Here is a 57,671-nt window from a genome sequence, read left to right as displayed (position 1 = left end):
TGAATAAGCATAAAAGAAAGAGCCATGGACTTGAAATTATTAATACTGGTAATATCCAATCATTAAAGCAAGGTGGTATAATTCCTGTTAATGGTGACATTACAATAGGAAGAAAAGAAGATAATCAGTTAATATTGCAAGATCAACATGTTTCTGGTCATCATGCTATATTATCAGTAATAAATGATGTTTTATATATTGAAGACTTAAATAGTACTAATGGAACTTTAGTTAATAACAAAAAAATAAGAGGTAAAGTTAAATTATTTTCTAGAGATGAAGTTTCCATAGGGGCTGTAAAATTTAAAGTTTTAGGATAATGAAAATATTATAATATTAATATCTTAAACTGAGGTGATAAAGTGAGTTCTCGTAAAGATGAAATAAAATTGCTTATACTGACATATGTATTATGTGCAGCACTATTTGGAAATTTAGCAATTCTTTCAGATCCCATAGATAAAAAAGCTGTATATATGGGTGTAATAATTTGTATAGTTGTTTTAATATCACATTTTGTTATAAGAAAATTTTACCCTAAGGGAGATAAATTTTTGCTTATATTTTCTAGTATATTATCAATTATTGGAATTGCTATAATATACAGATTAAAACCAGATGAAGGAACTAAACAAATTATTTGGTTTATAGCAGGAATAATAATATATAGTGTTTTTGTTATAGTGGTTCCTAATATTAACGGACTTGTAAAATATAAATATATATTTTTAGCTGGGGTTATTGTACTTATGCCACTTGCAGCCTTGTTTGGTAAAGAATCTTATGGAGCAAAAAACTGGGTTTATATAGGGCCTATAGGTTTTCAACCTTCAGAGTTTGGTAAAATATTACTTGTATTTTATTTGGCTGCTGAATTGATTAATTACAAATTAGAGGATAGTGGTAAGGAACATATAAAAAAACTTGTAATTCCAGCAGCTGTAGCTATGTATGCAATTGGATTTCTTGTAATTCAAAGAGATTTAGGTTCTGCACTTATATTCTTTGGAGTAATAGTAGCAATGCTTTATGTTGGAACAACAAAGAAAAAATATGTTTTTATAAGTCTTGGACTTTTTTCAGTTGGAGCAGTAATTTCGTATAAATTGTTTTCACATGTTCAACAAAGAGTTGCTATATGGCTTGATCCTTGGGCAGATGCGGCAGATAAAGGATATCAAATAGTTCAAGGTTTATATGCTATTTCTTCAGGAGGAATGTTTGGTACTGGCCTTGGAAGAGGGTATACTGATGATTTTGTACCAGTTTGCACATCTGACTATGTATATGCTGCTATATGTGAAGAATTTGGAATGATATTTGGAATAGGAGTAATGCTTTTATTCTTCCTATTATTTTATAGAGGAATAAGAGGAGCATTTATAACTAAAAATAGATTTTCTCAACTTGTAGCAGTTGGACTTAGTTGTATGATAGCATTTCAAACCTTAGTAATTATAGGTGGAATATTTGCTGTTATTCCTCTTACTGGTATAACATTGCCTTTTGTAAGTTATGGAGGTAGTTCTATGCTAACAATATTTTTTGCACTTGGAGTATTACAAAAGGTTTCAGAGGAGGCATAGAAGTTATGGATTTTAGAAACAGTGTTAAAAGAGTAATGGTAATTATATTAATGCTATTTGTTGGACTTATTTCCTATATTGCATATTTCCAAGTATTTAAAGCACCTTCTATAGCAGAAGACCAGGGAAACAAGAGGTTATGGGCTAAAAGAAATGAGGTTCTTAGAGGCACAATTTATGATAGAAATGGTACTGCATTAACTGCAGGTGAAAAAACAGGAGTTCTTACACAAACAAGAACATATACAAAGGGAGATTTATATTGTCATGCTCTAGGTTATGTTAATCCTAAATATGGGTTAACAGGTCTTGAAGATTCTTTTGATACTGAATTATCTACATATAGTAGCGTGGGAAGTGGCTATAGAGATTTTATTAAAAATTTTAATGTTGATTCATTAAAGGAAATATTCAATGACAGAAATAATGAAGAAAATAAAATAGGAAATGGAATTGTAACTACATTAGATCCGAGTATTCAACAAGCTGCATATAATGGACTAAAAAATTTAGGTGGATATAAGGGCGCTGCAGTAGCTATAAATCCTAAAACAGGTGAAATATTGGCACTTGTTTCTATGCCTACATATGATCCTAATAATCTTGATAGTGCTATGGAAGCTGCTAATTCAGGTAAGGATTCTAGCAATGCTCTTATAAATAGAACACTTAATGGTAAATATCCTCCAGGATCTACTTTTAAAACAGTAACAACAACAAGTGCATTGCAAAATATTTCAGGAATACAATCTAGAATATTTGAAGATAATGGAGTATTAGATCTTGGTGGTGGATTTACACTTCCAAATGTAAAGAAAGTTGCTAATGGTAGTATAGATTTAAAAACTGCATTTATGAGGTCAAGTAATGTGGTTTTTGGAAGTCTTGCACTAGAACTTGGAAATGACAAATTAAAAGAAACAGCAGAAAAATTTGGATTTAATAAAGATATACCAGCTACCGGACTTTCAATATCACAAAGTGTGTTCCCTACTTTTAAATCATATGAAAAGGGACTAATTGCACAAAGTGGTATAGGTCAAAGTGAAATTCTTGCTACACCAATACAAATGGCATTAGTAGCAAGTACTATAGCAAACGATGGAACAATGATGCAACCAAAACTTGTAAATAAGGTTGTTGATTTAAATGGAAATACAGTAAAAGAAATAGAAACAAAAAAATATCAGACAGTAATGACTAAGAGTGAGGCTGACACTATTCAAGACTACATGGAAGGGCTTGCAGATAATCTTGGATTGTTTGATGGCATGAATGCTGCTGGTAAGACAGGAACAGCTGAAAACTCAACTGGAAAAGATCATTCATGGTTTATTGGGTTTGCACCAGCAGATAATCCTCAAATTGCAGTAGCAGTTATAGTTGAAAGTAGTGGATTTGGTGCAGAATATGCTGGACCAATAGCTGCACAAATAATGCAGGCAGGAATTAAATAATTTAGCTTGTACTTTTAAAGGAGTTGGTTTTTATATTTGATTTTGAATATCAATTAAAAATATTACCTGAAAAGCCTGGAGTTTATTTAATGAAAAATAATCTTGGGGAAGTAATTTATGTAGGTAAAGCTAAGATACTCAAAAACAGGGTAAGACAATATTTTCAAAATTCTAAAAATCATACAGAAAAAGTTAAGGCGATGGTTAAAAATATAGCTGAATTTGAATATATTGTTACCGACTCTGAAATGGAAGCATTAATATTAGAATGTAATCTTATAAAAAAATATAGTCCTAAATATAATATTTTGTTAAAGGATGATAAATCTTATCCTTTTATAAAAATAACAACAAATGAAACTTTTCCAAGAGTATTTGTAACAAGAAGGTTTTCAAGGGATGGTAATAAATACTTTGGACCATATGCTAATGGAACAGCAGTTTATGAAACAATGGATTTGATAAAAAGGATATTTCCACTAAGAACTTGCAAAAAGAATATTACTGAAACAACTGAATATACAAGACCATGCTTGAATTATCACATAAAAAAGTGCAAGGCACCTTGCGAAGGTCATATATCTAAAGAGGAATATTCAAAAATTATAAATCAAATTATTGACATATTAAGTGGAGCAGATACTACTATTGTTCAAACATTAAAAGAAGAAATGGAGCAGGCTTCTGAAAATCTTGAATTTGAAAAAGCTGCTGCTGTTAGAGATAAAATACTAGCAATAAAAAATCTTGCTGAAAAGCAAAGAGTTTTTAAAACAAATGATGAAGATGAAGATTTTATAAATTTATATAAAGACGAAAAAGATGTATGTATACAAGTGTTTTTCTTTAGAAGTGGTAAAATTACAGGAAGAGAACACTTTATGCTTACAAATTTAGCAGATGAAGATAATGATAAGATAATATCTGATTTTTTACTTAGATTTTATGGTGGAACAGCTAAAGTATCTAAAAATATTTTTGTGCCATATGTTCAGGACAAAGAACTTATTGAAAAATTTTTGGAAATAAAGAGAGATACAAAAGTATTTATAAAAGTCCCTCAAAAGGGAGATAAACTAAAAATGCTTAATATGGTGTTTGATAATGCAAAAATAACATTAGAACAGTTTAAAGAAAAGATGTTGAAAGATAAGGAAATTAATAAAATTGCGTTAAAGGAACTTCAAGAGGTTTTAGGTACTGAAATATATCCATTTAGAATAGAAGCTTATGATATATCTAATATTCAAGGGTTTGACTCAGTAGGAAGCATGATTGTTTTTGAAGAAGGTAGAGCAAAAAATAGTGATTATAGAAGATTTAAAATTAAGACTGTAAAAGGTGCAGATGATTATAGTAGCATGCGAGAAATTCTTCAAAGGCGATTTAGAAGAGGTCTTGAAGAAATTAAAGAAATACAGCAAAATGGACTTCATATGAAATCAAATGGAAAATTTTCTTTTTTTCCAGATATTATAATGATGGATGGAGGAAAAGGTCAAGTAAATGTAGCAAAGGAAGTTCTTAATGAATTAAATATAGATATATTAGTTTGCGGACTTGTAAAAGATGATAAGCACCAAACTAGAGGTATAATATATGAAAATAATGAAATAATCATAAAAAGAAATTCCAATCTTATGCAGCTTATAAGAAGAGTTCAAGATGAAGTACATAGGTTTGCTATTACATATCATAGAACATTAAGGGACAAAAAAACTTTACATTCAGTACTTGATGATATTCCTAGTGTAGGACAAAAAAGGAAAATTGAATTGCTTACTAAATTTGGAAGCGTTACTAATATAAAAAATGCTACAATTGAAGAATTATTAGAAGTTCCATCAATTAATAAGCAAGCTGCTGAAAGTATTTATAATTATTTTAATGTACATAAAACTGAAACACATAATTAGTATAAACTTACATTTGAAAGTTAAGAAAAAATTTACAAATACTATAAGTTAAGGAAATTGAGTGACAAGGCATTATGCATAGTGGAAAGTAGATGAAAAAGGTAAATAATCACCTTGTTTAATTTCATAAATTACTTTATACTAAGTAAATGAAAAAAACTATTAATGTAGAGGAGTAGGAAATGAATCCATATTTAAAATATAAAGAGTTGTTTGATAAAGTATATACAAGTAATGAGATTATTATAGATGCAGACATGAAAGAACATACTTATTTTAAAGTTGGGGGGAGTGCAGACATCTTACTTCAACCGTCAAAAATTAATCAAATTGCTGATGCTTTAAAGATTTGTAAAGAAAATGAAATACCATATTATATAATTGGAAATGGTTCAAATGTTCTTGTTAAGGATGGAGGAATACGAGGAGTAGTAATAAAACTTAGTTCCATAAATAGTATATTAGTATGTGGTAATGAAATTGAAGCTGGATGTGGTTCTTTATTAAAAGATGTTTCTAATGAAGCTCTTAAAAATTCATTAACAGGATTTGAATTTGCATGTGGTATACCTGGTTCTGTAGGTGGAGCTGTATTTATGAATGCAGGAGCATATAATGGTGAAATTAAAGGTGTAATAAAAGAAGCACAAGTTATGGATAATGACGGAAATATATATACTATATCTAAGGAAGATTTAGAATTAGGATATAGAACATCTAAGGTAATGAAAGAAGGACTTATAGTTATTGGAGCAATTTTTACATTAGAAAAGGGAGATTCAATAAAAATAAAAGATAGAATTGATGAATTAACTAAAAAGAGAGAGGAAAAGCAACCACTTGAGTATCCTTCAGCAGGAAGTACATTTAAAAGACCAGAAGGGTATTTTGCTGGAAAGCTTATTCAAGATTCAGGATTAAAGGGATTTTCAATAGGTGGAGCAGCAGTATCTAAAAAACATTCTGGTTTCGTTATAAATAAGGGAAATGCTACAGCGAAGGATGTACTAGATGTAATTAAGCATGTCCAAAAAGAAGTAAATAGACAATTTGGTGTAGAATTAAAACCAGAAGTAAGAATTATCGGTGAAGATTAGAATTTTTTGTTCAATGTTTTAAATTTTATTATATTTAGCCTCTATAAAAGTAATATATTTTTATAGAGGCTTTTTGTATTAAAAAGCTACACTATTAATTTCCTAGGAAATATAATATAATAAATAATGATTGATAGAATAAAAATAGTGACTATTTATCATATTATAAAATATACTAATAACATAGGAGGTAAAGGTAATGAGATTTGTTATAGTAACAGGATTGTCTGGGGCTGGTAAGACAGAAGCAACAAGAACATTAGAAGATATGGATTATTTTTGCGTAGATAATTTGCCACCTAAGTTAATACCTAAATTTGCTGAAGCATGTAATAATGGAAATATCGAAAAAGTAGCTATTGTTATAGATATAAGAGGTGGAATATTCTTTGATGATTTATTTGAATCATTAATTTATTTGAAAAATAATAATTTAGAATATGAAATATTATTCCTTGATGCAACTGATGAAGTATTAGTAAAGAGATTTAAGGAAGCAAGAAGAAGTCATCCTCTTGCCCATGAGGGAAGAATTATTACAGGTATTAATAAAGAAAGAAAAAGACTTAGAGAAGTAAGAGATAGAGCTGATATAATAATAGATACATCAAAGTATAAAATAAGAGATTTAAGAGAAAAGCTTATGGAACATTATGGTAATAGTAAATCTGTAGAAAAGCAATTATCAGTTACTGTATTAAGTTTTGGATTTAAATATGGTATACCTGTTGATTCTGATTTAGTTTTTGATGTAAGATTTATTCCTAATCCATTTTACATACCTGAATTAAAACAATATTCAGGAGCAGATGAACCTGTAAAGGAATATGTTTTAGCACAGAATGAAACAGTAGAATTTATTGATAAGGTACAAAATATGCTTCAATTTTTAATACCTAATTATATAAAAGAAGGAAAGAGACAGCTTATAGTATCTATAGGTTGTACTGGTGGAAGACATAGATCTGTTGCTATTGCTAATGAAGTATATGAAAGATTAGCTAAAGCTAATTTTAATGCTAGAATTGAGCATAGAGATATAATGGAGGATTGTCATAAGGGAGCAAGAAAACTATGAGAATAATTGACTGGCTCAAACCAGGAATTAAGGTTAAACGATGGATAATATTTGGAATATTAGGTGTGCTTTTAATTGCTTTTGGTTTTACAGAGCTTGTAAATAGAAGACTTTATGATTTATATTATAAAGTTTTTTATACTTTTCTTAATTTGTCGGGAATATTTGTAATATATATTTCTGTTACGGAAGTTATGAAATCAATAATTGTATTAATTAATACTGGATATGTGAAAATGTCATTAGACAGTAAGAAAATAGAAAGTCTTATTTATGAAAAGAGATTATTAGTTAAAGGACCTAAAATAGTAGTAATAGGTGGAGGTACTGGTCTTTCTACAATGCTAAGGGGCCTTAAGTATTATACTAGTAATATAACTGCAATTGTAACCGTTGGGGATAATGGTGGAGGATCTGGAGCACTACGTGAAGACTTAGGAATGTTGCCACCTGGAGATATTAGAAACTGTCTTCTAGCATTAGCTGATACAGAACCAATAATGGAAGATTTGCTTCAATATAGATTTAAGGACGGAAGACTTAAAAATCAAAGTTTTGGTAACTTGTTTTTGGCTGCTATGGCTGGAATATCTGAAAATTTTGAGGAAGCTGTTCAAAAGATGAGTTCAGTTCTTGCTGTAACAGGTAAAGTTATTCCAGTAACACTTGATGATATGCAGCTTATGGCTGAACTTGAAAATGGGAATAAGGTTTATGGTGAATCAGAGATACCAGAAGAAGCTGTTAAGCAAAAATCAAAAATAAAAAAATTATTTATAATACCAGAAGATGCAGAACCATTAGATGAAGCAGTAGAGGCTATTAGAGAAGCTGATGCAATAGTAATGGGTCCAGGTAGTCTTTACACAAGTGTAATATCTAATTTATTGGTAAAGAAAATTAGAAGTGCTGTTAGAAAAAGTAAGGCTTATAAGATTTATATTTCCAATATAATGACTCAACCAGGTGAAACAGGTGGTTTTACTGTATCTGATCATTTAAGGGAAATTAAAAAATATGGTGGTAAAGAAATAGTAGACTGTGTAATTGCAAATAAAGAAGAGATATCTGAAGATTTAAAAGAAAAATATATAAAAGAAAATTCTATACAGGTTAAAGCTGACAAGAAAAAAATTCATGATATGAATGTAGAACTTGTTTTGGGAGATTTAGTAAGAGTTGATAATGGTTTTGTAAAGCATGATACAGATAAACTTGCAGGATTAATTATTAATACAATAATGGAAAAGAAATTACTTTACGAAAGAAAGAAGATAATAGAATATATGTATTTATCACAAAGAATTAAAGATCGTGAAAATGCAGAAAGAAAATTAGAAAAAGAAAACTTTAAGAATAAAGAATAGAAGGAGAAAATAATATGTCATTTTCATCCAAGGTTAAAGGTGAAATAGCAAGATATAGTGATATATCTAAGTCAGAAGCACTTGCAGAAATTTCTGCCATAATGAAAGTTAGTGGTACTATTGCTTTTAGTGGTAAAGGATTATCTTTTAGAATAGCAACAGAAAATCCTTCAAGTGCAAGAGTTATATTTACCTTGCTTAAGGAATTTTTTAATATACATTCAAAGTTAATGATGAAGAAGAGCAACTCGTTAAAAAAGAATAACATATATATGGTAATTATTGATGAAGATATGGGTGTTAGAAAGATATTAAGAGATACAGGTATATTTAAAGAAATAGATGGAGTAATGAGTATTGATTATAGAATTGAAAAAAGCATGATAAAAAGTGATGCTGATAAAAAAGCATATATAAGAGGTGCTTTTTTAGGTGGTGGAAGTATAAGTAATCCAGAAAAAACATATCATCTTGAATTTGTAACACATAGTGAAGAATATGCTTTGGATTTAAGAGATCTAATTAATAGCTTTAATTTAAGATCAAAAGTAATTCAAAGAAAAAATTCTTTTATAATTTATATTAAAGAATCAGAACAGATATCTGATCTTCTTAGTATAATGGGAGCTCATTCAGCATTGTTTGAACTTGAGAATATAAGGATAATGAAGGAAATGAGAAATAATGTAAATAGACTTGTAAATTGTGAAACTGCTAATTTATCAAAAACAGTTAATGCTGCAGTAAGACAAGTTGAAAGCATTAAATTTATACAATCTGAAATAGGATTAAAAAGATTGCCTAAAAATTTGAGAGAAATAGCAGAACTTAGACTTAATTATCCAGATGAATCATTAAAAGAACTAGGAGAGATGCTTGATCCACCAGTTGGGAAATCAGGAGTAAACCATAGGCTTAGAAAAATTGAAAAGATAGCAGGAGAGCTTAGAAATGAGCACTTCTAAAGGAAGAAGAGATAACAATGAGTGAAAATAAATTTTGTCATTTACATCTTCATACAGAATATAGTCTTCTTGATGGTTCTGGTAAAATACCTAAAATTATTGAGAGGGCTAAAGAGCTTGGAATGGATTCAATCGCCATTACAGATCATGGAGTTATGTATGGATGTGTTGAATTTTATAAACAGGCAAAGGCAGCTGGAATTAAACCTATACTTGGATGTGAAGTATATGTAGCTGCAAAATCAATGAAAATTAAACAACCAGATAAGGAAAACTCTACTCATCATTTAGTTCTTCTTGTAAAGAATGAAAAGGGCTATGAAAATTTAATGAAAATTGTTTCTAAGGCTTCAATTGAGGGTTTTTATTATAAGCCAAGAATCGATCACGAATATTTAAAAAGCCATAGTGAAGGTTTAATTGCCCTTAGTGCATGCCTTGCAGGAGAAGTTCAGCAAAATATATTAAAAAATAAAATAGATAAAGCTAAGGATGTTGCCCTTCTTTATAAAGATATATTTAAAGAAGGGTTTTATCTTGAAATACAAAATCATGGAATGGAAGAACAAAAAAAGGTTAATGAAGTAAATATTAAGCTTTCAAAGGAGCTTAATATACCATTAGTTGCTACTAATGATGTTCATTACATAAATAAAAAAGATTCTAAATCTCATGATATTTTAATGTGTATTCAAACAGGAAAAACAGTTGAAGATAAAAATAGAAGAAGATATCCTTCTGATCAATTCTATTTGAAATCAGCTGATGAAATGTATAATATGTTTTCATATGTGCCAGAAGCACTAGAAAATACAGTGAAAATAGCAAAAGAGTGCAATTATGATTATAAATTTCATGAGTCAAAACTTCCTAGCTTTCCGTTGCCAGACGGAAGAGAACCTTATGAATATTTAAAAGAACATTGTTATTTAGGACTTATAGAACGATATGAAGAATTTAAGAACCTTAGAGGTAGCAAATATGATGAAGACAAGATAAAAGAAGTTTCATCTAATAGCGAAAAGGCAAAAGAGTATGTAGACAGACTTGAATATGAACTTGGCATAATTAAACAAATGGGCTATGTTGACTATTTTTTGATAGTATGGGACTTTATAAGATTTGCTAGAGAAAAAGGTATACCTACAGGACCTGGAAGAGGTTCTGCAGCTGGTTCAATAGTTGCATATACTTTAGGTATTACAAAAATTGATCCTATAAAATATAGTTTGATATTTGAAAGATTTTTAAATCCAGAAAGAGTTAGTATGCCAGATATTGATAGTGATTTTTGCTATGAAAGAAGACAGGAAGTTATAGATTATGTTGTGGAGAAATATGGCAAAGATAATGTTTCTCAAATTATAACTTTTGGAACAATGGCTCCAAGAGCATGCATAAAAGATGTTGGAAGAGCTATGAGCTATAGCTATGCTGAAGTAGATAGAATTACAAAAATGATTCCAACAATGATTGGTATAACTATAGATAAGGCTCTTGAAATGAATCCAGAGCTTAAGAAAATTTATGATTCAGAAGATAGGGTTAAAAATCTTATAGATATAAGTAAAGACCTAGAGGGGCTTCCAAGACATTCATCAACCCATGCAGCCGGAGTTGTAATAGCTTCAAGACCATTAGTTGATTATGTGCCACTTCAAAAAAATGATGAAATGATAGTAACTCAATTTGGCATGACAACATTAGAGGAACTTGGATTGTTAAAAATGGACTTCTTAGGTCTTAGAACATTAACTGTTATGAATGATGCTATAAATATGATAAAGAAAAATAGAGGCATAGAGATTGATTTAGACAAAATTGATGTGGCAGATAAAGAAGTATATAAGATGATCGGTGAAGGGAAAACTACAGGGGTATTTCAACTTGAATCACCTGGAATGACATCATTTATGAAAGAACTTAAGCCTGATTCATTAGAAGATATTATAGCTGGAATATCACTTTACAGGCCAGGACCAATGGCAGAAATACCTAAATACATAGATGGAAAAAGAGATTTTCATAATGTTAAATATTTAGATGAAAAACTAGAAAGCATACTTGATGTAACATATGGAGTCATGGTATACCAAGAGCAGGTTATGGAAATTGTAAGAAAGCTTGCAGGTTATTCTATGGGCAGAAGTGACATGGTTAGAAGAGCTATGTCTAAAAAGAAACATAAGGTTATGGAAGAAGAGAGATATAACTTTATTAATGGTATTGTAAAAGAAGATGGAACTATCGAAGTGCCAGGATGTGTTCGTAATGGTGTTAGTGCTGAAGTTGGAAATAAGATATTTGATTCAATGATGGACTTTGCATCATATGCATTTAATAAATCACATGCAGCAGCATATGCAGTAGTTGGATATGAAACTGCATATTTAATGAGATATTACCCTGTAGAAATGATTGCGGCTATGCTTAATTCAGTAATGGGGGTAAGTGAAAAGGTAGCATATTATATTAAATTTGCAGAAAAATGTGGTATACAAGTTTTGCCTCCTGATATTAATGAAAGTTACTCTAAATTTACAGTAAAAGGTGATACCATAAGGTTTGGACTTGCAGCAATAAAGAATGTAGGGGTAAATGTAGTACTTAGTATAGTGGAATCTAGAAAAAAGAAAGGTAAATTTAAATCACTTGTTGATTTTGTAGATAAGATTGATTTATCATCAGTAAATAAAAGAGCTGTCGAGAGTTTAATAAAAGCAGGTGCATTAGATTCATTTAATATATTTAGATCTAAACTTTTAGCTGTTTATGAAAAGCTTATGGATGGTGTTTATAGTAATCAGAAAAGAAATATAGATGGTCAAATAAGCCTATTTGCATTGGATGATTCTAATATTAATTTGCCTGAAATTCAATACCCCAATATAAAAGAATTTAATAAAAGAAGTTTGCTTTTTATGGAAAAAGAAATGACAGGATTATATATTTCAGGACATCCATTAGATGACTATAAAGAAAGTCTTAAAGTTCAAACTACAACTACAATAGAAAATATAAATAAATCCTATGAGCTTTTTATTGAGAATTTAAATAATTCTATTGAAGATCAAGAGATGCCTATAAAAGATAATGATAATGTTATTTTAGGCGGAATACTAACTGAGGTTAAACAAAAGGTTACTAGAAATAATACAATAATGGCTTTTGTTCAATTAGAGGATTTGTCAGGAACAATAGAGGTTATAGTATTTCCAAAGGTTTTAGATAGATACAGAGATGTAATAGAAGAGGATGCTTTAGTTAGAATTAAGGGAAGAATAAGCATAAAAGAAGATGAAATGCCAAAGCTTTTGTGTGAAAGTATAGAAGGGTTAGAAAAGGTAAGTTCAAATAGAATATATATTAGAATTACTGATAAATCATACATAAGAGAGTGTAATAATATTATAAAGAATGCTGTCAAAAATTATAAAGGAAATACACCTATTTATTTATTTGATAGTCGAGAAAGGCAAAATTATAGACTTTCTAGAGATGCATGGTGTAATGAAGATGAGGAATTTATCCATATATTAAAAGAGAAATTTGGTGAAAATAACATAAGAATTATGAATTAAATATATAAAAAATAAAAATTACCCTATAAATTATTAATTTATGGGGTATAATATACTTGTGTAAGAAATAAAATTATTTTTTTTATAAGTTATTTATAAAAATTAGCATTTTATCATTGATAAATTGTCAAATATTATGTACAATTATTATCAGTAACTAGTAAGTGGATTAATTTAATATATATGGGACTTAATAAGTCCCGGTGGTTGTGTAAGGAGGAACAAAAATGAAAAAGATAGCTATTTTAACAAGTGGTGGAGATGCTCCAGGAATGAATGCTGCCATTAGAGCTGTTGTAAGAAGTGCACTTCAAAATGGATTAGAAGTAATGGGTGTACGTAGAGGATATAGTGGCTTAATTAATGGTGAATTATTTAACATGGACAGATCATCTGTATCTGATATAATCCAAAGAGGTGGAACAATACTTAGAACTGCAAGATGCCAAGAATTTAAGCAAGAAGAAGTAAGAAAAAGAGCTGCTAAAATTTTAAAAGCTTATGGCGTTGATGCATTAGTAGTAATCGGAGGAGATGGATCTTTTACGGGAGCCAAGCTTTTATCAAAACTAGGAGTTAAAACAGTTGGATTACCAGGAACAATTGATAATGATTTAGCTTACACAGATTTCACATTAGGATTTGACACAGCTTTAAATACAGTAAATGATGCAATAAACAAAATAAGAGATACATCAACTTCTCATGAAAGAGTTTCAATAGTAGAAGTTATGGGAAGAAATTGTGGTGATATAGCTGTATATGCAGGAATAGCTGGTGGTGCCGAAGCAGTAATAGTTCCAGAAGAAAAATTTGACAAAGAAGCATTAATAAGAACTATTCTTGAAGGAAAAGCAAATGGCAAGATGCACAACTTAATAATATTAGCTGAAGGTGTTGGAGGAGCTTACGAACTTGCTAAAGAAGTAGAAGAAGTTACAGGAATTGAAACAAGAGCTACTATTCTAGGACATATTCAAAGAGGTGGTAGCCCAAGTGCAACAGATAGAGTTTTAGCATCAAGAATGGGTGCTAAGGCAGTAGAAGTTTTATTACAAGGAAAAACTTCAAGAGTTATAGGAATCAGAGATAACAAAATAATAGATGAAGATATAGATGAAGCATTAGCAATGCCAAGAAAGATAGATGAAGATTTATATAAATTAGCTACAGTTTTATCTTAGTTAATAGCTACAATACATTAATTTATTAATATATTGTAAGTAATTTTGCTAAAACTAATTAACATAGAGAAAAATTATTTTTTGAAAGAGGGAGTGTATTTTTAAATGAAAAAAACAAAAATGATTTGTACAGTAGGTCCAGCAAGTGAAACTGAGGAGATAATAACTAAGTTTATTGAAGCTGGTATGAATGCTTCAAGACATAATTTCTCACATGGTGATCATGAAGAACATCGTGGAAGAATGGAACTTGTTAAGAAAGTTGCAAAAAAATTAAACAAGGAAATAGCTCTTGTATTAGATACTAAGGGACCAGAAATAAGAACAGGTAAATTTGAACCTAAGAAAGTTGAATTACAAAAGGGAGATGAATTTACAGTATATGCTGGTGGAGATGTAGTAGGTGACACAACTAAGTGTTCTGTTACATATGAAGGTCTTGCTAAAGATGTTAAACCAGGAAACACTATTCTTATAGATGATGGTTTAGTAGGATTAACTGTTAAATCAATTGAAGGAAATGCAATAAAGTGTGAAGTTGCAAACACTGGATTTGTTGGAACTCACAAAGGTGTTAATGTACCAAACGTTTCAATCAAATTACCTGCATTAACTGAAAAAGATGCTTCTGATTTAAAATTCGGATGTGAAATGGGAGTTACTGCTGTAGCTGCATCATTCATAAGAAAGGCTGAAGACGTACTTGCAATAAGAAAATTATTAAATGAAAATGGTGGAGAAAACATCTTAATCATTTCTAAGATAGAAAACCAAGAAGGTGTTGATAACATAGATTCAATACTTGAAGCTTCTGATGGTATTATGGTAGCTAGAGGAGATCTTGGTGTTGAAATTCCAATAGAAAATGTACCAGGTGTACAAAAAATGATCATTGAAAAATGTAACAATGCTGGTAAGATAGTTGTTACTGCAACTCAAATGCTTGATTCAATGATGAGAAACCCAAGACCAACAAGAGCTGAAGTATCAGACGTAGCTAATGCTATATTTGATGGAACTGATGCTATAATGTTATCAGGAGAAAGTGCTAATGGTGATTATCCAGTTGAAGCTGTTCAAACAATGGCTAAGATTGCTGAAAAGACTGAAGCACAATTAAAATATCAAGTAGCTGTTTCAAATGCTAAGCATCACATTCCAGCAATTGCAGGTGTTATTTCAAGAGCAACTTGTAATGCTGCTGCAGAATTAGAAGCAACTGCTATAATATCTTCAACTCAAAGTGGAGCAACTGCAAAGAGATTATCTAAGTGCAGACCAGAATGCCCAATAGTAGCTGTAACTCCTTGTGATAAGGTTGCTAGATCACTTGCATTCTCATGGGGTGTATATCCACTAGTTGCAAACAAGATGGAATCTACAGATGAAATGATGGAAAAATCAGTTCAAATAGCAGAAAAAGAAGGATTTGTTAAGAAAGGTGATACTGTTGTAATCGCTGCTGGTGTTCCAGTTGATAAGATTGGTGCTACTAACTTAATGAAAGTTTCTGTAGTAGAATAATTTTAAATTTAAATAATAAAAAGGTGCTACTATATAGTGCCTTTTTTATTTACAAAAAATTAATATTTATATAAATATAATTTAGTATATAATGTATATTAGCTTAAAAATAAGCAATAATTTAAATAGGAATAGGTGGCAACCATTCTTCGAGAGACAATGCAAATATGAAAATATTTGCATTGTCTTATTTTCTTTGTAAAAATTATACATATTGCGTTTTAAATAATCATATATTTAAAATGTAGATGGAAATAATGATTAGAAAGTGATTTAGGAGGTAGTAAAATGAGATTTTTCCAAAAAGCAATGATAAATAGTTACTACTGGAATGATGAAAAGATAAAGGATCTACATGAAGATGTTATAAAAAGAAGTATAGGAACTTATAGAGGATTTTTCTCAGAATATGGACAAGCTGTAAGAATAAACAAATTAGATTTAATAAAAGAGAAAGAAATAATTAATGATATAAATAATGAAGATAAACTTAAAAGGCATAGATATATAATGGATTTTATTAAGGATGATTCAAGTAAAGTTGTGAAGTTCACAGTTTATTTTAGTTATTTAGAAAGAACACTAATAAATTTATATAATTTTAGGTTACTGGATTGTGCCTCTATTAGAGCGGGTTAAGTTAATATACTTTAAATTTTATAAAGCAAATAAAAAAAGTTAGATATTTAAATAACCATTTATATTATACTTATTAATTGATATAATAAATATCATAAATAAAGATAATAGGAATGGTGAAGTATGAATAAAGACTCACAGTTTGTAAAAAAAAATGAAGAATATATTATGGATATAATTTCGGAAGGTTATGAAGGTGAAGGAGTAGCTAAAATAGAAAATTATCCTATATTCATAAAGGGGGCTATAATAGGAGAAAAGGTTAAAGTAAAAATTATTAAAGTTAATAATAAATATGCATTTGGAAAGATAGAAGAAATAATAGTAAAAAGTCCTTCCAGGGAAAATACAAAATGTAAAATAAGTAAAAGATGTGGTGGTTGTACACTACAACATATGAATTATAATGCACAATTAGATTTTAAATATAGAAGAGTTAAGGATTGCATTTCAAGAATTGGAGGGCTTAATGATAATATAGTCAAATATCCAATAGGAATGAAAGAAAATCCTTTTGAATATAGAAATAAAGTTCAATTACCTATAGGAATTGTTAAGGGAAAAGTGTCAATTGGCTTTTTCGAAAATCGTAGTCACAATATAATTGATATGGATGAATGTATCATTCAAAATAGAGTGGCAAATGAAATATGTAATATAACAAGACAGTGGATAATAAAACACAATATATCCACTTTTAAAATAGATGGTGTTTATAACGAAAAGGGAATTTTAAGGCATTTAATGATAAGAAGCTCTAAAGATTTAAGTGAGATAATGGTGGTATTAGTATCAGAATGTAGAAATATTCCTTATATAGATGAATATATAGATGAACTTAAGATGAAAATTAAAGGATTAAAAAGTGTAATAATAAATATTAATAATAAAAATACCAATGTAATTCTTGGAAATGAATGTATAACTGTTTATGGAAAGGATACAATACAAGATTACATAGGAGATTTCAAATTTAATATATCACCACTTTCTTTTTTTCAAGTTAATCCAGTTCAAACTGAAGTTTTATACAATAAGGCATTAGAATTTGCAAAGCTTACAGGCAATGAAAAAGTAATAGATGCTTATTGTGGTACAGGAACTATAAGTTTATTTTTATCAAAAAAATCTAAAGAAGTTTATGGCATTGAAATAATAGAGCCGGCTATTTTAAATGCTAAAGAAAATGCAAAAATAAATAATGTTAATAATGCTGAGTTTTTTGTAGGAAAATCAGAAGAAGTAATTCCTGATCTTATAAATAAGGGGATAATTCCAGATGTAATTGTAGTTGATCCTCCAAGAAAAGGTTGTGATAAAAAATTATTAGATTCTATAATTAAATCTAATATAAAAAAAATAGTTTATGTTTCTTGCGATCCTGCAACACTAGCAAGAGACTTAAAAATATTGTCACAAAAAAAATATGAAGTTAAGGAAGTTCAACCTGTTGATATGTTCCCTCAGACTAAGCATGTGGAAACAGTGTGCTTGCTATCGCGTAAATCCCCAGTTTAAGCGGGGTTCAGGGCTTTTTTGAAGATTATGTACCTGTGTTTTTAGCAGGAAAAAATGTATATAGAACCCAGAATTTCAAGATGGGGGTAAAAAATTGAGGCACCTAAGACGTGCGCGAATAGTATAAATTAAGAACTATAAAACCGCATTCTGTCTATCTATATTGGCCATGAATGCGGTTTGCTTTTTAATTACTACAAGATAATAATATTTCTTGTATTTTATTCGATCCTTTTCCTTGTGTGGAATGACTATAATCAATATTTGTTAATGAAACATTTTTGAAATATGCCTGAGCGATTTCATGTAACCTGTCAACAGACACTAAGCCTTTATTAGAATAACTTATCAGAAGGTTAACATTGTTGGACTTACAATAATCAAAGATACTAATAACTCTTAAGCCCAGATAATTATTTGGACAAAGCATATTAGTATACGGTATACTAAATATAGTAATTATTGGAGGTAATTTATGAAAGGAAAAACTTATTCAGAAGAATTTAAAAATCAAATACTAAACGAAGTAAAAGAGGTAAGAAATATTTCTTTAGTAGGAAGAAAACATGGAATATCTACTAGTACAATTTCTACTTGGATAAGTAGAACAAAGAATAAAGATAAGATTAAAGTAAAACCAGTTAGAAAAGCTTTAGTTGAGAGGAAAAATAGTATAGAAGAATTAAATGAAGTAACTCAGGAAAATGACAAATTGAAAAAAATATTAGGTGAAAAAGACTTAGAAATAGCCATTCTTAGAGACTTATTAAAAAAAGCAAACCCTCAATTAAAGATAAAATAGAAGTTGCCAATAAATATATAAATGCAGGATATTGTGTCTCTTTAGTTTTAAAAATAGTTAAACTTGGTAGATCTACATACTATTATAATATGAACTATAAAGTTAAAAATGAGGACAAGGTAAAGCCCGCTGGGCGTAAGCCAATAGGATATTCTTTAACTAAAAATAACAAAAAAGTATGTGATGATGAAATTAAGGATTATATTATAGAAGGTATTAATGGAGATGCTCAATATTATGGATATAGAAAAATAACACATTATTTAAGACGTACATATAATTTAGTTATTAATTTCAAAAAGGTATACAGGCTTTGTAAAGAATTAGACGTCCTTAGAAATCAAAGAAAAACATATCCTAAAGCTAAAAGAATATTGGCTTCTAATAGGACTGTTATTGCTTCAAATCAGGTATGGGAAATTGATATAAAATATGGATATGTTCAAGGAGAAGATAAGTTTTTCTATACTTTAAATGTAATAGATGTATTTGATAGAAGCATTATTGATTATCATATGGGACTACATTGTGAAGGAAAGGATGCTGCAGCCCTTATAAGACGTTGTCTTATTAAGCGAAATCTATTTATAGAAAGTGCAGAAAAACCTGTTATAAGAAGTGATAATGGTCCACAATTTATTAGTCATATATTTGAAGAAACATGTGCCAATTTGAATATTGAACATGAAAGAATTCCTGTAAAAACACCTAACAAGAATGCCCATGTTGAATCATTTCATAGGATTTTAGAGGATGAATGTTTTAAAATAAATGAATTTGAAACATATACTGAAGCTTATAGAATAGTTAATGAATTTATGATTTTTTATAATGAAAGAAGATTACATTCGAGTTTAGGATATATAACACCAAAGGAATTTTATAACCTTCATCTTGGAGAGAATCTACAAAAAATTTGCATAAAGATATAAAAGTGAGAAAAACTTAGAATTTAATAGATTTTATCCAATATAAAGGGGTTAATCCGGTATGTGTTGTGGCAACATTTGCTGCAATTCAAGAAGGATATTATATTAGAAAAGGACGAGAAATCGTTTAGTTTTTAAGAGAAAAATTTAAAGATGCAGGAGCAAAAAATATGAGAAAAGATATTATAATCAGACAGGAAAGTGCTAAGGACTATAAAGAAATTGTGTCATTGATTCTACGGTCTTTCCAGGAAGGTACAAATTATTCAGATGGAAGTGATATTATTGCTTTGATATAAGAAATCAGAGTGTCTAAGTACTATATTCCGGAACTGTCGTTTGTGGCGGAACTGGATGGAAAGATAGTAGGACATTTTTTGTTTTCGAAGTTCCCATTGTCCCCAAATGCAGATGGCGGGAATGGAGATGATAGTGATATTGTGATGCTGGCGCCGGTATCGGTGCATGCTGATTATTTACACCAGCATATAGGTGTCACTATGTTGACATTGGGCATTCAAAAGGTAAGAGAGAGGGGGTATAATAAAAGGGCATGGCGGTTATGTTGTTTATGACATGTATTACAATGCATAAGAGATGAAAAATGGGATTTTTAAGTAAGGCAGTAACATGATTTGAATTATGAGGTCAAGTGATTTGGCACAATGAGATAGGAGGAATTATATGATGAAAAACTTAAAGATGAGAACTGTACTAACAGGTGTGATATCGATTATAGTTGTAATTTGTATTACAATATTGTACCTTAGTGCGCAGTCGGGCATGACGGCACTAATGAAAAAGTCTGCGTTGGAAAATATGAAGTTAGAATTAAATGCGCAGGCAACGTTAATTGAGGAATATATTGACCATCAGGAGGATTTGCTGGTGGAATATAGTGTGAATCCTTTGGTAGCAGATTATTTGAAAAATCTTTCCGATCAGGATAAGCAGAAAGCAGTGCAGGAATTTACGCAGGAGTATTATGGATGTCTGGATAATTGGGAAGGGCTATATGTAGGAGAATGGAATACGCATGTTGTTGCCCATTCAAATCCGGAGGTAGTTGGTATTACAACGCGTGAAGGAGAAGGCTTAAAAGCACTTCAGGACGCTATTACAAATGCAAATGGAGTTTATAATGCGGGTATTATCGTATCACCTGCATCACAAAAATTGGCCCTTTCCATGTATTGTCCCGTTTTTGATGCAGATAATAAGACAATATTAGGTTACGTCGGCGGAGGACCATTTGCAGAAGGTCTAGAGGGGATTTTAGGTAATTTAAGAACTACAGAAAGTGAAACTGCAAAATATACCATGATTAATGTTACATCAGAGATGTATATATTTGATGATGACGAAACACTAATTGCACAGCAAATAGAAGATGAAATGTTATTGAAGGTAATAGAGCAGATAGCAGCCAACCCCGGTGTAGAAAGCGGAGATATTTTGTGTAAGAATGAGGCGGGGGAGGAATATGTTGTGTCATATCAATACAATTCCGCACATGGTTGGGCAGTCGTATCCAGAGACAGCGAAAAAAAATTATATGCAGAAGTATATGATATTATGGCAGAACTGGGAATAATATGTCTCGTTTCATGTATAATGATAGGAGGACTTTCGTGGTTATTTATTCATATCAGTACAAAACCTTTAGCAAATGTGACACAAACATTACTTAACTTAAAGGATTTAAAAATCTATAAAGAGGATAAGTTAAGAAAGTACATAGGTTGTAAAAGTGAAATCGGACAAATTGCGACAGCATTGGATTCATTAAGTGATTCCTTTAGTGATATTATAGGTACACTTGGAATATGCTCTGATTCTTTGAATGATTCGGCTGTGAAAATGACGGAATCCTCTGAAATATTAATACGGTGTGTAGAAGAAAACGCAACAGCTACGGAACAATTTTCAAAGCGTATGGTTCAGGTTAACAATACAGTGGCGCAGGTAGATGAGAAAATCGGTGAAGTTGCAACTGTGGTTTCGCAAGTGGAATCTAAGATTAAAATGGGTAATACAAAGAGCACAGAGCTGATGGATAAGGTTTTGGAAATGCGTGAACTTGCCAGTGCATCTTTGAGTAATACGAATATTAAAATCGAAGAAAATCATAATGCGATACAGGAGGCTATGGTTAATCTACAGTCTCTGACACAGATAGATGAAATGGCAAAACAGATTTTGGACATTACAAGTCAGATAAACCTATTGTCATTAAATGCATCCATTGAGGCTGCAAGAGCAGGTGAAGCAGGAAAAGGTTTTGCCGTTGTAGCAGGAGAAATCGGTAATTTGGCGAACAGTTCCTCACAGACAGTAAATGAAATTCAGGCAATTTGTGTAAAAACGAAAGAGAATATTGCCAAGGTGCAGGAATGTTTTGATAATATTATAGCATTTATGCAGAAAGACATAAAAACACAGTTTGAAGATTTTGTACAGGCTACAAATGAATATAATACATCTATTGCACAAATTCAGGAAGTGATTGACGAGGTAAGTGAATGCTCTGATGTATTTGTGCAGGCGGTTGCAAACATTCAGAACCAAATCGATAATGTTCAAAATACTCCTTCGGGTGATATTGCCAGTACAGATGGTATTATGGAAAAAGTGGAGCAGACAAGGCACACAACGGAAGAAGTGGCAGGGATTGCGAAAACAAATGAAGAAAATGCCTTGTCAATTAAGGGAATTGTGGAACGCTTTTCATATTGAGAAAAGAAAATCTTATAAAACGAAAGCACTCGGAATTCTGAGAGGTTTGCCCCACAATATGGTGCAAACCTCTCAGTTATTTAGTATATAACAGGGAACTTCCCTGTCGGCAGATGGACCAGGGTCTTTCGACCAGCCCGACCAGCAATATTGTTACCTGCTATTATAAAGGAACAGATAACAGCGGTCAATTGAAATGTGTATGGAGGTAGACAGAACTGAAAGGTAAAAAAAATTCTCATTAAATTGTATAGAAATCTACGCATTTCCCGTGTGATGAAGTAAAATAAAAGAAAAACTTTGTCTCACAGGAGGGCTTATGGGAAGGAAAGAACAAAGAATTAAAAATAAGTTAGAAAAAAATTCAATAAAAGAATGTCTGAGTATTCAAAAAAAGTTTTATCCAAGACTATTTAATAAATTTAATGAGGTAGCTGATCCACGTAATTCAAGCTATATTGATTATTCAAATCGTGTTATGTTAGGAACATTATATTTTAAATCAATATGTTCAGTTCCATCTATGCAGAGTATGACTAATTATTTTAATAAAGAAGAAGTAGTTTCAAATATTTATAATATCCTTGGAGATAAAGAAAAGGAGTATCAGCCTCATTATGTAACGCTAAATGAATATTTAGAACGATTAAATCCTAAAGAACTTGAAAATATTCAGCATGATATAGTGTACCGAATGATTCGAAGAAAGACATTTAATGATGCTGAGTATTCAATAAAAAAACTTAGTGATGAGGAAATAAAACAAGATTGAGAAAGCAAAGCATTTTTACGCCTTTCACAAAAGTTAAAAAAGGCATATCCTAGACTTCCTATTTGTATACTTGCAGATGGACTTTATGTGTCTGAAAAAGTAATTAATAGATGCAAAGAATATAACTGGGACTATATAATTCGTTACAAAGAAGGCTCAGCATCAAGTATAGCACAAGAATATAATGCTAATGCTCAAAAATGCCACTATTTAATGGAACAGATAGCGGATTTTATAAAGCAGCTTTATGAATACTTTTTCTTAAATAAAAACGAGATAAAAAAGAAACAAAAAAATATATCTTCTGACTTGTTAGCTAGCATTAGCAGGCAACTAACAGCAAAAGATATATCAACAATTGATATGCCTTTCAGGTCTGATTATATATACTAAATCTTGCTTATTTTATTCTATATTGATATAATTTAAATATACAATCTGAGAGAAAGCATCAACCATACGGATGAGATTGGACAAAATTATGATGCTAATGTAACTGCATTCCAGAGTGGTAAAGGTGATACTATTGCTGATGAACAGGAGGTATGGGCTATGAAAATAAAAAAGATACGAGTAAAATTGTTGATAACGATGATTCCTATTATTGTTCTTTCTATGGCACTTCTTACCTATGTAAGCGTTAATCAAAGTAGAAAATTGATCAATGAACAGATTACCAATACACGAACAGCAGAACTGGAAGCACAGAATGGTAAAATGTTGGAGTATCTATCATCTGTATCAAATATGGCTGATACAATAGCCGCTTTGGTTGAGAAAGGTTATAAAGATATACCTATGTCTGAGTATGAAGAAATACTGGGTAATGTTATTATGGATAATGATATCGTACTTGGTAGTGGTTTATGGTTTGAGCCTTTTGCATATGATCCGAAAGAAGAGTATATGGGTCCATACGTTTACAAGGATGGAGATACTCTGGTAACTACATATGATTATAGCAATGCAGAGTATAACTACTTTGAACAGGAGTATTATACAATGTGTGTAAATGCCCAGGGAGCACAGTTTACAGTTCCATACTATGATGAGACTTCTAATACAATCATGTCATCCTGTGCAGCACCAATTATTGTCGGTGGAAAGTATATTGGATGTGTAACTGTAGATATTGAATTATCTACTATTACAGAGTTAATAAGTCAGATTACTGTTGGTAAATCTGGATGGGCAACACTTACTACAGGTAATGGTACATATATTGCAGGAGCAGATGAAGATAAGATAAAAAATGCAGAGAATATATTAAATGACAGTAATGCTTCGCTTGCAACCTTAGGAAATGTAATTTTGGAAAATGAAACAGGTAGTGGAGTTTACCAGGATACGAGCCTTGGAAGAATAAACGTGAACTATGCTACAATTGATTTGACTGGCTGGAAACTTTTACTTCAGTTACCTGATAAAGAATTAGTTACGCCTATTAACAGAATTATTACTGTCATGATCGTAGTTGCACTGATTGCACTTGTAGCAACGATTTTAAGCGTGGCACTAATTGTAAATAATATTTCAAAGAGTATAAGCAGAGTAAATGATTTTGCAGGTTCATTAGCTGATGGTGACTTTAGTGTAGAACATATCAAGGTTACGTCAGAAGATGAACTTGGTAGAATGAGCAATTCACTTAATAATATGTATGATAGTAATAAAGGTGTTATTCAGAAGATTAGTGATCATTCTGTTGAAATCGGAAAGAACAGTGAAGTACTAAAATCATCTTCAAAAACTCTTGAAGAGAAGTTTGAACAGATTAGCGAATTCATGAAGGAAATCAATTCATCTATGCTTTCAACAAGTGCAGCAACCCAGGAGGTAAACGCTTCTTCAGAAGAGGTATTATCGAATGTTAATTTACTGGCACAGGAAGCTGGACAAAGTCTAAAGATGGCTGATGAGATCAGAAATAGAGCGGAAATAGTTAATCAGAACAGCCAGAAATCTTTTGAATCTGCCAATACCTTATCAAAGAGATTTGAACAGAGTCTTGAGGAGAGTATTGCAAATTCGAAGGTGGTAGAAAACATTGGACAGCTTGCAGATGTTATTTCTGAAATTGCTGAACAAATAAATCTTCTCTCATTAAATGCTTCGATTGAAGCAGCTAGAGCTGGTGAAGCAGGTAAAGGATTTGCGGTTGTAGCAGCAGAAATAGGAAGCCTTGCTAACAATACAGCAGAAACAGTTGCTCAGATCAAGAATACCATTTCTGATGTTAGAGGTGCATTTGAAGGATTATTAGACGAAGCAAATGAAATGCTTAGCTTTTTGAAAAATACAGTAAGTCCTGATTACAGCAGTTTTGTTGATGTAGCAAAACAGTATGGACAAGATGCAGAGAGCATTGATGAAACATCAAATAAGCTTTCAAAAATGTCAGATGCGATTAGAGAGATCATGCAGGAAGTGACGGATGCAATACAGAATATTGCAGAAGCTACGCAGGTTACGACAGAGTTAAGTACAGATATCATGGATAACATTGAAAAGGTTTCAGAGAATGTTTCAGGTATTGCAGAAATGTCTCATGAACAGGATTCTATTGCAAAAGATCTAGGAGAAGTAGTGGGTAAGTTTACACTTTAATAAATAGTTGGTTTTCTCTCTGATTTCATAAATATGATGGCAAGGTGAAATTTGAACAGGAACAGGATAGATTTGTGGTAAAAGGTTTTTTGAACTGTAAGAACTGGTGTCAGGGGATTGCATGAAGCAGTTTATTATTGTAATGAAAAAGGCTGAACAATCAAGTTCAGCCTTTCATGAGTAGAATATAGAATTTCTAATATGACCGAATAATAACTGTATAAAAAAGTGTTGACAATCCAAGTTGTTTGATGAACAAAAAAGAATTATTTGTTCTACCATAATAATCTGTAATTTAGGAAGATCCTACAAGTCTTTACATATCTATTTATTTGTAAATATTAGTTTTTATAATGCAGGTAATCTGGTTGTTTACCTGCATTCTTTATATTTCATACTAATTTCTGTTTTTTACATTAAGTTTAAATATATATAAGGGCAAAGAAATTATTTATGTATTTTGACGATAATATGTTTTATAACTTACAAATAAAGGAATTAATAAATATTGAATAATGTAAAAAATCTGTAAAAAAGAGTAGTATTTTACAAAAATACAAGATAAAATGTAATATAATATAGTATAACATATACAATAGTTACACTATAGGGGGGATACAGATATGGACAATAAAATAATTATAACAGGAGTTAATGCAAATAATATATTTGATCAAAGTATTATTTCTAAATTAGAAGATATATACGAACTCACAATAAGTAAACCTACAGATAAAGATATAAAAGAAAATATTGAAGAATATGAACCAACTGCTGCAATTTTATGTGTTGCTGAAGATGGCGATATATCATTGCAAGTATTTAATATAATTAAAAAGAATAGTAATATTCCAGTGTTGATAATTGGAACAGTTTCTGCATGTGCTGCAGCAGAAGAGGCTATAGGAAAAGAGAACATTATTTATGAGATAATTCCCCCTTTTGGAGTAGTTGAGATTCAAGTAGCTTTAGATGAATATTTTGAACAACAAAAATTAGAAAATAATGAAAATGATGATTTTGATTTTGATGATTGTCTTGATGAGGAACCAAAAGATCAAGTTCAATTTAGTGAAGGCTATAATTATTATGAAAATGAAAGTGAAAGTGATTATGGAACTAAAGCTGTTGATAATTATATGCACAATGATAATGAGAAAAAAAAGATATTAATAATTGATGATGACATAAAGGTACTTAGACTTATGAATGTATATTTATCTGATAAATATGATGTGACAATTATGAAAGATGGTCGAAGTGCTAGGAGATATTTAAGAACAAATATTCCACATTTAATATTATTAGATTATGTTATGCCATTAGAAGATGGTCCTGAAGTATATAGAAAAATTAAGTTGGTTGATAGACTTAGAAAAATACCTATTTTCTTTTTAACAGGGGTTGCAGATAGTAAAAAGGTAAAAAAGGTTCTTGAATTAAAACCAGAGGGATACATATTAAAGCCTGTAAGACGTAATGAATTGTTAGAAAGGTTAGATAGTTTTTTTAGCACGTATATTTATTGATATTATTATTTTAATATTATTAATAAAAAAATAAAGGATATGATGAAAATGAAGGAAGATGATAGAATACCAAATAAAAATGTATTGGATGATATTATATATACAAATGATAAATGTATAGGATGTAATAAGTGTATATCAGTGTGTCCAGTTCCATTTGCCAATGTTGTTGTTCAAAATCAAAAAACTGGAGCAAGAATGGTAAAAGTTAATACAGATAAATGTATCGTATGTGGTAAGTGTATTGAAGTATGTAACCATGGAGCAAGGACATATAAGGATGATAGTAAAAAATTTTTTATAGATTTAGTAGCGGGAGAAAAAATAACAGTTTTAATTGATCCAGCATTTAAATTTAAATATGAAGATATATATTATAACGTTATTGGTTACCTTAAGTATTTAGGTGTTTCTCATGTATATAATACAGCATACGGATCTGATATATTAACATGGCTTTATGCTGATTTCTTAAAAGATAATAATTATAACGGATATATATCATCTACTTGTCCTATAGTTATTAATTATATTGAAAGATATAAACCTGAACTTATTAATAAACTTATGCCATTTCATAGTCCTTCCATTTGTACAGCAATATATGCTAAAAAGTATCTTGGTGTTTCAGACAAACTAGCTTTAATTACTCCATGTATACAGAAACAAGAAGATGTAAATGGAAATGATGTCATATCATATCATATTACATTTAATGGATTATGCAACATGATAAATGGTATAAATATAGAAAAATATGAAGGAAAAGAAGAAAATACTTTTGGTAATGGTGCTGTTTTTTGTTTGCCAGGAGGAATTAAGGATAATATAGAAAGTGTGTTAGATTTTAATTATGGTGTTTTATCTATTCATGGTTGCAATGATGTAAAATCTTATTTGGATACATATAAGAAGTATGTTAATAATCAAATTATGTTACCAACATTAATAGAAGCATCTAACTGTGCAAAAGGATGTGTTGGTGCTATAACAACTGGAAGATTAGAAAAAGAAAATACAACATGGATTTCAGCAAATAAGTTTAAAAGACAGTTTGCTCAGAAAAATAAATATTATATACAGTATGTTAAGTTTGAAGAACGTATTAATAGAATGAATAAAATCTTTGAAAAATTAAATAAAGAGGATTTTAAAAGAAATTTCTCCTGTGATTCTTCTAAGAAAATTGTAAAAGAAAATAAATTATCACAAGAAGAAATTAACAATGTATATAATTCTATGTATAAGTATACAGCTGAAGATAGAAGGAGAAATTGTAGTGCATGTGGTTATAGGTCATGCAAGGATATGGCAGAAGCTATTGCCCATGGATACAATAGTAAAGAAAATTGTGTTTTCTATATACAAAAAAAGGTCATAAGAGAGAAAAAGCGACTTGAAGAATTATACAAAAAAACATCTTCAATTAACGAAGAGCTTATTAAAGAAGCAAAGCTTAAAACAAATTTTGTAGCTAATATGAGTCATGAAATAAGAACTCCTATGAATGCTGTTATTGGAATGGCGGAAATGGCTTTGAGAGGAAATTTAGACAATGATCAGAGAAAATACATAAATGAAATAAAAACTTCTGGTAAAAATCTTTTGACAATAATTAATGATATATTGGATTATTCTAAGATTGCTTCAGGTAAAATGGAATTAAGTGTTAATTCTTATGAAATATTATCATTACTTAATGATGTTATTAGTGTTATTAATGTAAGAATACAAGATAAAGATTTAGACTTGTTAGTAGACATAGATCCAACTATACCAAGAAGATTGTTGGGTGATGATGTAAGAATAAGACAAATGATGATAAATATACTAAATAATGCAGTAAAGTTTACACCAAGTGGTACAGTAACTATTAGAGTTTCCTATGAAAGGCAAGAAAAATCAATTATTAATTTAATAGTAGAAGTTGAAGACACTGGTATAGGAATAAAAGAAGAGGATTTAGATAAATTATTTGTTTCTTTCCAGCAGTTAGATAGTAAAAAGAATAGAAATGTTGAAGGAACAGGATTAGGACTTGCTATTACTCAGATGATTGTACAACAAATGGGAGGAGAAATAACAGTTAATAGTACATATGGAAAGGGATCTAATTTTAGTTTTTGCATACCACAAATGATAGATGTTGATGAAAGTTCAATATTAGTAGGCGATAAGGATACAAAAGTAGCATTTATGTTATCAAAGGATGCAGAAATTGATTCTCTATCAAGTATATTAACAAAACTAAACATAGAATATTTTGTTTGTAATAGTATACAAGATATTAAGTATGCATATCTTAATGGTGTTAAATTTATTTTTATTGGATACTATAAATATAATAATGATGTGAAAGATTATATAAAAAGCCTTAAAGACGTAAAGGTAAGAGTTATAGTAGACAAAAGGTATGATGATGTTGACGAAACTATAGACAATTTAAATCTACCAATAACATGTATGAGTATTGCATCTGTATTAAATAACAAAGAAATTTATGAATATGAACAAAATAAGGAAAACGATTATTTGTTATTTGAGGCACCAGAAGCTAATATATTAATTGTAGATGATAATGTTACTAATTTAACTGTAGCAGAAGGACTATTAGAGCCTATTAATATGAAGATAAAAACAGCAACTAGTGGTGAAGAAGCAATTATGCTTGTAAAGAAAAAAGATTATGATATTATCTTTATGGATCATATGATGCCAATAATGGATGGAGTTGAAGCTGCAAAAATTATTAGGAGCTTAGATGGAGATAAATATAAAAAGGTTCCTATTATAGCACTTACTGCAAATGCAATGAAAGATGCCCAAGAAATGTTTATTAGGGAAGGAATGAATGATTTTGTTGCAAAGCCAATTGAAATGAGAAGTATTGTATCAAAAATTAGAAAGTGGCTTCCAGATTATAAAATTAAAAAATGTACTAATTCAAATTTAGATAATAAGGTAGATGAAATAATTAAAATTGATGGATTAGATGTATCAGTAGGATTATCTTATACACAAACAGAAAAAATTTATAAAAAGGCTCTTAGAGACTATTATAGAGATATAGAGAAAAAATCAGATTTGATAGAAAAATATGCAAAGGATAATCTTATTCATGAATACACAATAGAAGTACATGCGTTGAAGAGTTCATCTAAAATAATTGGAGCTGTAGAACTTTCAAATATGGCAAGGGATTTAGAAGAAGCAGGAAATAATAATGATATAGATAAAATAAAAAATGAAACACCTAAATTGATAAAACTATATAGAAGTTACTTAAGTGTTTTAGAACCTTATGGACAAGATGAAAAAACTCAAGAACCTACGGAAAAAGTTACAGATGAACAGTTAAAACAAGAAGTAGAAAAGTTGTTAACTGCTATTAAGAATTTTGATATTGGAGAGGCTGAAGAGATAGCAAATAGAATATCATCATTTGAAATTAATGAAGAAAATCAAAAACATTTTAACGAAATAAATTCATTAATTGAAGAATTGGAATATGAGGATTGTGAAAACAAATTAATAGATTGGCTTAGTAGTATTTAAAGTCAAGCATAGCTTAAAGTCAAGCAATGCTTGACTTTTATAGTTTTAAGTTCCTCCATTGAGTAGGAGTATATCCTGTTTCGCTTTTAAATATTTTGCTAAAATGGCATTGATCACAAAAACCTAAAAGTGTTGATATTTCAAGAATACTTTTATTACTATCAAGCAAAAGCGTTTTGCCACGCTCTATCTTTATTTTTTTAAAATAGCTCATTACAGAAGTATTCATATTTTTTCTAAAACATGAGGATAAGTAACCTGTTGAAATATTTAAATCATTTGCTATTTCTTCAAGAGACAGATGGTTTTCTAGGTGAGTATAAAGATACGAGATAATTTTGTTAATAATAAAATTATCAGTAACTTCTACAGAATTTATTAAAATATCAAAATAGGAAGTTGCCATTTGTATTTCAATTTTTTGCAGAGCTCTTATATCATTGCAATTTTGAATGGATTTATAATATTTATTGTATAAGGGATGAAGATATTGTTTAGAAGGTCCCTTTTTTATAATTTCTCTTATAAATAGTGCATTCCAAATAATAAGATCATTCTTTTTTGTAATAATAGGTACATTTTCTTGTATTTCTAATTTCTGCTTATGTTCTATTATAGAAAGTAATTTTTGTTTATCTTTAGTTTCTATTGCAAAGAAGACGTCATCATTAAAAAAATATTCATCAGAAGCAAAAACATCATACATACATAATCACCACCTTAAAAATACATAATTATATATACAAAATATATAGTAAATATACAAATTATTCAATGGGATTGTCAAAAATTATATATTAATTTATGAAAAGTGTACAAAAATTATTGTATTTGTTTTGTAACCTTTTACAGTTGATGTAAACATTTTTATGATGTATAATCAACTTGTTGAGAAATTAAGAACAATGTTAATGAATTACATAATTGCAATTAAGTAATATCATTAATGTAAATGATTTAGTAATCAAAAAATAATAATATATAAATATTTAGGAGGAGAAAATAATATGGCAGATCTTTCATTACGTAACATTTGGAAAATATATCCTGGAGATGTGGCAGCAGTAAAAGATTTCAATTTAGAAGTTGAAGATAAGGAATTTATCGTATTTGTTGGACCATCTGGTTGTGGTAAATCTACAACACTTAGAATGATAGCAGGATTAGAAACAATCTCAAAAGGAGAATTATATATTGGAGGTAAACTTTGTAATGATTTACCACCAAAAGAAAGAGACATAGCAATGGTTTTCCAAAGTTATGCATTATATCCACACATGAGTGTTTATGATAACATGGCATTTGCATTAAAATTAAGAAAAACACCTAAAGAAGAAATTGATAGAAAGGTTAGAGCAGCAGCTAAGAGCCTTGATATAGAACATTTATTAGATAGAAAGCCAAAGGCTTTATCTGGAGGTCAAAGACAAAGAGTTGCTCTTGGTAGATCTATAGTAAGAGAAGCAAAGGTATTCTTAATGGATGAACCTTTATCAAACTTAGATGCTAAACTAAGAGTTCAAATGAGAGTTGTAATATCTAAACTTCATCAACAATTAGGAACTACATTTATATATGTAACACATGACCAAACTGAAGCTATGACAATGGGTACAAGAATAGTAGTTATGAAAGATGGTATAGTTCAACAAGTTGATACTCCACAAAATATCTACAATTTCCCAGCTAATATATTTGTTGCTGGATTTATGGGAAGTCCTCAAATGAACTTCTTTGATGGACAAATTTTAGAAGAAGACGATAAGCTATATGCAACAATTGAATCTCAAAAGATTTTATTACCAGAAGAAACTGCAAAAGTTCTTAAGAAAGAAAATCTTGCAGGAAGAGAAGTTACATTTGGTATAAGACCTGAAAATATTGAATTAGATAGTGAATATGAAAGCTCTGCAAATCACCAAGCAATAAATGCTAGAGTAGAAGTAGTTGAACTTATGGGAGCTGAAAGTTATATTCATACTAAAGTTGATAACAAGGCTTTAACTATAAGAGTTAATGGTACTACTGATTATAAAGTAGGACAAGCTGCTAAGATATATATGGATGCATCAAAGATTCATGTATTTAACAAAGAAACTGAAATGAGAGTAATCTAATTAAATGAACAGTATTAATTTACTAATGAATAATATTAGTGAAATATCTAATATTCCATTTTCTTTGAGCTTCAAGGAAAAGGAAATATATAGGACTGCTGATTTTAAAGAATATACTAAAAAAGTATATAAAGATTTTCTTGTTGGAAATAAGGAATATAGGTTAACAATAAGTGAACAGGATGAGAGGGTTTTGCCCCTTCTTGTTCATTTTGTTAAAGATGCAGTTTTAGATATGAATTTAAAAAAGGATAGTCTTATTTTAGATGTTTTACAGGGGGAAAATATTAACGAAGTAAGGTTCTTGTCTGAATATCCATCTCTTTCAAAAGGATTTAGTATTATTGTAATATATGTTGAAGAAGAACTAGAAGAAATTATGGACTTGGTAGAAATAGGATATGAGGGGATAAATACTATTAAGGTAATATTTGATGGTAAATTAATAATATTAGGACATTTAGATAATGCTAAGGAACATGCAGAAAGTATTAAAGAATCATTAACTTGTGAATTTTTTCAAAAATGCATTATAAGTTATGGGTATGTTGATAAATATATGCACATAAAAGATATTTATGAAAGATGTAATAGGCGCATCAATATTGCAATTAAACTTAATATGAGTAATATTGTTCTTGATGAAAAAGCATTATTATTTGAAGAGTTAATTGGCGATATAGACATAAATAGCAAGAAAAGACTTGCTAACAATTATTGTAATGGATTTGATAAAATTGATGCAGAAATGTTAAAAACTATTGATACTTTTTTAAAATGTGGCTTGAATTTAAGTGAAAGTGCTAAAGAATTATATATTCATAGAAATACATTAATATATAGATTAGATAAAATACAAAAAGAAACTGGCTTTGATATAAGAAATTTTAATGATGCAGTTATATTCAAAATAATATTATTTGTGTGGAAAGAATATAAAGATTAAGAAATATTTAATAAAATATTAATAAATTGAAAACAATCATTAATTTTGTTAAGAAATTGAGAACAACACTTGAAAATGTTTGCAAGTTATAGTAGAATAAATTTGGGAACGGTACCAAGGGCAATGTAAATGTAAACAATGTAAATAACGTACTATTCTTTATAACAAATTGGTAACAATAATAATAAAAATATTACAAAAATATTACAAAAAGTCATTTTTTGATGTATAATAAATATTGTGAAAAAATTGTTTCATGTTTATGTATACGTATTAAATGATTAAGAGAATTGCTTATAAAACCTATAAAATAAAAAGGGTTTTGTTATATAAGAAAATGAGGAGGAGTAAATATGAGCAAACGTACAAAAGTTCTTGCAACTGTTATGGCTGCAATGACATTAACAACTGCATTTATGGGATGCGGAAGTAAGAGTTCAGATTCTAGTAAGGGAGAAAAGACATTAACAGTATGGTCTCACTTAAAAACAGCTGAAGTTAATAAGTTAAGAGAAAAAGCTGAAAAATGGGGAGAAGAAAATAACGTAAAAGTTACTGTTCAAGAAGATACTGCTGAAATGCAAGATGCTATAACAGCATTACAAAGTTCTAAGGGACCAGATTTATATTATGGTTTAGCAAATGATAACTTAGGTACTTATCAAAAAGCAGGAGTTCTTGCTGAAGTTAAATCAGGATTCATTAATGAATCAGATTATACAAGCAAAAATGTTATAAATGCTGTAACTATTGATAACAAGCAATATGCTGTTCCAATAGCTCAAGAATGTGTAGCATTATTCTATAATAAAGATAAAGTTGCTGAAGCACCAAAAACTATGGAAGAAGCTATAAAGATAGGTAAAGAAAAAGGATTTATGTTTAATGCTAGTGACTTCTATTTAACTTTTGGGTTCTTATCAGCTAATGGTGGATATGTATTCAAGGATAATGATGGATCTCTTGATACAGATGATATCGGACTTGCAAATGCTGGAGCTATTAAAGGATTCGAAACTTTAAAAAAATTTGTAGATGACAAGTTAATTGCCGCAGATATTACTGATGATATTGCTAAAGGAAACTTTACAGATGGAAAAACTTCATTATATATCTCTGGACCATGGTCTGTTGCAGATTGTAAATCAGTTAATTTAGGAATAGCTGAACTTCCAACAATAGATGGAAAACCAATGAAACCATTCTTAGGAGTTCAAACTGCATTCGTAAGTGCAAAATCTGATCAAGACAAGCAAGATTTAGCTTGGGATTTATTAAAATATTTAAATAAGGAAATGCCAGATGACTTATTAACTGAAGGTAACAGACTTCCAGTTCTTAAATCTGCACAAGAAAGCGATGTATATAAATCAAATGAATACATGAAGGCATTCTCTAAACAAGCTGAAATAGCAATACCAATGCCAAATGTTAGAGAAGTTCAATGCATGTGGACTCCAGGTGCTAACAACTTAAAGGCTCTTTTAAATGGTTCACAAGATGCTAAGACATCAGCTGAAAAAACTGTTGAACAAATTAAAGAAGGTATTAAACAACAATAATTAAAGTATATAAATAAATTTATATAATAATGGTTAGGGGGGGTAAAGCCCCCTCTAATTCTTGTAAGTTATCATAGAAAGGAGAATTGTTATGAATAAACGTAAAAGTCAAGACACAGGTAAAGCATTGGCTTTCTTAGCTATACCATTATTATCTATCTTGATTTTATCTGTTTTACCTATACTATATACTGTATGGTTGGCATTCACAGATAAGACAATAATTTCAGGAGATACAGTTAATTTTGTAGGTTTAGCTAACTTTGTAGATGTTTTCAAGGGACCTTTTAGTTCTGTATTTTTCCCAGTGTTTGGATGGACAGTTGTATTTGCAGTAATATCAACTTTTGGTTCATTCTTTGTGGGATTAATAATGGCTATGTTGGTTAACAATAATAATATTAAGGAGAGAGGAGTATATAAGGCAATTTTAATTTTACCATGGGCACTTCCAGTAACTGTTGCTATTCTTTCATGGCAAGGTTTATTAAATGGTAGTTATGGTGCAATTAATAATATGCTATTAAATATTCACATTATAAGTGAACCAATTCAATGGCTTACTGATCCAACTTGGGCAAGAATAGCTTTATGTTTTGTAAATATATGGCTTGGATTCCCATATCAAATGAATATTTGTTTAGGTGCTTTAGCATCAATACCTAAAGAATATTATGAAGCAGCCGATGTTGATGGAGCAAGTAAAGCAACACAATTTTTCAAAATTACATTACCATCAATTGCTCAAACTGCGTATCCATTATTAATCACATCATTCTCATTTAACTTTAATAACTTTGGGTCTGCATACCTTGTAACTAGTGGTTTACCAGCAAGATCTGATAGTCAATGGGCTGGTTATACTGATATCTTAGCATCTGTTAACTTTAAGTTGGCATCTACATTAGGTAAGTATCAAACAGCTTCTACAATTAGTATTATAGTATTTGTTATTCTAGCTACAATATCTTATTTACAAATGAGAATGACAGGTCAATTCAAGGAGGTTGAATAACATGCAGATAGCATCAAAGAATAATAGTATTGAAGGCCAATACAAGTATGTTGAAAAAATAACTCCAAGAGAAAAATTAATTGCATGGCTTTCTAGAATTGTAATATGGTTAGTAATACTAATAGTATTATTCCCAATAGTGGCAATATTTTCAGCATCAGTAGCTGAAGGAACTTCTTTTGCTACAAGTACAAGTATTTTTCCAAAAACTTTTACTATGGCTAACTATAAGTCAATATTTACAAGTACTGACTTTTTAATATGGTTAAAGAATTCACTTGTTGTTTCATTATCTGTAGGTGTAATTCAATTAGCATTATCTGTTCCAGCTGCATTTGCTTTTTCTAAATTAAAATTTAAATTTAGAAATCAAGGATTAATGGCATTATTAATTCTTCAAATGTTCCCAACTACAATGGCATTACCTGCTATTATAACAGTATGTATGCAACTTGGATTTATGGATCATCTTTTCACAATAATATTATTACAAGCAGGTGGTAGTGCTTATAATATATGGCTTATGAAGGGATATATGGATGGTATTCCTGATGATCTAGTAGAAGCAGCATATGTTGATGGTGCAACTACTTTACAAGTGTTTACAAAGATTGTATTACCATTAATGAGAAATATGTTACTTGTTGTATTCTTATTTGCTTTTATTAATGCATATAGTGAATTTATATATAGTAAAGCATTATTAAAAGATGCTAGTGTACAAACTTTAGCAACAGGTTTACAATCATTTATTAAAGATAAATTCTCATCTAACTGGACACAATATTCAGCAGCTGCAATATTATCATCAGTCCCAGTAGTAGCATTATTCATGGGATTACAAAAATATGTAGCAACTGGATTAACTGCAGGTTCAGTTAAGGGCTAATATTTAATTTATTATAGTAATTAAAGGTATGATATTTCTTAGATAACTTATGAGTGGTTTTAGTTCCTGCTTAAAAATAAGCAGGAACTATTTAAACCCTATTTTCGGTATCGTTACCAATGTTTCGATATTATTTAAGAACATGGGGGGATAATATGAATATTAAAGATATAGCAAGGTTATCCGGGGTAGGAGTAAGTACAGTATCAAGGGTATTAAATAATCATAGTGATGTTAAGGATAGTACAAGGGAGAAAGTAAAGAAGGTAATAAGGGAAAGTAACTATGTTCCAAATAATAGTGCTAGAATATTAAAACAAAATAACACTAATAATATTGGTGTTTTAGTAATGGGTGTGTTTAACCCATTATTCTCAGAAATGACAAATATTATTGGAAATATAATTAATGGATCAAAATATACAATGATATTTGAACAAAATGATTATACAAAAGAAGATGATTTTGATACATTACAGTCGCTTATAAAAGAAAAACGATTGCAAGGAGTAATTTGCCTTGGAGGAAACTTCAATTCAGAAAGAAGAATGACATTAAAGGCATTGGGTATACCAATAGTACTTACATCAGTAAATACTATTGTAGATGAGGATAAAGATGGATATTCATCAGTAGGAGTAGACAATGAAAAATCAGCGTATACTGCTACTAGATATTTAATAGATTTAGGGCATAAAGATATTGCTATAATGATTGGGCAAAAAAAAGATACAGGAATTAGTAATCTGAGGCTTAACGGATATAAGAAGGCACTAATTGAAGCAGGAATTAATATTGATGAAGGTAACATCTTGGAAGGAAATTATAGTACCAGACTTGCTTATGAAGTTATGAGAAAATTTTTATGTTCAGGTAAAAAAATTTCTGCAGTGTTTGCAATATCAGATTTTATGGCTATAGGAATTGCTAAAGCTGTTGTGGATAGTGGTTTAGAAATAGGTAAAGATATTTCAATTATAGGTTTTGATGGAATGGATGTAAGTGAATTTTATAATCCAGGGATAACAACAATAAGTCAGCCTAAAATAGAAATAGCAACCAAAAGTGCCAATGTTTTATTGGAACTTATAAATAATAGAAATTCAAAAAATAAGCATATAGTTTTGGAAACAAAATTAATAAAAAGACAATCTTGTAAAAAAAATTTGTTATAATATATCTAAGAAAAATTATTAAGAGAGGATGATGATTAATGGAAAGATCTGCTGGAGTATTAATGCACATATCTTCACTACCAGGGAAATTTGGAATAGGAACTTTTGGAAAGGAAGCTTACAAATTTGCTGATTTTCTTAATAAAGCAGGAATGAAATATTGGCAACTATTACCTGTTGGACATACTAGTTATGGAGATTCTCCATATCAATGTTTTTCTGCTTTTGCTGGTAATCCTTATTTTATAGATTTTGATAAGCTTGTGGAAGAGGGACTTTTAGAGGAAAAAGACTACATTGATGTAGATTTTGGAGTAAATAAAACTAGAGTTGATTATGCATTAATATTTGAAAGTAAATATAAAGTATTAAAGATAGCATATTCTAATTTTAGTAAAAAGGGAAAATTTAAAGAATTAAAAGAAGAATTCAAAAAATTTAAAAAAGAAAACAAGTTCTGGCTTGAGGATTATGCATTATATATGGCAGTTAAAAATCATTTTGATTTAAAGAGTTGGTCTGAATGGGATGATGACATAAAGAAAAGAGAACCTAAAGCATTAGCAAAATATAAAAAGGAATTAAAGGATGATATTGAATATTGGTCTTTCCTTCAATTCTTATTCTTTAAACAATGGTATGAATTAAAAGCATACGCTAATGATCTTGGTATTGAATTTATAGGAGATATTCCTATATATGTTGCATATGACAGTTGTGATACATGGAGTCATCCTGAAAACTTCCAAATGGATATGAAGAAGTTTGAACCTACAGTTGTTGCAGGTTGCCCACCTGATGCATTTTCTGAAACAGGACAATTATGGGGAAATGTTATATATGACTGGGATAAAATGAAAAAAGACAAATATACTTGGTGGGTATCAAGAGTTAGAGAAAGTTTAAAATTATATGATGTTTTAAGAATTGATCACTTTAGAGGTTTTGAAGCATATTGGGCAATACCATATGGTGATGATACAGCAATAAATGGTAAGTGGGTTAAAGGACCAGCTATGTCATTATTTAAGGAAATCAAAAAGCAACTTGGAGATATTAATGTTATAGCTGAAGATTTAGGGTTCTTAACAGATGAAGTTATTGATTTCTTAAGAGAAACAGGATATCCAGGAATGAAAATACTACAATTTGCATTTAATGGAGAAGGAGATAATGATTATCTTCCACAAAATTATGGAAGAAATTGCATAGCTTATACTGGAACTCATGATAATGATACTTTTGTAGGTTGGTTTACTGAAAGTTCATCAACAGAAGAAGCAACTATAGCTAAAACTTATTTAGGTTTAAATAGCGAAGAAGGCTATAACTGGGGCTTTATTAGAGGTGTTTGGTCAAGTGTTGCAGATGTTGCTATAGCACCAATGCAAGATTTTCTAAATCTTGGAGCTGAAACTAGAATGAATACGCCATCTACAACAATGGGAAATTGGCAATGGAGAGCTGAAGATGGAAGCTTTGATAATGCTTTAGCTGACAAGATTTATGAAATGAATATTTTAACAGGTAGATTTTTCCCAGAAGTTATTGAAGAAGATGAGGATGAGGAAGAAGAAGAAAAATAATACATTGTTAAATAGTTGACAAAGAAAATAATTAGTAATATTATATATATAAAATAGAATAATTCTTCGGGGCAGGGTGTAATTCCCTACCGGCGGTAAAGCCCGCGAGCAATTATTAATAATTTTTGCAGATTTGGTGTAATTCCAAAGCCGACAGTATAGTCTGGATGAAAGAAGATGTAGTTTAAGGTATTTTATATTATTTTAATTTGTATTTTTGCTCTGAAATATTTATATTTCAGAGCTTTTTTTTATAAATATATAAATTATGTTTGCTGTCCTAATCTTTATTAAGATTAGGATTTTTTTATTAATTTTGTGAGGTGATACTAATGATAACAGATAAAGATAAGGAATATATGGGTATTGCATTAGAATTAGCTTCTAAGGGAATGGGGCATGTAAGTCCTAATCCTATGGTAGGGGCTTTGATAGTTAAAGATAATAATGTTATAGGTTCTGGATATCACATGAAGTATGGAGAAGGGCATGCAGAAGTAAATGCATTTAAAAATGCAGAAGAATTTGATGTGTCTGGTGCAACTATGTATGTAACACTTGAACCCTGTTCTCATTATGGTAAAACACCTCCATGTGCAAAAAAAATAATAGAAAAAAAGATAAGAAGGGTGGTAATAGGAACCCTTGATCCTAATCCTCTTGTTGCAGGAAAAGGAGTTTATATGTTAAAGGAAGCTGGTATTGAAGTAGAGTGTGGCGTTTTAGAGGATGAGTGTTTAAAATTAAATGAAGTGTTTATGAAATATGTAGTAACTAAAAGGCCTTTTGTACTTATGAAAAGTGCTATGTCTCTTGATGGAAAAATAGCTACAAAAACTGGTGAGTCAAAGTGGATATCTGGGGAAGAATCAAGAAAAAATGTGCACATATTAAGAAAGCAATATTCTGCAATTATGGTAGGAGTAAATACAGTAATTAAAGATAATCCAAGTCTTACTTGCAGGATTGAAGAAAATATAAATCCTATAAGAATTATAGTAGATAGCAAATTAAGGACGCCATTTGATTCTAACATTGTTAAAACAGCTAATGATGTTAAAACCATAATTGCATGTACAAGTTCTGCTTCATTTGAAGATAGAAAAAAGTTTGAAAATATGGGCGTACAGATTTTAGTTTGTGCTGAAGATAGTGAAAAAAGAGTATGTTTAAATGATTTAATTGAAAGGTTAGGACAACTTAATATAGATAGTGTTTTACTTGAGGGAGGAGCTACGCTAAACTTTTCAGCATTAAAAAGTAATATAGTTGATAAAATTCAGATGTATATAGCACCAAAGATAATAGGAGGAAATAATGCTAAGGGACCTATAGCTGGTGATGGAATTGATAAACTTAGTAAGGCCTTTAAGCTTACAAATCTCCAATATAAAAAAATGGGTCAAGATATATTAATAGAAGGATATATGGATAAAGGTAAAAAGGAGGATTAGATATGTTTACTGGAATTATAGAAGAAGTGGGAAAAGTAGCTTTCTTAGAAAGAAATGCTAATAATTCACAAGTAAAGGTAATGGCTAAAAAGGTGCTTAAAGAAACAAAACTTGGAGATAGTATAGCTGTAAATGGTGTTTGTTTAACAGCAACTCATATTGGCAGTGATTACTTTATTGCAGATATTATGGATGAAACATACAGAAGAAGTAATCTTGGCAATTTGAGAAAAGGTAGCATTGTAAATTTGGAAAGAGCTCTTACATTGCAGTCTCGATTAGGAGGGCATATAGTAACTGGTCATATAGATGGTACAGGAAAGATAGAAAAAACATATAAAGAAGATATAGCTACATGGATTGTAATAAATACATCTATTGAATTACTTAAATATATAGTGGAAAAGGGTTCAATAGCTATTGATGGAATAAGTCTTACTGTGGCATATGTTTCTTCTGAATGTTTTAAGGTATCAATAATTCCTCACACAGGTGAAGAAACTACATTATTGACTAAAAAAGTAGGGGATATAGTAAATATTGAATGTGACATTGTAGGAAAATATATAGAAAAGTTTATTAATAATAAAAATGAAAAAAATACAAAACAAGATTCAATAAGTGAGAAATTTTTGCTTGAAAATGGTTTCCTTTAATAAAAATAAGAAAAGATGAAAGGTGTGATAAATGTGGAAAAGTTTAATACAATTAATGAGGCCCTTGAAGATTTAAAAAATGGAAAAATAATAGTGTGTATTGATGATCCAGATAGAGAAAATGAAGGTGATTTAATATGCGCAGCTGAATTTGCAACTAAAGAAAATGTTAATTTTATGGCATGTTTTGCAAAGGGATTAATATGCATGCCTATGAGTAGCTACTATACTGAAAAACTATCACTTGAGCAAATGGTAACAAATAACACAGATAATCATTGTACTGCATTTACTGTTTCAATTGATCATATTGATACAACTACTGGTATTTCTGCAGAAGAAAGAGGAATAACAGCTAGAAAATTAGTTGAAGATAATGCTAAAACTGAAGATTTTAGAAGGCCAGGTCATATGTTTCCTCTTAAAGCTAAGAATGGTGGTGTCCTTGAAAGAAGAGGTCATACAGAAGCTACAGTAGATTTAGTTAAGCTTGCTGGATTAAAGGAATGTGGCTTATGTTGTGAGATTATGAGAGATGATGGCACAATGATGAGAACAACTGAACTTTTAGAATTTGCTAAAAAGCATAAACTTAAAGTAATAACAATAGCACAACTTATAGAATACAGAAAGAAGCATGAAAGAATAATGAAAAGAGTTACTTGTGCTAAATTACCAACAAAATATGGAGATTTTAAAATCTATGGTTATGTAAATAAAATAAATGGAGAACACCATGTGGCATTAGTTAAAGGTGAAATAAATGATAATGAACCTATACTTACAAGAGTACATTCTGAATGCCTTACAGGAGATGCACTTGGTTCTAGAAAATGTGACTGTGGTGAACAATATGATGCAGCTATGAAAAAAATACAGGAAGAAGGGAAAGGAATACTTGTTTATCTAAGACAAGAAGGAAGAGGTATAGGGCTTATTAATAAACTTAAAGCATATGCACTTCAGGATCAAGGTTATGATACAGTAGATGCTAATATAGCGTTAGGGCTTCCTGTTGATGCAAGAGATTATACGGTAGGTGTTCAAATACTTCAGGATTTAGGAGCTACAAAGCTTAGACTTATGACAAATAATCCTAAGAAGATAGAGGGGCTTGAAGAGTATGGAATTGAAATAATAGAGAGAGTTCCATTAAAAATAAAACCAAACAAGAATGATGAATTTTATTTAAGAATTAAGAAAGAAAAAATGCAACATATGTTATAAATTTTAAAATTAATTTAATAAAAAGGAAAGGTGAATAAAATGAATATAATAGAAGGAAAATTAGTAGCAAAAAATATAAAGATAGGAATAGTAGCTGCAAGATTTAATGAGTTTATAGTTTCGAAATTAGTTGATGGTGCATTAGATGGGTTAAAAAGACATGGGGTAGCAGATGAAGATATTTCAATTGCATATGTGCCAGGAGCTTTTGAAATACCCCTTGTAGCAAAGAAAATGGCTGAATCTGATAAATATGATGCTGTAATATGTTTAGGAGCAGTTATTAAGGGATCAACAGCTCATTTTGATTATGTATGTGCAGAAGCTTCTAAGGGTATAGCTATGGCATCTTTAGAAACAGGTAAACCTGTTATATTTGGTGTGCTTACTACAGATACAATTGAGCAAGCTATTGAAAGAGCTGGAACAAAGGCTGGAAATAAAGGATTTGATGTAGCGTCAACTGCAATTGAAATGGTTAATTTAATGAACAATTTATAATAAAAGAAATATTTTATTAAATAGCTTTGAAGCTTAATTTTTAGCTTCAAGGCTATTTTTTATATAAATAAAAAAGAAAAAAGTTGTAGAAAAGTATATAAGAATGTATAATAATTTAAAAGTTATCCACAGAAACAGAAAAAATCAATTTTTATTCACAAGTTATAAGCTATATATACTGTAAATGTGTTAATAATGTGGATAACATCGGTGGATAATGTTGATAAGTTTTGCTATTAGGGCAAAAATGTTAACATTATATTAATAAAAAATTAACACAATATGTATGATACAAATATGTTTGAGCAACAATATAGTGTATATAAGTCACATTATTATGATTTAAGCTGAAAAATACGTAAAAAAGCAAATATACATTAAAAAAAGTTATAAACAGTAGAAAAATATATGTGGATAAAAATTGTGGATAATGTTAATAAGTAGGTGCAAAATGAAATATAATAAAAAAATTATTAAAGCTGAATTTATAAAAAGACCTAATAGGTTTAATGCTCTTGTAAAAATTAATGGAACTGAAACTACAGTACATGTACCTAATACAGGAAGGTGCAAGGAACTACTATATGAGGGTGTTACAGTACTGCTACGAGAAGAAAATAATGAAAAAAGAAAAACAAAATATGATTTAATATGTGTCTATAAAAGAGATGAATTAATTTGTATTGATTCACAAATTCCTAATAAGGTTGTAAAAGAAGCATTATTAAATAAAGCTGTGGATAAGTTGAAAAAGTATACCAAAATTGAAAGTGAAAAGTTTTATGAAAATAGTAGATTTGATTTTAAACTTTCTACAGAAAATAATGAAGAATATTACTTAGAAGTAAAGGGAGTAACATTAGAAAATGAAAAGTTTGCAATGTTTCCTGATGCTCCAACAGAAAGGGGCACAAAACACATTAACGAACTTATAAAGGCTAAAAAAGCAGGAAAAGGTGCTGGAGTACTTTTCTTAATTCAAATGAAAGATGTTAAAAGTTTTTCTCCAAATTATGAAACTGACATTAAATTTTCAAGTGCATTAAAAGAAGCTTATAAAGAGGGTGTTGATATTTTTGTTTATTCTTGTATTGTTACAGTAGAGGAAATATTTATGTATAAGCCTATTAAGTTAATTATTAATTAATAATATTTTAATAGAGATTAATGTTAATTAAGCTTCTACATACTATGTACATATAAAAAATGAATATATATTAAAAAAATATTTTTATAGGCTAATATCTTTTATATTAAAATTTTAAATAGTATAATTAAAGGTACGAAAGGTTATGAGGAGGCTTGAAATGGAAAAAAAATATAAATACATTCCAGAAATAAAAGGAACGTTAAGAAATCATACAATAGAAGTGCCACAAGTAATTAGAGATTGTAGTGGTATAAAAATTTTTGGAAAAAGAATAAAATCTATTTTATTTACAACAGATGTAGCAATAATTAAAAATACTAATGCAGATGCAATAATTGCTGTATACCCGTTTACTCCACAGCCGCTCATAACTGAAGCCTTAGTTATGGCTGCTGATGTACCTGTTTTTTGTGGTGTGGGAGGAGGAATTACTCAAGGAAAAAGAGTTGTTAATCTTGCCTTAGATGCTGAATTTAAGGGAGCTATGGCAGTTGTACTTAATGCACCTACATCTAATGAAATTGTAAAAAATGTAAGAGAAACTGTAGATATACCTGTTATTGTTACTGTTTTATCTGAAGAAGAGGATATAGCAAAGCGCATTGAAGCAGGGGCAAGCATTATAAATGTAAGTGGTGGCAATAAAACAGCAAGCATTGTTAAAAGTATAAGAGAAAAATATCCAAAGTTTCCTATAATAGCTACTGGAGGCCCTACCAATGAAACAATAAAAGAAACAATAGTAGCAGGTGCAAATGCAATATCATATACTCCACCTAGTTCTGCTGAAATATTTAGTGAAATCATGGATAAATACAGAAAAAAATAATAAAAACTTGTTTTTCCAAAATTAATTAGATATGGTATACTATTATATATTTTGTTATCATTTTAATTTTAGGTAAGGAGATTTTAATGTGCTTAGTAAAAATGAATATATTGTAGATAGATTAGAAGAAGATTTTATTATAATAATAGATTCATTAGGCAATACTATAAGTATAAAGAATGATAAAATTCTTACGAAAGTAAAAGAGGGAGATATTATTACAAAATGCAATAATAAATATTGTATATTAAAACAAGAAACTAGTAATGTTAAAAAGGGCATAGAAAATAAATTGAAAGGTATGTGGGATGAATAATGGAAAGTGCACAGAAATTAAGAAAATCTAATAATATTTTACTTGACTGGGTAGCTCCAGTTATTATCGCTTTTTTTATAGCACTTGTTGTTAGACAATTTGTATTGTATAAGGTTTACATTCCTTCAGAATCAATGTCTCCAACTTTAAATGTTGGTGATCAATTATTTGTAAGTAAAGTATATAATTTAAATAAAATAAAAAGAGGAGATATATTAGTTTTTAGATCTGAAGAATTAGATGATACATTAATAAAAAGAGTAATAGGTTTACCTGGTGATAGAGTTTGCATAAATAATGGTTCTGTCTCAGTAAATGGAGAAGTTTTAAATGAGTCATATGTTGAAAATGCTAGTAATAATTATGGTGAATTTCAAGTGCCACAAGGAAAATATTTCTTTTTGGGAGATAATAGAATAAGTTCATATGATTCAAGTAAATGGCAAAATCCATACATTGATGGTAAAGATATTCAAGCTAAGGCTATATTAAAGGTTTATCCTTTTAGTGATTTTGGTTTTTTAAAATAAATTTTTAAAGTGATTTTAGACAAAGATTATTCTTTTAGACAAAAAAATGACAATATAGTATGGTATTATTATAGAAATATTTAAACTATTAGTCGTAACATATGAAGGAGAGGTGGCAAGATTGGAAGATAAGAATCCTAAAAAGATAAATATATCATTTATAATATATATATCGATAATATTATTCTCATTATCAACAATATATTATTTAGTGAATTCCTATGTAAATAAAGAAATTTCCTATGATGAATTTTTAAAATTAGTAAATCAAAATGAAATATCAGAGGTAATTGTAACAAGTGATAATATTGAAATAGAACCTAAAGAAGGAACAGAATATTATGGTAGAAAACTTTATACTGCAAATATGGGTGATAAGGATTTAGTACAAAAATTAACAGATGCAGGTGTTACATTTAAAGCAAAAAATCAAAAAGAATCAATTATAATGAATTTTGTATTAACTTGGGTTTTACCATTAGTTTTGTTTTATTTCCTTTGGAAAATACTATTTTCAAAAATGGCAGGAAAAATGGGTGGTGGTTTAGGTTCAATTGGCAAGAATAATGCTAAGGTTTATGTTGAAAACGAAATTGGAGTTACATTTAAAGATGTAGCTGGTCAAGAAGAAGCTAAAGAATCACTAGAAGAAGTTATTGATTATTTAAATAGACCTAAAAAATATACGGAAATAGGTGCAAAGCTTCCAAAAGGAGTACTTTTGGTAGGACCTCCAGGTACAGGTAAAACACTTTTAGCAAAGGCAGTAGCTGGTGAAGCAAAAGTTCCATTCTTTTCATTATCAGGTTCTAGTTTCGTAGAAATGTTTGTTGGTGTAGGAGCTTCAAGAGTAAGAGAATTATTTAAGGAAGCTGAAGGTAAAGCACCATGTATTATTTTTATTGATGAAATAGATGCTATAGGAAAGAGTAGAGACAATCAATATCAAAGTAATGATGAAAGAGAACAAACTCTTAATCAATTATTATCTGAAATGGACGGATTTGATTCAACTAAGGGAATAGTAATTTTAGCTGCTACTAATAGACCAGATGTTTTAGATAAAGCACTTTTAAGACCAGGAAGATTTGATAGAAGAGTCACAGTTGATAAACCAGATTTAAAAGGAAGAGAAGCTATATTAAAAGTTCATTCTAAAGATGTATGTTTAGATGATAAAGTAGATTTAAATGAAATAGCAAAGGGAACTCCTGGTGCTGTAGGAGCTGATCTTGCAAATATTGTAAATGAAGCGGCTTTAAGAGCTGTTAGACAAAATCGTAAGGTAGTAAAACAAGAAGATTTGCAAGAATCAATAGAAGTAATTATAGCTGGTAAGGAGAAAAAAGATGCTATTCTTTCTAAAAAAGAAAAAGAATATGTTGCATATCATGAAGTAGGACACGCACTTGCAGCAGCAATGCTTGAAGGCACCGATCCAGTACATAAAATAACAATTGTCCCTAGAACTATGGGAGCTCTTGGTTATACTATGCTAATAGAAGATGAAGAAAAACACTTACCTTCAAAAGAATCTTTATTAAATGAAGTTATTATAAAACTTGCAGGTAGAGCAGCAGAAGAAGAAGCTTTTGGGTTAGTTTCTGCTGGTGCATCTGATGATATTCAAAAGGCTACAAAAATTGCAAGAGCAATGGTAACTGTTTATGGTATGAGTGATAAATTTGATATGGTAGCATTAGAATCTATTCAAGATAGATATTTAGATGGAAGAGCTGTTAGAAATTGTAGTGAAGAAACTTCAACAATGATTGATAATGAAGTATTAAAAATAATAAAGGATTCACATAAAAAAGCAAGAGACATTTTAAAGGATAATAGAGACTTATTAGATAAGATTGCTAAAATTCTCATTGAAAAGGAAACTATTTTTGGTGATGAATTTATGGAAATTGTTAGAGAAAAATATCCTAATTTAAAAAAGAAAGATGAAAAGGACGAAGATAAAGAACAAAATGAACTTTCATTAGATAAAAGTCAAGATAAGGAATTAGATAATCAAAAATCAGTAGATGCATATATTGATGATGAAAGTAATAATAATTAGTTTTTTATTTTGAAAATAAACATTGATGCAGAATATGAGTATAGTTTAAAACTTTCTTGTATTCTGCATTAGTATTCTTTGGATTTTTATTATGATTTTAAGGAGAGATTAATTTTGAATAAAGAATTAGAACTTGAAAGTGAAAAAATTAAATTAGAGGAAGTTCTTAATTTATTAAATGTAGAAACTCTTAATTATATTACAAAGAGAAAATATATAAAAGAATATATATTAGAAAATAGAAAGAGAGCTTTAGAAGAATATAAAGAGGATGAAGATAAATATATAGAATACTTTGATCATGAAACATATGTAAAGGAAGAAGCTTACAAGGCAATTGATAAGAAATTAAAAGAACTTACAATTTTAAAAAAGTCACCTTATTTTGGAAAGGTCACATTTAGTGAAGAAGACATTGGGGTAAATGATATATATATAGGCCGCTTTGGTGTTATGAAGGAAAATGGATATGAACCTGTTATAATTGATTGGAGAGCTCCAATTGCATCACTTTTTTATAAAGGAACCTTAGGCGAAGCTTCTTATGTTACTCCTGAAGGTGAAGAGCAAGCTAATATAATAGGTAGGAGACAACTTGTTATAAAGAAGGGAGAATTAAAAGGAATTTTTGATTCTGCAATAGATGTTAAAGATGAGATACTTCAAATGGTTTTAGCTGAAAATACATCTAAAAATCTTCAAGATATAGTTATGACTATTCAAAAGGAACAAGATGAAATAATAAGGGCACCTAAAGATAAAGTGATTGTAGTAAATGGTGTGGCTGGATCTGGTAAAACAACTATTGCTCTTCATAGGGTTTCATATCTTTTATATAATTATAGAAAACAATTTGGAGATAAAATTTTAATATTTGGTCCAAATGATATATTTATGGATTATATATCAGAAGTTCTTCCATCATTAGGAGAAAGTAATGTACTTGAGCAGACATTTGAAAGCTTTGCACTTAAGGAAATAAATATTAATTATGAAATTAAGGGACCAGCTTATTATTTTGAAGAATCAATAAAGGGAAATGAAACTGTAAAAGAAGAATATATTTATAAAAATTCAGATGCATTTTTGGAATTTTTAGATAAGAAGGTTGATGAATTAAATAAGAATTATTTTAAAATTCAAGATATAACATTTTTTAATAAGGTTATTGTGGATGTAAACGAAATAGACGAATTGTTTAATAAGTATTATATTAACATGCCTTTATTTAGGCGTAGTGAGAAAATAAAAAGAATTCTTACATTAAAAATTAAAGATAAGAGAGATGAATATGTAAGAAAATTAAATAATGACATAAAGACTAAAATAGAATCCTTATCAAAAGAACAATATGAAATAGAAAAAAATGATATTGAATTTAAAAGAAGAATAAGAATCAGAGAAATAATTAGAGAAGTTATGAATTCTAGAAATAGATTAGATAGTTTTATTAATCATTTAGATGTTACAGAATTATATAAAAAATTAACTGGTACTGATGAAATTGGATATGTAGATCTTGCTGGAATATTATACTTAAAAATAAAATTAGAAGGTGCTAAATATAAAAAAGAAATTAGGCATATTGTAATAGATGAGGCGCAGGATTATAGTATAGTGCAATTCAAGGTTATAAAAGCTCTAACATCATGTAAAAGTTATACAATAGTTGGAGATAAAAATCAAAGACTTGTAAAGGTTGATGATGAACCTGCTATGCTTAATCTTCATAAAATTTTTGATAAAGATGATATTGTCAATTATGAACTTTTAAAAAGTTATAGATCAACAAAACAAATAATGGATTATGCATCAAGCTTTTTAGATGATAAAAAAGTAGTGCCTCTTGTAAGAGAAGGTGAAGAGGTTCTTGTGGAGAATACAGAAAATGATCAAGATAAAATTGAGACTATAATATCATTAATAGAAGATTATGAAGAAGATGGACTTGAAAGTATAGCAGTTATTGTTCAAGATATTAATGAGTTAAATAAAGTTTCTGCCATGATAAAAAATAAAATAAAGATTTTGACTTTTGATAGGGATGATCTTATATATAGTGGAGGCAAAGTAATTATACCAAGCTATTTTGCTAAAGGGTTAGAGTTTGATGGAGTTATAATAGTTGAAAATAACAAGGAAGTTGATGGATTGATTAAGTATATTATGTGTACACGAGCACTTCATAGACTTTCAGTTGTTAAATAATATAGGAGAGTGTTTTTTATGCAAAAAGAATTAGCTAAAGAGTTAATTAGTTTTATAGATAAAAGTCCTACAGCTTTTCATGCAACTAAAACTGCTGTAGATATTTTAAAAAGTGCAGGTTTTAAAAAATTAGAAAATAGTGAAAAGTGGAATTTAAAAGCTGGTGACAAATATTATATAGAAAAAAATAAATCTGCATTTATTGCATTCATAGTTGGAAATAAAAAAATATATAATAATGGATTTAAAGTTATTGGAGCACATACAGATTCACCTTGTTTTAAAATTAAACCTAAATGTGAAATTAATGTTGAAAATTCATATGTTAAATTAAATACAGAAGGGTATGGTGGAGCTATCTTAAGTACTTGGTTTGATAGACCATTATCTATTGCAGGAAGAGTAGTGTTAAAAGGTAAATCTTCTCTTAAACCAAAAGAAAAATTAGTAAATATAAATAAACCTATATTAATAATACCTAATATGGCAATACACATGAATAGAAATGTAAATGATGGTTATGCAATTAATAAGCAAAAAGATACACTTCCTCTTGCAGGATTAATAAATGAAAAACTTGAATATAAAGATTATTTAGTTAATTTAATTTGTACAGAACTTGAAGTAGATAAGAAAGATATACTGGATTTTGACTTATTTTTATATGAATATGAAAATGGTTGTTTGTTAGGAGCTTATGAAGAATTTATATCATCATCTAGACTTGATGACTTATGGATGGTATTTGCTGGGGTAAAAGCTTTAAGTACTAGTAACTCAAGTGATTATACAAATGTATTAATATGTACAGATAATGAAGAAATAGGAAGTTTTACTGAAAGTGGAGCAGATTCTTCATTTGTAAGTAGTGTGTTTGAAAGAATATGTTTAAGTCTTGGATGTTCAAAGGAAGAATATTATATGGCATTGTCAAATAGCATTGTAATGTCTGCAGATTTAGCTCACGCACTTCATCCTAATAATGCAGAAAAACATGATTTAACTAACAGGCCTGTTCTTGGAAGAGGGCCAGTTTTAAAGATTGCAGCTTCTGGAAGTTATTCTACAAATTCTGTATCTGGTGCAATTTTTAAAGAAATCTGTAATGATGCCAAGATCCCATATCAAACATTTGTAAATAGGTCTGATATGAGAGGTGGCACTACTATTGGACCTATGATATCATCTCATTTTTCAGTACCAGTTATTGATATGGGAACACCAATTCTTGCAATGCATTCTATTAGAGAGTTGGCTTCAGTAAAGGATAATGAGTATGTTAATAAATTATTTAGTAGATTTTACAATATGTAGTATGAAAAACTTAAAAATATTGATATAATATGGTTATATATGTAATATTAATAAGTTAATTATGGGGGGAAAAATGAGGAATATCGAAAATAAAAAAAGTATATTTTTTATTTTAATATTGGCAGTTGTGCTTTGTGTGTTACTTGCAGTAGGTATCTTTAAAGATAATATGATGGCAAAGGAAAATGCTGCTGATTATAATAAATGGTATCAAGCTAAAAAAGAAAATAGTAATGAGACTTCACAAAATTCAAACAAAGATGATAAAAAAGCTACAGAAACAGTAACTCAAGACCTGGTTGAAAAATTACATAGTAAACAAAAAATAAGAGTACTAGTGTTAGGTGATGGACTTGCACTTAGTGCAGGAAGAACTAGTTCTAGTGGCATATGGCAAGAAGGATTTAAAAGTTCAATTAAAAGTTATTATGGCTCAGATGTGGAAATGGTATCTCTTGCAAAAAATAGGTCATCAGCTAAAGATGGCTTAGATACAGTTGTGAAAAACAATATTAAAGGATATGATCTTGTTATTACATGTTTTGGACATAATGATAATATGAATAAATCTTCAATAGATGAATTTGAAACTAGCTATAATACAATGATTGCAAAAATAAAAGAAGTAAATAATCCAGTGCAAATAATAGCAATAGTTCCTAACACTTTAGATAAGAATAATGCTTACAGAGATAAAATATTAGAATTGTCATCAAATAATGGAATACTTATAGCTGATATGAAACAGGCATTTTTAGATTATGGGGGTTCAGAGAGTTCTCTACTTAATGAAAATGTTCCTAATGATACAGGATATCAACTTTATACTAAAACTTTATTTGATACATTAAAATCTATAGAAAAATAATAAATGCCTTAGGGTAATATACAAAAAGTATATAAGACTCTAAGGCATTTTTATTACATATGAAAAATTTTACAAGTCTTTATCAGTATAGTCATTTTCTATATAATTACCTTCCTGCCATGCAATATTATTGCAGACAATTGGATCTTGTGCTGGATTCGGTGCACCACTATTTTTTATGTTGTTATCTGGAGTGTAACATGTTCTTTCTTTTGGAAGATATACCTTTTTATTTTTGTTATTTGAACTTTCCAAAATATCATCTCCTATAAAATATTTATATTATAATTAGTTTTTACAAAAAGTAAAAAAACATACGCTTTAATATAACTATTACATTTGATAGTGTGTATTAAATGTAATTTTATGATTAAAATAAGGCAATTGAGGGAAACTAAAGTGCAACTAATAATACTTTGTGGTATAATCATATGTTGTATGAGCACGAAAATAGAGGAGGAAATACTTTGGCTGATTATATAAATGAAATAAAGAAAAGAAGAACATTTGCAATAATTTCTCACCCAGATGCAGGTAAAACTACATTAACAGAAAAATTCTTGTTATATGGAGGTGCTATAAGGCTTGCAGGTTCAGTAAAAGCTAGAAAGGCATCAAAACATGCTGTTTCTGACTGGATGGAGATAGAAAAGCAAAGAGGAATTTCCGTTACATCATCTGTAATGCAATTTAATTATAATGACCACTGTATAAATATACTTGATACTCCAGGACATCAGGATTTCTCAGAAGATACATACAGAACACTTATGGCAGCTGATTCAGCAGTTATGGTAGTTGATGCTGCAAAGGGTGTAGAAGATCAAACAAGAAAATTGTTTCAAGTTTGTTCACTTAGGGAAATACCTATTTTTACATTAATAAATAAAATGGATAGAGAAGCACAAGATCCGTTTAAATTATTAGATGATATAGAAAATGAACTTGGCATAAAGACATATCCTATGAATTGGCCAATAGGTTCTGGAAAAGAATTTAAAGGAGTTTATGAAAGAGATAACAAAAGAATAATTGCTTTTAATGGTGGTGACCATGGACAAAAAGAAGTAGAAGCAATAGAAGGTAACATTGAAGATCAGAAGGTACGTGAAATATTAGGTGATGCTCTTCATGATAAATTATTAGAGGATATAGAACTTTTAGATATAGCTGGAGATGAATTCTCATTAGAAAAGGTTAGAAAAGGTGAATTAACACCAGTATTCTTTGGATCTGCTTTGACAAATTTCGGAGTTAAGCCATTTTTAGATCATTTCTTAGAAATGACTACAGCACCTCTTGCTAGAAATTCAAGTATAGGAAGTATTGATCCATTTGATAAAAATTTCTCAGCATTTGTATTTAAGATACAAGCTAATATGAATAAGGCACATAGAGATAGAATTGCTTTTATGAGAATATGTTCAGGAAAATTTGAAAAAGGCATGGAAGTTTTTCATATGCAAGGAAATAAAAAAGTTAAGCTTTCACAACCTCAACAATTTATGGCTCAAGATAGAGAAATAATTGATGAAGCTTATGCTGGAGATATAATAGGTGTATTTGACCCTGGAATTTTTTCAATAGGAGATACTTTATGTAGTCCTTCTACAAAATTTAAATTTGAAGGTATACCAGCCTTTGCACCAGAGCATTTTGCAAGAGTAAGACCATCTGATACTATGAAGAGAAAACAATTTATTAAGGGTATTACTCAAATAGCCCAAGAAGGAGCAATTCAAGTCTTTAAGGAATTACATATTGGAATGGAAGAAATAATTGTAGGAGTTGTGGGTGTTCTTCAATTTGAAGTGTTAGAATATAGGCTTAAAAATGAATATGGTGTAGATATAAAAATGGAAAGATTGTCCTATAGGTTTGTACGATGGATTGAAAATGAAGATATAGATGTTGACAATTTAAATTTAACTTCTGACACTAAGAAAGTAAAAGATTTAAAGGATAGAAATTTACTTATATTCCAAAATGATTGGGGAATAAATTGGGCACTTGAACATAATGAGGGAATTATTTTGTCTGGTGTTGGAAAAAGTGAGTAAAGTTAATAAATGCAAATTTGAACAAATTTCTCTTAACAAGAATTGAACATAATGTTACAATTAGAAAAGATTATATAAAGATATATTATTATGGGAGGATAAATAATGAACGAGGAAAGTATAAAAATACAAGATATTGTAGACGCTTTAAAGAAAAAATGGCAACTTATAGTATCTATAACATTAGCATCTACAATATTAGTAACTATTGTTAGTTTCTTTTTAATAAAACCTAAATACGAGGCAAATACAAAGCTATTTATAGGTAAAGAAAGTAGTGCCTCTACAGATCAAAATTATAATAGTAACGATGTACAAATGTATCAAAAACTTTTAAAAACATATTCTGTAACAATTGCAACTTCTGATTTAGTTGAAAGAGCTTTTGAAGATGCAGGGATTGATGTTGATGCAAATAAAGCTTTAGCTGGTCTTACTGTTACACCACAAACAGATACACAAATACTTGAAATTAGTTATACAAGTGAAAATAAAGAAGAATGTAAAGATGTTGTTCAAGCAATAACTGATGAATTTATAAAAACATCACCAGAACTTATTACAAATGCAAATGTAAAAGTTATTGAAGAAGTTAAACTTCCAACAGCACCAGTAAGCCCTAATAAAAAACTTAATATTGCTGTGGGCTTCCTTTTAGGTCTTGCTGTAGGTGTAGGTATAGCATTGCTACTTGCAATAATGGATAGTACATTTAAGGATAAGGAACAATTAGAACAAGTAATGGGATTACCAGTTCTTGGAGTTATTCCGGATACAGAAAAAGTAAAGTAAAGGGGAAAAAATATGTTTATAGTAGATGAAAAACCAAAGTCAATAGCGGCTGAAGCTTACAGAACGCTTAGAACTAACATTCAATACTCTTCTTTTGATGAAGAAATTAGAACTATTGTAGTAACAAGTTCAGAACCAGGCGAAGGTAAGTCAACTACAGCAGGAAATATAGCAATATCATTTGCGCAAGCTGCAAAAAAGACAGTAATTATTGACTGCGATTTAAGAAAACCATCATTACATAAGAAGTTTAAGATATCAAATATAGGAGGACTTTCTGATATTCTAATAGGAAAGGAAAAAATAGATGATGTTATTCATCATTTTAATGAAGAATTAGATGTAATAACATCAGGAAAGCTTCCTCCTAATCCAGCTGAAATGTTAGGGTCTAGGACAATGGAAAGACTATTAGTTGCTTTAAAGGAAAGATATGACATAATAATTTTAGATACAGCACCACTGCAAGCTGTAACTGATGCTCAAATTCTTTCAACTAAGTCTGATGGTATAATTTTAGTAGTTAGAGCACACGCTACAAAGAGAGAGTCTGTTATTCAAGCAAAAGGACTTATTGAAAAAGTTGGAGGGAAAATTCTAGGAACTGTTTTAAATGGAGTTGAAAATACAAGAGGCAAATACTATTATTATTATTACGGAACTGGAGAAGATGGTACTCGTGAAAAAAGAAAGTCATCTCACAGAAGAACAAGGTAAAATCATATGATAGATATTCATTCACACATTTTACCAGAGATTGATGATGGTTCAAAAGATTTTCATACTACCATAGAAATGCTTAAAAATGCAGTAAAATGTGGCACTAAGGAAATAGTTGCTACTCCTCATTATTGTATAGGTTATGGGGAAACTCCTTATAATAAAGTTAAAGAAATGGTTCAAGAATTAAATGTTAAAGTAAAAACTGCTGGAATTGATATAGACATCTTTCATGGTCAAGAAGTTTATTATTCAAACAATATGATAAAAGATTATGAAGAAGGTATTATAGGAACTATAAATGATTCTAAATATATGCTTTATGAACTTCCAATGAGGGAATTTCCAGAAGATGCATTAGATACATTGTATGAAATGCAATTAAAGGGATTGACTTTAATAATGGCTCATCCAGAAAGATATAAGATTATTATAGAAAAACCAGAAAGAATAAATGATTTTATAGAAGAAGGTATATTACTTCAAATGAATGCTGGAAGTATAGAAGGTAAGTTTGGAAAAGAAGTAAAAAAAACAGCTGAAATACTTCTGAAAAATAATGTATATAATTTTATTGGTTCAGATGCACATGGTGTTGGAAGTAGATGTACAGGTATTAATTATGCACTTGATGAGTGCTCTAAAATAGATATAAATATTAAGGATCATTTTTATGAATCTTCAAATAATATGCTTAATAATAAAAATGTTTCTTTTGAAGGACAAAAAATAAAACCTAAAAAATCGATTTTTTCATTTTTTAGAAAATAATATAAAACAAGGAGATAATTTTAATGGATAATTTTGTATTTACAAAAACTAAAATTGAAGGAGTATATATTATAG

Annotated in this window: 49 protein-coding genes and 1 riboswitch (2 of these 50 cut by a window edge); of the genes, 47 read left to right on the top strand and 2 right to left on the bottom strand. The window is 29.5% G+C overall.

Annotation, left to right across the window (positions count from 1 at the left end; all coding sequences use genetic code 11):
• The 23 genes from ACTNAO_RS02195 to ACTNAO_RS02085 all read left to right on the top strand — a co-directional run.
• Positions 1–320, top strand: partial view of an FHA domain-containing protein gene (locus ACTNAO_RS02195; RefSeq protein WP_441027918.1) — the 3' portion only. The gene continues 160 nt to the left of window position 1, outside the view; the window shows 320 of its 480 coding nt (coding positions 161–480); its start codon lies off the left edge, out of view; the stop codon is at positions 318–320.
• Positions 321–362: 42 nt separating this feature from the next.
• A complete protein-coding gene (locus ACTNAO_RS02190; RefSeq protein WP_441027917.1) occupies positions 363–1,586 on the top strand; it encodes an FtsW/RodA/SpoVE family cell cycle protein in 1,224 nt (407 codons plus the stop codon).
• A gap of 5 nt (positions 1,587–1,591) precedes the next feature.
• Positions 1,592–3,043: a peptidoglycan D,D-transpeptidase FtsI family protein gene (locus tag ACTNAO_RS02185; RefSeq protein ID WP_441027916.1), complete on the top strand. Its 1,452-nt coding sequence runs from the start codon at positions 1,592–1,594 to the stop codon at positions 3,041–3,043.
• 32 nt (positions 3,044–3,075) lie between these two features.
• Entirely contained in the window at positions 3,076–4,959 is a 1,884-nt protein-coding gene (gene uvrC, locus ACTNAO_RS02180) for an excinuclease ABC subunit UvrC (protein WP_441027942.1), read from the top strand.
• A gap of 182 nt (positions 4,960–5,141) precedes the next feature.
• A complete protein-coding gene (gene murB / locus ACTNAO_RS02175) occupies positions 5,142–6,056 on the top strand; it encodes a UDP-N-acetylmuramate dehydrogenase (protein WP_441027915.1) in 915 nt (304 codons plus the stop codon).
• A 199-nt stretch (positions 6,057–6,255) separates the two neighbouring features.
• Positions 6,256–7,134 (top strand): RNase adapter RapZ, encoded by an 879-nt coding sequence (gene rapZ, locus ACTNAO_RS02170; protein WP_441027914.1) that lies wholly within the window; start codon positions 6,256–6,258, stop codon positions 7,132–7,134.
• On the top strand, positions 7,131–8,501 hold the full coding sequence (locus ACTNAO_RS02165) for a gluconeogenesis factor YvcK family protein (RefSeq protein ID WP_441027913.1): 1,371 nt from the start codon (positions 7,131–7,133) through the stop codon (positions 8,499–8,501). The genes rapZ and ACTNAO_RS02165 overlap by 4 nt, the downstream gene beginning before the upstream one ends.
• 14 nt (positions 8,502–8,515) lie before the next feature.
• Positions 8,516–9,466 carry a DNA-binding protein WhiA gene (gene whiA, locus ACTNAO_RS02160; protein ID WP_441027912.1) on the top strand — a complete coding sequence of 317 codons (951 nt, stop codon included), beginning with the start codon at positions 8,516–8,518 and terminating at the stop codon, positions 9,464–9,466.
• 17 nt (positions 9,467–9,483) lie between these two features.
• Entirely contained in the window at positions 9,484–13,047 is a 3,564-nt protein-coding gene (locus ACTNAO_RS02155) for a DNA polymerase III subunit alpha (RefSeq protein ID WP_441027911.1), read from the top strand.
• Positions 13,048–13,274: 227 nt separating this feature from the next.
• Positions 13,275–14,231 (top strand): 6-phosphofructokinase, encoded by a 957-nt coding sequence (gene pfkA, locus ACTNAO_RS02150; RefSeq protein ID WP_441046071.1) that lies wholly within the window; start codon positions 13,275–13,277, stop codon positions 14,229–14,231.
• 105 nt (positions 14,232–14,336) lie between these two features.
• On the top strand, positions 14,337–15,755 hold the full coding sequence (pyk, locus tag ACTNAO_RS02145; RefSeq protein ID WP_441027909.1) for a pyruvate kinase: 1,419 nt from the start codon (positions 14,337–14,339) through the stop codon (positions 15,753–15,755).
• A gap of 288 nt (positions 15,756–16,043) precedes the next feature.
• Positions 16,044–16,394 (top strand): hypothetical protein, encoded by a 351-nt coding sequence (locus ACTNAO_RS02140; RefSeq protein WP_441027908.1) that lies wholly within the window; start codon positions 16,044–16,046, stop codon positions 16,392–16,394.
• A 123-nt stretch (positions 16,395–16,517) separates the two neighbouring features.
• Positions 16,518–17,912: a 23S rRNA (uracil(1939)-C(5))-methyltransferase RlmD gene (rlmD, locus tag ACTNAO_RS02135; RefSeq protein ID WP_441027907.1), complete on the top strand. Its 1,395-nt coding sequence runs from the start codon at positions 16,518–16,520 to the stop codon at positions 17,910–17,912.
• A 475-nt stretch (positions 17,913–18,387) separates the two neighbouring features.
• Entirely contained in the window at positions 18,388–18,714 is a 327-nt protein-coding gene (locus ACTNAO_RS02130) for a transposase (RefSeq protein WP_441027906.1), read from the top strand.
• Positions 18,678–19,646: an IS3 family transposase gene (locus ACTNAO_RS02125; protein WP_441027941.1), complete on the top strand. Its 969-nt coding sequence runs from the start codon at positions 18,678–18,680 to the stop codon at positions 19,644–19,646. The genes ACTNAO_RS02130 and ACTNAO_RS02125 overlap by 37 nt, the downstream gene beginning before the upstream one ends.
• A gap of 167 nt (positions 19,647–19,813) precedes the next feature.
• Entirely contained in the window at positions 19,814–19,942 is a 129-nt protein-coding gene (locus tag ACTNAO_RS02120) for a hypothetical protein (protein WP_441027905.1), read from the top strand.
• A 9-nt stretch (positions 19,943–19,951) separates the two neighbouring features.
• Entirely contained in the window at positions 19,952–20,218 is a 267-nt protein-coding gene (locus tag ACTNAO_RS02115) for a GNAT family N-acetyltransferase (RefSeq protein WP_441027904.1), read from the top strand.
• A gap of 109 nt (positions 20,219–20,327) precedes the next feature.
• A complete protein-coding gene (locus tag ACTNAO_RS02110; RefSeq protein WP_441027903.1) occupies positions 20,328–22,379 on the top strand; it encodes a methyl-accepting chemotaxis protein in 2,052 nt (683 codons plus the stop codon).
• 319 nt (positions 22,380–22,698) lie between these two features.
• Complete coding sequence (locus ACTNAO_RS02105; RefSeq protein ID WP_441048042.1) at positions 22,699–23,151, top strand: transposase family protein; 453 nt, start codon at positions 22,699–22,701, stop codon at positions 23,149–23,151.
• Between the two features lie 87 nt (positions 23,152–23,238).
• Positions 23,239–23,544: a hypothetical protein gene (locus tag ACTNAO_RS02100; protein ID WP_441046068.1), complete on the top strand. Its 306-nt coding sequence runs from the start codon at positions 23,239–23,241 to the stop codon at positions 23,542–23,544.
• A 159-nt stretch (positions 23,545–23,703) separates the two neighbouring features.
• Positions 23,704–25,758, top strand: coding sequence for a methyl-accepting chemotaxis protein (locus ACTNAO_RS02095; RefSeq protein ID WP_441027094.1), 2,055 nt, complete (start codon positions 23,704–23,706; stop codon positions 25,756–25,758).
• 623 nt (positions 25,759–26,381) lie between these two features.
• Positions 26,382–27,287: a response regulator gene (locus ACTNAO_RS02090; protein WP_441027092.1), complete on the top strand. Its 906-nt coding sequence runs from the start codon at positions 26,382–26,384 to the stop codon at positions 27,285–27,287.
• A 48-nt stretch (positions 27,288–27,335) separates the two neighbouring features.
• Complete coding sequence (locus ACTNAO_RS02085) at positions 27,336–30,842, top strand: ATP-binding protein (protein WP_441027090.1); 3,507 nt, start codon at positions 27,336–27,338, stop codon at positions 30,840–30,842.
• 37 nt (positions 30,843–30,879) lie between these two features.
• Here ACTNAO_RS02085 and ACTNAO_RS02080 read toward each other — a convergent pair whose 3' ends face one another.
• Positions 30,880–31,548 carry a helix-turn-helix domain-containing protein gene (locus ACTNAO_RS02080; protein ID WP_441027088.1) on the bottom strand — a complete coding sequence of 223 codons (669 nt, stop codon included), beginning with the start codon at positions 31,546–31,548 and terminating at the stop codon, positions 30,880–30,882.
• Between the two features lie 301 nt (positions 31,549–31,849).
• On the opposite strand from ACTNAO_RS02080, the gene ACTNAO_RS02075 reads away from it, so the two are divergent.
• The 19 genes from ACTNAO_RS02075 to ACTNAO_RS01985 all read left to right on the top strand — a co-directional run bounded on the left by ACTNAO_RS02075 (position 31,850) and on the right by ACTNAO_RS01985 (position 53,253).
• Positions 31,850–32,959 carry an ABC transporter ATP-binding protein gene (locus ACTNAO_RS02075; RefSeq protein ID WP_441027086.1) on the top strand — a complete coding sequence of 370 codons (1,110 nt, stop codon included), beginning with the start codon at positions 31,850–31,852 and terminating at the stop codon, positions 32,957–32,959.
• 4 nt (positions 32,960–32,963) lie between these two features.
• Positions 32,964–33,905 (top strand): PucR family transcriptional regulator, encoded by a 942-nt coding sequence (locus ACTNAO_RS02070; RefSeq protein WP_441046066.1) that lies wholly within the window; start codon positions 32,964–32,966, stop codon positions 33,903–33,905.
• A gap of 353 nt (positions 33,906–34,258) precedes the next feature.
• Positions 34,259–35,467: a sugar ABC transporter substrate-binding protein gene (locus ACTNAO_RS02065; protein WP_441027082.1), complete on the top strand. Its 1,209-nt coding sequence runs from the start codon at positions 34,259–34,261 to the stop codon at positions 35,465–35,467.
• A 91-nt stretch (positions 35,468–35,558) separates the two neighbouring features.
• The gene (locus ACTNAO_RS02060; RefSeq protein WP_441027080.1) at positions 35,559–36,482 is read left to right on the top strand and encodes a carbohydrate ABC transporter permease; all 924 of its coding nucleotides are present in this window, start codon (positions 35,559–35,561) and stop codon (positions 36,480–36,482) included.
• Between the two features lies 1 nt (position 36,483).
• Entirely contained in the window at positions 36,484–37,371 is an 888-nt protein-coding gene (locus tag ACTNAO_RS02055) for a sugar ABC transporter permease (protein WP_441027078.1), read from the top strand.
• Between the two features lie 155 nt (positions 37,372–37,526).
• Complete coding sequence (locus ACTNAO_RS02050) at positions 37,527–38,546, top strand: LacI family DNA-binding transcriptional regulator (RefSeq protein WP_441027077.1); 1,020 nt, start codon at positions 37,527–37,529, stop codon at positions 38,544–38,546.
• A gap of 38 nt (positions 38,547–38,584) precedes the next feature.
• A complete protein-coding gene (gene malQ / locus ACTNAO_RS02045) occupies positions 38,585–40,132 on the top strand; it encodes a 4-alpha-glucanotransferase (protein ID WP_441027076.1) in 1,548 nt (515 codons plus the stop codon).
• 58 nt (positions 40,133–40,190) lie between these two features.
• A riboswitch (FMN riboswitch) is annotated at positions 40,191–40,315 on the top strand.
• A gap of 149 nt (positions 40,316–40,464) precedes the next feature.
• Complete coding sequence (ribD, locus tag ACTNAO_RS02040; RefSeq protein WP_441027074.1) at positions 40,465–41,586, top strand: bifunctional diaminohydroxyphosphoribosylaminopyrimidine deaminase/5-amino-6-(5-phosphoribosylamino)uracil reductase RibD; 1,122 nt, start codon at positions 40,465–40,467, stop codon at positions 41,584–41,586.
• A 2-nt stretch (positions 41,587–41,588) separates the two neighbouring features.
• Positions 41,589–42,242, top strand: a complete 654-nt coding sequence (locus tag ACTNAO_RS02035; protein ID WP_441027072.1) for a riboflavin synthase — start codon at positions 41,589–41,591, stop codon at positions 42,240–42,242.
• Between the two features lie 33 nt (positions 42,243–42,275).
• Positions 42,276–43,469, top strand: a complete 1,194-nt coding sequence (locus ACTNAO_RS02030) for a bifunctional 3,4-dihydroxy-2-butanone-4-phosphate synthase/GTP cyclohydrolase II (RefSeq protein WP_441027070.1) — start codon at positions 42,276–42,278, stop codon at positions 43,467–43,469.
• 39 nt (positions 43,470–43,508) lie between these two features.
• On the top strand, positions 43,509–43,970 hold the full coding sequence (gene ribH, locus ACTNAO_RS02025) for a 6,7-dimethyl-8-ribityllumazine synthase (RefSeq protein WP_441027068.1): 462 nt from the start codon (positions 43,509–43,511) through the stop codon (positions 43,968–43,970).
• Positions 43,971–44,421: 451 nt separating this feature from the next.
• Positions 44,422–45,117: a DNA/RNA nuclease SfsA gene (gene sfsA / locus ACTNAO_RS02020; RefSeq protein ID WP_441027066.1), complete on the top strand. Its 696-nt coding sequence runs from the start codon at positions 44,422–44,424 to the stop codon at positions 45,115–45,117.
• 160 nt (positions 45,118–45,277) lie between these two features.
• The gene (locus tag ACTNAO_RS02015) at positions 45,278–45,949 is read left to right on the top strand and encodes a hydrolase (RefSeq protein ID WP_441027064.1); all 672 of its coding nucleotides are present in this window, start codon (positions 45,278–45,280) and stop codon (positions 45,947–45,949) included.
• Between the two features lie 88 nt (positions 45,950–46,037).
• Positions 46,038–46,265: a DUF3006 domain-containing protein gene (locus tag ACTNAO_RS02010; protein ID WP_441027062.1), complete on the top strand. Its 228-nt coding sequence runs from the start codon at positions 46,038–46,040 to the stop codon at positions 46,263–46,265.
• The gene (gene lepB / locus ACTNAO_RS02005) at positions 46,265–46,795 is read left to right on the top strand and encodes a signal peptidase I (RefSeq protein WP_441027060.1); all 531 of its coding nucleotides are present in this window, start codon (positions 46,265–46,267) and stop codon (positions 46,793–46,795) included. The genes ACTNAO_RS02010 and lepB overlap by 1 nt, the downstream gene beginning before the upstream one ends.
• 121 nt (positions 46,796–46,916) lie before the next feature.
• Positions 46,917–48,863, top strand: coding sequence for an ATP-dependent zinc metalloprotease FtsH (ftsH, locus tag ACTNAO_RS02000; protein ID WP_441027058.1), 1,947 nt, complete (start codon positions 46,917–46,919; stop codon positions 48,861–48,863).
• A gap of 114 nt (positions 48,864–48,977) precedes the next feature.
• The gene (locus tag ACTNAO_RS01995; protein WP_441027056.1) at positions 48,978–51,071 is read left to right on the top strand and encodes a HelD family protein; all 2,094 of its coding nucleotides are present in this window, start codon (positions 48,978–48,980) and stop codon (positions 51,069–51,071) included.
• A gap of 18 nt (positions 51,072–51,089) precedes the next feature.
• A complete protein-coding gene (locus ACTNAO_RS01990; RefSeq protein WP_441027055.1) occupies positions 51,090–52,385 on the top strand; it encodes a M18 family aminopeptidase in 1,296 nt (431 codons plus the stop codon).
• Between the two features lie 73 nt (positions 52,386–52,458).
• Entirely contained in the window at positions 52,459–53,253 is a 795-nt protein-coding gene (locus ACTNAO_RS01985) for an SGNH/GDSL hydrolase family protein (RefSeq protein WP_441027053.1), read from the top strand.
• 69 nt (positions 53,254–53,322) lie between these two features.
• Here the strand turns inward: ACTNAO_RS01985 and ACTNAO_RS01980 are convergent, their stop codons facing one another.
• Positions 53,323–53,508, bottom strand: coding sequence for a hypothetical protein (locus tag ACTNAO_RS01980; protein ID WP_441027051.1), 186 nt, complete (start codon positions 53,506–53,508; stop codon positions 53,323–53,325).
• A gap of 212 nt (positions 53,509–53,720) precedes the next feature.
• Here ACTNAO_RS01980 and ACTNAO_RS01975 point away from each other — a divergent pair, with 212 nt between their 5' ends.
• The 5 genes from ACTNAO_RS01975 to rfbC form a co-directional block, all read left to right on the top strand.
• Positions 53,721–55,313, top strand: a complete 1,593-nt coding sequence (locus tag ACTNAO_RS01975; protein WP_441027049.1) for a peptide chain release factor 3 — start codon at positions 53,721–53,723, stop codon at positions 55,311–55,313.
• 105 nt (positions 55,314–55,418) lie between these two features.
• Complete coding sequence (locus tag ACTNAO_RS01970; protein WP_441027047.1) at positions 55,419–56,105, top strand: YveK family protein; 687 nt, start codon at positions 55,419–55,421, stop codon at positions 56,103–56,105.
• Positions 56,106–56,117: 12 nt separating this feature from the next.
• Positions 56,118–56,822 (top strand): CpsD/CapB family tyrosine-protein kinase, encoded by a 705-nt coding sequence (locus tag ACTNAO_RS01965; RefSeq protein ID WP_441027045.1) that lies wholly within the window; start codon positions 56,118–56,120, stop codon positions 56,820–56,822.
• Between the two features lie 6 nt (positions 56,823–56,828).
• The gene (locus ACTNAO_RS01960; protein WP_441027043.1) at positions 56,829–57,596 is read left to right on the top strand and encodes a tyrosine-protein phosphatase; all 768 of its coding nucleotides are present in this window, start codon (positions 56,829–56,831) and stop codon (positions 57,594–57,596) included.
• Between the two features lie 23 nt (positions 57,597–57,619).
• Positions 57,620–57,671, top strand: the beginning of a protein-coding gene (gene rfbC / locus ACTNAO_RS01955; RefSeq protein WP_441027041.1) for a dTDP-4-dehydrorhamnose 3,5-epimerase. The gene runs 512 nt beyond the window's last position; 52 of the gene's 564 nt are visible here — the first part of the coding sequence; the start codon lies at positions 57,620–57,622; its stop codon lies beyond the right edge, outside the window.

The sequence above is a fragment of the Clostridium sp. HCP1S3_C6 genome (assembly GCF_052066735.1).
Lineage (GTDB): Bacteria > Bacillota > Clostridia > Clostridiales > Clostridiaceae > Clostridium.
The sequence above is the reverse complement of the archived record's forward strand: the minus strand, read 5'-3'. Positions and strand labels throughout refer to the sequence as shown.

What these genes read in the sequence shown, in the direction of transcription:
- ACTNAO_RS02070 (WP_441046066.1), top strand. Translation starts at nt 32,964, where the DNA reads ATGAACAGTATTAATTTACTAATGAATAATATTAGTGAAATATCTAAT.
- ACTNAO_RS02105 (WP_441048042.1), top strand. Translation starts at nt 22,699, where the DNA reads ATGGGAAGGAAAGAACAAAGAATTAAAAATAAGTTAGAAAAAAATTCA.
- ACTNAO_RS02060 (WP_441027080.1), top strand. Translation starts at nt 35,559, where the DNA reads ATGAATAAACGTAAAAGTCAAGACACAGGTAAAGCATTGGCTTTCTTA.
- ACTNAO_RS02155 (WP_441027911.1), top strand. Translation starts at nt 9,484, where the DNA reads ATGAGTGAAAATAAATTTTGTCATTTACATCTTCATACAGAATATAGT.
- lepB (WP_441027060.1), top strand. Translation starts at nt 46,265, where the DNA reads ATGGAAAGTGCACAGAAATTAAGAAAATCTAATAATATTTTACTTGAC.
- ribD (WP_441027074.1), top strand. Translation starts at nt 40,465, where the DNA reads ATGATAACAGATAAAGATAAGGAATATATGGGTATTGCATTAGAATTA.
- ACTNAO_RS01960 (WP_441027043.1), top strand. Translation starts at nt 56,829, where the DNA reads ATGATAGATATTCATTCACACATTTTACCAGAGATTGATGATGGTTCA.
- ACTNAO_RS02065 (WP_441027082.1), top strand. Translation starts at nt 34,259, where the DNA reads ATGAGCAAACGTACAAAAGTTCTTGCAACTGTTATGGCTGCAATGACA.
- ACTNAO_RS01985 (WP_441027053.1), top strand. Translation starts at nt 52,459, where the DNA reads ATGAGGAATATCGAAAATAAAAAAAGTATATTTTTTATTTTAATATTG.
- ACTNAO_RS02050 (WP_441027077.1), top strand. Translation starts at nt 37,527, where the DNA reads ATGAATATTAAAGATATAGCAAGGTTATCCGGGGTAGGAGTAAGTACA.
- ACTNAO_RS02090 (WP_441027092.1), top strand. Translation starts at nt 26,382, where the DNA reads ATGGACAATAAAATAATTATAACAGGAGTTAATGCAAATAATATATTT.
- ACTNAO_RS02095 (WP_441027094.1), top strand. Translation starts at nt 23,704, where the DNA reads ATGAAAATAAAAAAGATACGAGTAAAATTGTTGATAACGATGATTCCT.
- ACTNAO_RS02080 (WP_441027088.1), bottom strand. Translation starts at nt 31,548, where the DNA reads ATGTATGATGTTTTTGCTTCTGATGAATATTTTTTTAATGATGACGTC.
- ACTNAO_RS02055 (WP_441027078.1), top strand. Translation starts at nt 36,484, where the DNA reads ATGCAGATAGCATCAAAGAATAATAGTATTGAAGGCCAATACAAGTAT.
- ACTNAO_RS02140 (WP_441027908.1), top strand. Translation starts at nt 16,044, where the DNA reads ATGAGATTTTTCCAAAAAGCAATGATAAATAGTTACTACTGGAATGAT.
- rapZ (WP_441027914.1), top strand. Translation starts at nt 6,256, where the DNA reads ATGAGATTTGTTATAGTAACAGGATTGTCTGGGGCTGGTAAGACAGAA.
- ACTNAO_RS02075 (WP_441027086.1), top strand. Translation starts at nt 31,850, where the DNA reads ATGGCAGATCTTTCATTACGTAACATTTGGAAAATATATCCTGGAGAT.
- ACTNAO_RS01970 (WP_441027047.1), top strand. Translation starts at nt 55,419, where the DNA reads ATGAACGAGGAAAGTATAAAAATACAAGATATTGTAGACGCTTTAAAG.
- ACTNAO_RS02085 (WP_441027090.1), top strand. Translation starts at nt 27,336, where the DNA reads ATGAAGGAAGATGATAGAATACCAAATAAAAATGTATTGGATGATATT.
- rlmD (WP_441027907.1), top strand. Translation starts at nt 16,518, where the DNA reads ATGAATAAAGACTCACAGTTTGTAAAAAAAAATGAAGAATATATTATG.
- murB (WP_441027915.1), top strand. Translation starts at nt 5,142, where the DNA reads ATGAATCCATATTTAAAATATAAAGAGTTGTTTGATAAAGTATATACA.
- ACTNAO_RS02035 (WP_441027072.1), top strand. Translation starts at nt 41,589, where the DNA reads ATGTTTACTGGAATTATAGAAGAAGTGGGAAAAGTAGCTTTCTTAGAA.
- ribH (WP_441027068.1), top strand. Translation starts at nt 43,509, where the DNA reads ATGAATATAATAGAAGGAAAATTAGTAGCAAAAAATATAAAGATAGGA.
- ACTNAO_RS01965 (WP_441027045.1), top strand. Translation starts at nt 56,118, where the DNA reads ATGTTTATAGTAGATGAAAAACCAAAGTCAATAGCGGCTGAAGCTTAC.
- ACTNAO_RS02120 (WP_441027905.1), top strand. Translation starts at nt 19,814, where the DNA reads ATGAGAAAAGATATTATAATCAGACAGGAAAGTGCTAAGGACTATAAA.
- ACTNAO_RS01990 (WP_441027055.1), top strand. Translation starts at nt 51,090, where the DNA reads ATGCAAAAAGAATTAGCTAAAGAGTTAATTAGTTTTATAGATAAAAGT.
- ACTNAO_RS02165 (WP_441027913.1), top strand. Translation starts at nt 7,131, where the DNA reads ATGAGAATAATTGACTGGCTCAAACCAGGAATTAAGGTTAAACGATGG.
- ACTNAO_RS02185 (WP_441027916.1), top strand. Translation starts at nt 1,592, where the DNA reads ATGGATTTTAGAAACAGTGTTAAAAGAGTAATGGTAATTATATTAATG.
- ACTNAO_RS02110 (WP_441027903.1), top strand. Translation starts at nt 20,328, where the DNA reads ATGATGAAAAACTTAAAGATGAGAACTGTACTAACAGGTGTGATATCG.
- pyk (WP_441027909.1), top strand. Translation starts at nt 14,337, where the DNA reads ATGAAAAAAACAAAAATGATTTGTACAGTAGGTCCAGCAAGTGAAACT.
- pfkA (WP_441046071.1), top strand. Translation starts at nt 13,275, where the DNA reads ATGAAAAAGATAGCTATTTTAACAAGTGGTGGAGATGCTCCAGGAATG.
- ACTNAO_RS02130 (WP_441027906.1), top strand. Translation starts at nt 18,388, where the DNA reads ATGAAAGGAAAAACTTATTCAGAAGAATTTAAAAATCAAATACTAAAC.
- malQ (WP_441027076.1), top strand. Translation starts at nt 38,585, where the DNA reads ATGGAAAGATCTGCTGGAGTATTAATGCACATATCTTCACTACCAGGG.
- ACTNAO_RS02015 (WP_441027064.1), top strand. Translation starts at nt 45,278, where the DNA reads ATGGAAAAAAAATATAAATACATTCCAGAAATAAAAGGAACGTTAAGA.
- sfsA (WP_441027066.1), top strand. Translation starts at nt 44,422, where the DNA reads ATGAAATATAATAAAAAAATTATTAAAGCTGAATTTATAAAAAGACCT.
- whiA (WP_441027912.1), top strand. Translation starts at nt 8,516, where the DNA reads ATGTCATTTTCATCCAAGGTTAAAGGTGAAATAGCAAGATATAGTGAT.